The 56,371-nt window shown below is 62.3% G+C and carries 48 protein-coding genes and 1 tRNA gene (1 of these 49 only partly in view); 29 read left to right on the top strand and 20 right to left on the bottom strand.

Annotated elements, in window-relative coordinates:
* The 3 genes from ACYU7Q_RS01510 to ACYU7Q_RS01500 form a co-directional block, all read right to left on the bottom strand.
* A protein-coding gene (locus ACYU7Q_RS01510; RefSeq protein WP_460607666.1) for a ComEC/Rec2 family competence protein crosses the window boundary here: on the bottom strand, positions 1-337 show its 5' portion. Its footprint begins 1,943 nt before the window's first position; only the first 337 of its 2,280 coding nucleotides appear in the window; it begins with the start codon at positions 335-337; its stop codon lies beyond the left edge, outside the window.
* Positions 338-540: 203 nt separating this feature from the next.
* Positions 541-975, bottom strand: coding sequence for a GNAT family N-acetyltransferase (locus ACYU7Q_RS01505; RefSeq protein WP_460607665.1), 435 nt, complete (start codon positions 973-975; stop codon positions 541-543).
* Between the two features lie 150 nt (positions 976-1,125).
* A complete protein-coding gene (locus tag ACYU7Q_RS01500; RefSeq protein WP_460607664.1) occupies positions 1,126-2,223 on the bottom strand; it encodes a PhoH family protein in 1,098 nt (365 codons plus the stop codon).
* A 122-nt stretch (positions 2,224-2,345) separates the two neighbouring features.
* Between ACYU7Q_RS01500 and ACYU7Q_RS01495 the strand changes: the two genes are divergently transcribed.
* Positions 2,346-3,116, top strand: a complete 771-nt coding sequence (locus ACYU7Q_RS01495; protein ID WP_460607663.1) for an SAM hydrolase/SAM-dependent halogenase family protein — start codon at positions 2,346-2,348, stop codon at positions 3,114-3,116.
* 276 nt (positions 3,117-3,392) lie between these two features.
* Here ACYU7Q_RS01495 and ACYU7Q_RS01490 read toward each other — a convergent pair whose 3' ends face one another.
* Positions 3,393-4,577, bottom strand: coding sequence for an alpha/beta hydrolase (locus tag ACYU7Q_RS01490; protein WP_460607662.1), 1,185 nt, complete (start codon positions 4,575-4,577; stop codon positions 3,393-3,395).
* A 246-nt stretch (positions 4,578-4,823) separates the two neighbouring features.
* Here ACYU7Q_RS01490 and ACYU7Q_RS01485 point away from each other — a divergent pair, with 246 nt between their 5' ends.
* The 6 genes from ACYU7Q_RS01485 (at position 4,824) to ACYU7Q_RS01460 (ending at position 13,238) form a co-directional block, all read left to right on the top strand.
* Positions 4,824-8,501 carry an alpha-amylase family glycosyl hydrolase gene (locus ACYU7Q_RS01485; protein ID WP_460607661.1) on the top strand — a complete coding sequence of 1,226 codons (3,678 nt, stop codon included), beginning with the start codon at positions 4,824-4,826 and terminating at the stop codon, positions 8,499-8,501.
* 145 nt (positions 8,502-8,646) lie between these two features.
* Positions 8,647-8,934 (top strand): putative quinol monooxygenase, encoded by a 288-nt coding sequence (locus tag ACYU7Q_RS01480; RefSeq protein WP_460607660.1) that lies wholly within the window; start codon positions 8,647-8,649, stop codon positions 8,932-8,934.
* Positions 8,935-8,967: 33 nt separating this feature from the next.
* Entirely contained in the window at positions 8,968-9,507 is a 540-nt protein-coding gene (locus ACYU7Q_RS01475; protein WP_460607659.1) for an iron-sulfur cluster co-chaperone HscB C-terminal domain-containing protein, read from the top strand.
* Positions 9,508-9,544: 37 nt separating this feature from the next.
* A tRNA-Leu gene (locus ACYU7Q_RS01470) sits at positions 9,545-9,626 on the top strand.
* A 333-nt stretch (positions 9,627-9,959) separates the two neighbouring features.
* Positions 9,960-11,036, top strand: coding sequence for a PAS domain-containing sensor histidine kinase (locus ACYU7Q_RS01465; RefSeq protein WP_460607658.1), 1,077 nt, complete (start codon positions 9,960-9,962; stop codon positions 11,034-11,036).
* A gap of 159 nt (positions 11,037-11,195) precedes the next feature.
* Positions 11,196-13,238 (top strand): HelD family protein, encoded by a 2,043-nt coding sequence (locus ACYU7Q_RS01460; RefSeq protein WP_460607657.1) that lies wholly within the window; start codon positions 11,196-11,198, stop codon positions 13,236-13,238.
* Positions 13,239-13,245: 7 nt separating this feature from the next.
* On the opposite strand, the gene ACYU7Q_RS01455 is transcribed toward ACYU7Q_RS01460, so the two are convergent.
* Positions 13,246-13,449 carry a hypothetical protein gene (locus tag ACYU7Q_RS01455; protein ID WP_460607656.1) on the bottom strand — a complete coding sequence of 68 codons (204 nt, stop codon included), beginning with the start codon at positions 13,447-13,449 and terminating at the stop codon, positions 13,246-13,248.
* A gap of 73 nt (positions 13,450-13,522) precedes the next feature.
* Positions 13,523-13,837: a hypothetical protein gene (locus ACYU7Q_RS01450; RefSeq protein ID WP_460607655.1), complete on the bottom strand. Its 315-nt coding sequence runs from the start codon at positions 13,835-13,837 to the stop codon at positions 13,523-13,525.
* Between the two features lie 326 nt (positions 13,838-14,163).
* Here ACYU7Q_RS01450 and ACYU7Q_RS01445 point away from each other — a divergent pair, with 326 nt between their 5' ends.
* Positions 14,164-15,303: a lactonase family protein gene (locus ACYU7Q_RS01445; RefSeq protein ID WP_460607654.1), complete on the top strand. Its 1,140-nt coding sequence runs from the start codon at positions 14,164-14,166 to the stop codon at positions 15,301-15,303.
* 132 nt (positions 15,304-15,435) lie between these two features.
* Positions 15,436-16,587 (top strand): AI-2E family transporter, encoded by a 1,152-nt coding sequence (locus ACYU7Q_RS01440; protein WP_460607653.1) that lies wholly within the window; start codon positions 15,436-15,438, stop codon positions 16,585-16,587.
* Between the two features lie 46 nt (positions 16,588-16,633).
* Here the strand turns inward: ACYU7Q_RS01440 and ACYU7Q_RS01435 are convergent, their stop codons facing one another.
* Positions 16,634-17,065, bottom strand: a complete 432-nt coding sequence (locus ACYU7Q_RS01435; RefSeq protein WP_460607652.1) for a hypothetical protein — start codon at positions 17,063-17,065, stop codon at positions 16,634-16,636.
* Between the two features lie 197 nt (positions 17,066-17,262).
* Between ACYU7Q_RS01435 and ACYU7Q_RS01430 the strand changes: the two genes are divergently transcribed.
* The gene (locus ACYU7Q_RS01430; RefSeq protein WP_460607651.1) at positions 17,263-17,679 is read left to right on the top strand and encodes a hypothetical protein; all 417 of its coding nucleotides are present in this window, start codon (positions 17,263-17,265) and stop codon (positions 17,677-17,679) included.
* Here the strand turns inward: ACYU7Q_RS01430 and ACYU7Q_RS01425 are convergent.
* Positions 17,676-18,572: a DUF6929 family protein gene (locus ACYU7Q_RS01425; RefSeq protein WP_460607650.1), complete on the bottom strand. Its 897-nt coding sequence runs from the start codon at positions 18,570-18,572 to the stop codon at positions 17,676-17,678. The two genes, ACYU7Q_RS01430 and ACYU7Q_RS01425, sit on opposite strands and share 4 nt — an antisense overlap.
* A gap of 130 nt (positions 18,573-18,702) precedes the next feature.
* Between ACYU7Q_RS01425 and ACYU7Q_RS01420 the strand changes: the two genes are divergently transcribed.
* The 7 genes from ACYU7Q_RS01420 (at position 18,703) to ACYU7Q_RS01390 (ending at position 25,186) form a co-directional block, all read left to right on the top strand.
* Complete coding sequence (locus tag ACYU7Q_RS01420) at positions 18,703-19,071, top strand: S-adenosylmethionine decarboxylase family protein (RefSeq protein ID WP_460607649.1); 369 nt, start codon at positions 18,703-18,705, stop codon at positions 19,069-19,071.
* Positions 19,068-20,360 carry a DUF4178 domain-containing protein gene (locus tag ACYU7Q_RS01415; RefSeq protein WP_460607648.1) on the top strand — a complete coding sequence of 431 codons (1,293 nt, stop codon included), beginning with the start codon at positions 19,068-19,070 and terminating at the stop codon, positions 20,358-20,360. The genes ACYU7Q_RS01420 and ACYU7Q_RS01415 overlap by 4 nt, the downstream gene beginning before the upstream one ends.
* Positions 20,361-20,370: 10 nt before the next feature.
* Complete coding sequence (locus ACYU7Q_RS01410; protein ID WP_460607647.1) at positions 20,371-20,571, top strand: hypothetical protein; 201 nt, start codon at positions 20,371-20,373, stop codon at positions 20,569-20,571.
* Between the two features lie 13 nt (positions 20,572-20,584).
* A complete protein-coding gene (locus ACYU7Q_RS01405) occupies positions 20,585-20,800 on the top strand; it encodes a DUF350 domain-containing protein (protein ID WP_460607646.1) in 216 nt (71 codons plus the stop codon).
* Entirely contained in the window at positions 20,793-22,355 is a 1,563-nt protein-coding gene (locus tag ACYU7Q_RS01400; protein WP_460607645.1) for a spermidine synthase, read from the top strand. Before ACYU7Q_RS01405 ends, ACYU7Q_RS01400 begins: the two co-directional genes overlap by 8 nt.
* Positions 22,356-22,504: 149 nt before the next feature.
* A complete protein-coding gene (locus tag ACYU7Q_RS01395; protein WP_460607644.1) occupies positions 22,505-24,142 on the top strand; it encodes a flavin monoamine oxidase family protein in 1,638 nt (545 codons plus the stop codon).
* Between the two features lie 9 nt (positions 24,143-24,151).
* A complete protein-coding gene (locus ACYU7Q_RS01390; RefSeq protein ID WP_460607643.1) occupies positions 24,152-25,186 on the top strand; it encodes a hypothetical protein in 1,035 nt (344 codons plus the stop codon).
* 21 nt (positions 25,187-25,207) lie between these two features.
* Here ACYU7Q_RS01390 and ACYU7Q_RS01385 read toward each other — a convergent pair whose 3' ends face one another.
* Positions 25,208-27,253, bottom strand: coding sequence for an RICIN domain-containing protein (locus tag ACYU7Q_RS01385; RefSeq protein ID WP_460607642.1), 2,046 nt, complete (start codon positions 27,251-27,253; stop codon positions 25,208-25,210).
* A gap of 179 nt (positions 27,254-27,432) precedes the next feature.
* On the opposite strand from ACYU7Q_RS01385, the gene ACYU7Q_RS01380 reads away from it, so the two are divergent.
* Positions 27,433-27,648, top strand: coding sequence for a hypervirulence associated TUDOR domain-containing protein (locus ACYU7Q_RS01380; RefSeq protein WP_460607641.1), 216 nt, complete (start codon positions 27,433-27,435; stop codon positions 27,646-27,648).
* Positions 27,649-27,717: 69 nt separating this feature from the next.
* On the opposite strand, the gene ACYU7Q_RS01375 is transcribed toward ACYU7Q_RS01380, so the two are convergent.
* Positions 27,718-29,301, bottom strand: a complete 1,584-nt coding sequence (locus ACYU7Q_RS01375; protein ID WP_460607640.1) for an amino acid permease — start codon at positions 29,299-29,301, stop codon at positions 27,718-27,720.
* A gap of 280 nt (positions 29,302-29,581) precedes the next feature.
* Here ACYU7Q_RS01375 and ACYU7Q_RS01370 point away from each other — a divergent pair, with 280 nt between their 5' ends.
* From ACYU7Q_RS01370 to ACYU7Q_RS01355, 4 genes are all read left to right on the top strand, one after another.
* Entirely contained in the window at positions 29,582-30,007 is a 426-nt protein-coding gene (locus tag ACYU7Q_RS01370) for a hypothetical protein (RefSeq protein WP_460607639.1), read from the top strand.
* A 170-nt stretch (positions 30,008-30,177) separates the two neighbouring features.
* The gene (locus ACYU7Q_RS01365; RefSeq protein ID WP_460607638.1) at positions 30,178-30,639 is read left to right on the top strand and encodes a hypothetical protein; all 462 of its coding nucleotides are present in this window, start codon (positions 30,178-30,180) and stop codon (positions 30,637-30,639) included.
* A 304-nt stretch (positions 30,640-30,943) separates the two neighbouring features.
* The gene (locus ACYU7Q_RS01360) at positions 30,944-32,239 is read left to right on the top strand and encodes a hypothetical protein (RefSeq protein ID WP_460607637.1); all 1,296 of its coding nucleotides are present in this window, start codon (positions 30,944-30,946) and stop codon (positions 32,237-32,239) included.
* 97 nt (positions 32,240-32,336) lie between these two features.
* The gene (locus ACYU7Q_RS01355; protein WP_460607636.1) at positions 32,337-33,716 is read left to right on the top strand and encodes an MBL fold metallo-hydrolase; all 1,380 of its coding nucleotides are present in this window, start codon (positions 32,337-32,339) and stop codon (positions 33,714-33,716) included.
* An 87-nt stretch (positions 33,717-33,803) separates the two neighbouring features.
* Here the strand turns inward: ACYU7Q_RS01355 and ACYU7Q_RS01350 are convergent, their stop codons facing one another.
* A complete protein-coding gene (locus ACYU7Q_RS01350) occupies positions 33,804-34,736 on the bottom strand; it encodes a DMT family transporter (RefSeq protein ID WP_460607635.1) in 933 nt (310 codons plus the stop codon).
* Between the two features lie 135 nt (positions 34,737-34,871).
* Here ACYU7Q_RS01350 and ACYU7Q_RS01345 point away from each other — a divergent pair, with 135 nt between their 5' ends.
* The 3 genes from ACYU7Q_RS01345 to ACYU7Q_RS01335 all read left to right on the top strand — a co-directional run bounded on the left by ACYU7Q_RS01345 (position 34,872) and on the right by ACYU7Q_RS01335 (position 39,278).
* Positions 34,872-36,200, top strand: coding sequence for a replication-associated recombination protein A (locus tag ACYU7Q_RS01345; protein WP_460607634.1), 1,329 nt, complete (start codon positions 34,872-34,874; stop codon positions 36,198-36,200).
* 333 nt (positions 36,201-36,533) lie between these two features.
* Complete coding sequence (sppA, locus tag ACYU7Q_RS01340; protein ID WP_460607633.1) at positions 36,534-38,309, top strand: SppA family protein; 1,776 nt, start codon at positions 36,534-36,536, stop codon at positions 38,307-38,309.
* A gap of 147 nt (positions 38,310-38,456) precedes the next feature.
* Positions 38,457-39,278, top strand: coding sequence for a purine-nucleoside phosphorylase (locus tag ACYU7Q_RS01335; RefSeq protein ID WP_460607632.1), 822 nt, complete (start codon positions 38,457-38,459; stop codon positions 39,276-39,278).
* Positions 39,279-39,377: 99 nt separating this feature from the next.
* Here the strand turns inward: ACYU7Q_RS01335 and ACYU7Q_RS01330 are convergent, their stop codons facing one another.
* The 5 genes from ACYU7Q_RS01330 to ACYU7Q_RS01310 all read right to left on the bottom strand — a co-directional run bounded on the left by ACYU7Q_RS01330 (position 39,378) and on the right by ACYU7Q_RS01310 (position 44,143).
* Positions 39,378-39,809 (bottom strand): lipocalin family protein, encoded by a 432-nt coding sequence (locus tag ACYU7Q_RS01330; protein WP_460607631.1) that lies wholly within the window; start codon positions 39,807-39,809, stop codon positions 39,378-39,380.
* Positions 39,810-39,898: 89 nt separating this feature from the next.
* Complete coding sequence (locus ACYU7Q_RS01325; protein ID WP_460607630.1) at positions 39,899-40,753, bottom strand: DUF4249 domain-containing protein; 855 nt, start codon at positions 40,751-40,753, stop codon at positions 39,899-39,901.
* 78 nt (positions 40,754-40,831) lie between these two features.
* Positions 40,832-43,192 carry a TonB-dependent receptor gene (locus tag ACYU7Q_RS01320; RefSeq protein ID WP_460607629.1) on the bottom strand — a complete coding sequence of 787 codons (2,361 nt, stop codon included), beginning with the start codon at positions 43,190-43,192 and terminating at the stop codon, positions 40,832-40,834.
* An 86-nt stretch (positions 43,193-43,278) separates the two neighbouring features.
* Positions 43,279-43,590: a thioredoxin family protein gene (gene trxA, locus ACYU7Q_RS01315; RefSeq protein ID WP_460607628.1), complete on the bottom strand. Its 312-nt coding sequence runs from the start codon at positions 43,588-43,590 to the stop codon at positions 43,279-43,281.
* Between the two features lie 106 nt (positions 43,591-43,696).
* The gene (locus tag ACYU7Q_RS01310) at positions 43,697-44,143 is read right to left on the bottom strand and encodes a hypothetical protein (RefSeq protein ID WP_460607627.1); all 447 of its coding nucleotides are present in this window, start codon (positions 44,141-44,143) and stop codon (positions 43,697-43,699) included.
* Positions 44,144-44,312: 169 nt separating this feature from the next.
* Between ACYU7Q_RS01310 and ACYU7Q_RS01305 the strand changes: the two genes are divergently transcribed.
* Together ACYU7Q_RS01305 and ACYU7Q_RS01300 are read left to right on the top strand one after the other, a co-directional pair.
* Complete coding sequence (locus ACYU7Q_RS01305; RefSeq protein ID WP_460607626.1) at positions 44,313-44,660, top strand: HNH endonuclease family protein; 348 nt, start codon at positions 44,313-44,315, stop codon at positions 44,658-44,660.
* Positions 44,661-44,685: 25 nt separating this feature from the next.
* Positions 44,686-45,738 (top strand): DUF6687 family protein, encoded by a 1,053-nt coding sequence (locus ACYU7Q_RS01300; RefSeq protein ID WP_460607625.1) that lies wholly within the window; start codon positions 44,686-44,688, stop codon positions 45,736-45,738.
* A gap of 86 nt (positions 45,739-45,824) precedes the next feature.
* On the opposite strand, the gene ACYU7Q_RS01295 is transcribed toward ACYU7Q_RS01300, so the two are convergent.
* Together ACYU7Q_RS01295 and sbcD are read right to left on the bottom strand one after the other, a co-directional pair.
* Positions 45,825-49,538, bottom strand: a complete 3,714-nt coding sequence (locus tag ACYU7Q_RS01295; protein WP_460607624.1) for an AAA family ATPase — start codon at positions 49,536-49,538, stop codon at positions 45,825-45,827.
* A gap of 69 nt (positions 49,539-49,607) precedes the next feature.
* The gene (gene sbcD / locus ACYU7Q_RS01290; protein ID WP_460607623.1) at positions 49,608-50,861 is read right to left on the bottom strand and encodes an exonuclease subunit SbcD; all 1,254 of its coding nucleotides are present in this window, start codon (positions 50,859-50,861) and stop codon (positions 49,608-49,610) included.
* Between the two features lie 295 nt (positions 50,862-51,156).
* Between sbcD and ACYU7Q_RS01285 the strand changes: the two genes are divergently transcribed.
* Positions 51,157-53,004, top strand: coding sequence for a chloride channel protein (locus tag ACYU7Q_RS01285; protein ID WP_460607622.1), 1,848 nt, complete (start codon positions 51,157-51,159; stop codon positions 53,002-53,004).
* A 15-nt stretch (positions 53,005-53,019) separates the two neighbouring features.
* Here the strand turns inward: ACYU7Q_RS01285 and ACYU7Q_RS01280 are convergent, their stop codons facing one another.
* Both ACYU7Q_RS01280 and lpdA read right to left on the bottom strand, forming a co-directional pair.
* Complete coding sequence (locus ACYU7Q_RS01280; protein ID WP_460607621.1) at positions 53,020-53,733, bottom strand: hypothetical protein; 714 nt, start codon at positions 53,731-53,733, stop codon at positions 53,020-53,022.
* Positions 53,734-53,814: 81 nt separating this feature from the next.
* Entirely contained in the window at positions 53,815-55,209 is a 1,395-nt protein-coding gene (gene lpdA / locus ACYU7Q_RS01275) for a dihydrolipoyl dehydrogenase (protein WP_460607620.1), read from the bottom strand.
* 220 nt (positions 55,210-55,429) lie between these two features.
* On the opposite strand from lpdA, the gene ACYU7Q_RS01270 reads away from it, so the two are divergent.
* On the top strand, positions 55,430-56,353 hold the full coding sequence (locus ACYU7Q_RS01270) for a tetratricopeptide repeat protein (RefSeq protein WP_460607619.1): 924 nt from the start codon (positions 55,430-55,432) through the stop codon (positions 56,351-56,353).
* Positions 56,354-56,371: the final 18 nt, after the last annotated feature.

Raw genomic sequence — 56,371 nt, 5'->3', positions numbered from 1 at the left:
CCCGCACCACGGGGGCCTCGTCCACCACGGCCTGGTAGCATTCCACTGTATCGCCGAAGCGGTAGAGGTGGTCGGCGCGGCGGCTTTCGGTGGCGCGCTGGGTGAGGGTGGCCCCAAGCGCAACAATCGTGAGCAACGACAGCAGGCCGGCGGCATCGGATGAAAATGACGTGCGCTGTTGCACGGCCCAGAAAATCAACCCAATGCTTATTAATGACATGACTGCGGTAACGGGCCACAACTCCGGCCCGCCAGCGCCGAGGTAGAGGTAGCCCACGATGCCAAGAATGAGCGCGGGGGTATAGCGCACGAAGGGAAAGGTGGCCCAGGCAATCATCAGGTAGAGAAAGGAAGGATATTAAGCTGGCAATGTAGCAGTTTAGGCCGAAACAGCCAGCTGCGCCCTGACCACGCCTACTTCCTGGCCTCATTCTGTGCCGCCTAAAAACCGCCTCCCGGGCCGGGCTTTCCCTATCCTGTTGCTCAGCGGATAAGCCCAAAAGCCAAGCTTATTTGACGTTTCTAGAACATCAGCGCTTCTTATCCCAGCACCATTTTATAGTGCTGAATCCCGGCCTCCTCAAACATCTCCCCTTCCTTCCGAAAGCCGTGCCGTTCGTAAAAGCGCACGGCGTTAATCTGCGCGTTCAGATACACTTCGGCGTCGGGTAGCTCAGCGCGTACGTCGGCGAGCACGGCGTGGAGCAGCGCGGCCCCGATTTGCTGGTTGCGGAAGCCTTCGAGCACGGCGAAACGCTCCAGCTTCACGCCGTTGTCGGTTTCGCGCCAGCGGGCGGCGCCGGCGGGCGTGCCATCCTCGGTGCGAGCGAGATAGTGGCGGGCATCGGTACGGTCGTGGAGGTCGTTTTCGAGGGTGGCGGGCACGCCCTGACCTTCCACGAATACTTTTTCGCGGATGGTGAAGGCGGCGTCGAGGTCGCGCAGGTCGGTGATGCGGTAGGCAGTGGCGGGCATGGTGGTATGTAATTAGGTGTAGTCAGAAATAAATAGCCCGTCATGCAGAGCGGAGCGAAGCATCTTTACCGCAATAGTAAAATTGATTACTGCTGCGGTAAAGATGCTTCGCTCCGCTCTGCATGACGGGCAGGCAGCAAATGATAAAAACTACAGCGCCTGCTCGTGGTTTACGGGCAGTTCCGCCTCTTGGGAACCAAGCTGCTCGCCGTCTATCAGGCCTTGCTCGCGCAGGCGGCGCTCGTGGCGCTCGTCGCGGCGCGGGACGCCGTTGGCCTGGGCCTGACGGGTCATTTCTTCGGTGTCAAACTTGTCGTAAGCCTCCACAATCTCCTTCACCAGGCGGTGGCGCACCACGTCTTCGGAGTTCATTTCGACGTAGCCGATGCCTTGTACATTTTTCAGGATGTCCATGGCCTGCATCAGGCCCGATTTCTGGCGGGTGGGCAGGTCAATCTGGCTGCGGTCGCCGTTCACCATCACCTTGGCCGTGGGGCCCATGCGGGTCAGAAACATCTTAATCTGGCTCGGCGTGGTGTTCTGGGCCTCGTCGAGGAGCACGAAGGCGTTGTTCAGCGTGCGGCCGCGCATGTAAGCCAGCGGAGCGATTTCAATGATTTTATTTTCCTGGTAAAACTTCAGCTTTTCGGCCGGAATCATGTCTTCCAAGGCATCGTAAATCGGGCGCAGGTAGGGGTCTACTTTTTCCTTCATGTCGCCGGGCAGAAAACCCAGGCTTTCGCCGGCCTCCACCACGGGACGCGAGATGATGATTTTCTTCACCTCCTTATTCTTGAGTGCGCGCACGGCCAGCGCCACCGAAATATAGGTTTTGCCGGTACCGGCCGGCCCGAGGGTGAAGGTGAGGTCGTGGGCCATCACGGTGTCCACGAGCTTCTGCTGGTTGGGCGTTTTGGCTTTGATGACGCCGCCCTTGGCTCCGAAGAGAATGACGTCGGGCGAAGCGGCGAGTACCCGGCCTTCGGCTTCTTCCGACGTAGCGGAGAGGTATTGATTGACGGTTTTGTCGGTAATCTGACCGTACTGGTGGTAGTGCTCGATGAGCGAGGAAAGCAGGTCGTTGATGCGGGCAATGACTTCCGTCTGACCCTGGATTTTGATTTCGTTGCCGCGGCTGATGATTTTGGAGCCGGGGAAAGCGGCGGCCAGCTGGCGGATATTCTGGTTGTCGGGGCCGAGGAAATCGACCAAAGACATGTTTTCGAGGGTGATGATTTTTTCGACCAAGTTGGAAGAGAGGGGGAAAGAGAAAGGGAGAGGGAAAAAGGGGCCGTTTTTGGCCCAAACCGGCTACTTTTGCCCCGGTTCGGGCGCTGGAACAATACTACGAAAAACTACGGAACACAGGCATGGGGTTGATTACGCTGCTCACCGATTTTGGCTACCGCGACCATTACGTGGCGGCCCTGAAAGCACGGCTGCTGCGCCTGGCCCCGGCGGTTCCGGTAGTCGACATCAGCCACGGCGTCGAACCCTTTAACATCGCGCACGCCGTTCACGTTCTCCAAAGTGTGTTCCGGGATTTTCCGGTGGGCACGGTGCACGTCATCGGCGTGGCCGACCACGGCGCGGGGGCAGAGCCCGGCTGGCTGGCCGCCGAGTTTGAAGGACACTATTTCGTGAGCGGCGACAACGGCATTCTGGCCCTGCTGGCCAACGGCACGCCCGAAAACCTGGTGGCTCTGCCAGCTGCTATCACCGCCTCCCCCACCCGCGACGTGCTGTTGCCTGCCGCCGTGGCCCTGGCCCAGGGCATCCCGCTGAGTGACCTTGGCCCGGCCATTACGACTCAGCACCAGCTCAATAACCGCCAGCTGCGCCTACAGGACCACCGCATCACGGGCCACGTGGCGCACGTCGACCATTACGGCAACCTCATTACCAACATCTCACGCACGGCGGTGGAGGCCGTGGGCCACGGCCGGCCGCTGGCCATCCACTTTGGGCGCGACGTGGTGCGCGACCTGCACCCGCATTTCTCGGCCGTGCCGCCCGGCGAGGCCGTGGTGGTTTTTAATAGCCAGGATTTTTTGTGCCTGGGCATTTGCCAGGGCAATGCCTCAGAGCTGCTGGGGCTGAATTTCGACTCGCAGGTAGACGTGCGGTTTCAGGCAGAGTAATCGCCTGTCATTGCGAGGCGGCACGACGAAGCAATCCGTCCTCTCAACGCGACTAGCGTTGAGATGTGATGAGGTCCCGAACTGCCCGCCGGAACTTCACCCCTGGCCCCATCCAAAGTAGAGTGGAATTTGGCGTAATTTTTAAAGCAAAAGCCCCGGTACCGCAATGGTGCCGGGGCTTTTCACATTATGTAGGCTGGTCGCTGAGAACAGGACAGATTGCTTCGTCGTGCCTCCTCGCAATGACAGACGGACGTCTACAATCGCAGCAATAAATTACTTCAGCGCGCCTTTCAGGTCGCTTACGGCAACGCCCTGAGCATCTTTCGCCTCGGGAACCACGGCGGCCATGCCGAAGAATTCGTGCGTGGTGCCGTCATAGAGCTTGTAATTGGTTTTCACGCCGGCGGCGGTGAGCTTATCGGCCAGCGTTTTGCCTTCGCTTTTCAGCGGGTCGTAATCGGCGGCGATGATGGTGGTGGGCTCCAGGCCTTTCAGGTTAGCGGCCACGAGGTTGATGCGCGGGTCTTTCAAATCAGCCGGTGTGCGCTGGTAGTTTTTGAAAAACCACTCCATGCCGCCCTTGTTGAGGGGTGCGGTTTGGGTGTTGGCCTGGTACGAAGGCGTATTGGTATCGGAGCCGGCGATGGGGTACACCAGCACCTGGTACTTGGGAAGGGCCACTTTCTTGTCGCGGGCCATCATGCTGACGTTGCAGGCCAGGTTGCCGCCGGCGCTTTCGCCCACTACGGCTACTTTGCTGGGGTCGCCTTTCATGCTGGCGGCATTTTTCAGCACGTACTGGTACGCGGCGAAGGCATCATCGTGAGCGGTCGGGAACTTGTGCTCCGGGCCTTTGCGGTATTCCACTGATACTACCACGGCACCCACTTGCTCGCACAGCGCCTGGGCCGAGGCAGCATACGTGTCGTTGGTGGCAATAACCCAGCCGCCACCGTGGTAATACACGATAACCGGATACGAAGCCGCACCGCCCTTGGGCGTGTAGATGCGGGCCTTCACGCCGGGCGTGAGGGCCTTGGTTACAGTGTCGCAGTTCAGGGGCGGGGCGGGGATATTGCTGACGCGCATTTGCTTCTTGGCCGCGTCGGCGGCGGTGGGCTGCTTGCGGGCCTGGGTGGCGGTGAGCTCGGGCAGGGGCTTGTTCTTGAAGCTCATGAGTTGCTCAATCACGGCCTGCATTTCGGGGTGCAGGTTGGGGCCCCAGGCGGGCTTGGTACCGGTGGGCTTTACGGCCCCGGTGGTGCCGGTGCTGTCGGCCTTAGCCGTTACGGCAGAGCTGTCGGAGGCAGCATTGGTTTCGCCGGGCACTACGGTGGCAGTTTTATCGGCTTCGGTAGCGGTGGGCTGGCTGTTGCAGCCGCTCAATAATAAGCCGCCAACGAGGGCCGGAGCGGCAAGCCACCCAAAGGATGCCGAATGGAAAGGGGAAAGCTTCATGAAAAAGAATAGGTAAAGTATGAATGTATGAAGAACAGGTGTTTGCCGCGGGTTTACGACTGGCATCGAAGAGGGTTGGTGAAAGCACGTGATTTGAGGTTAGCTGGGGCATTCCGGCAGGCAGTTATGCTAGCTGCGCAAACCTTAGCACACTCATAAATAGGCCATTACATTGCTTTGCACCTCATTGCCTGGTAGATTTGTGGTTCTGTTCCCCACCCAACTTTTTTTGCTGCTGCTTACTCGATGAGAAAACGCTACGCCTTGCTGGCGCTGTGGCTGCTGGCCCAATTGGGCAGCTACCCGGCCCAGGCCCAAACCACCATCAAAAAGGTTGTACTCCAGGCCTTTTGGTGGGATTATTACAACGACACCTACCGCTTTAAGTGGGCTGATTACCTGACCGAAATGGCCCCGCGCCTCAAGGAGATGGGCATTGATGCGGTGTGGCTGCCGCCCACGCCCAAGAACAAAAACGCCACCAACGACGTGGGCTACTCGCCCTTCGACCCCTACGACCTCGGCGACAAGTACCAGAAGGGCGACGTGCGCACCCGCTTCGGCTCGAAGGACGAATTCCTGCGCCTGGTGGCCGTGCTGCACGCCAACGGCATCGAAGTCATTCAGGACGTGGTGCTGAACCACACCGACGGGGCCGGCACCAGCAGCGGCGACGGCGGCCAGGACCCCGAGCCCAACTTCTCGCTGGCCAGCAACAACGGCTACAAAACCTTCCGCTACAGCTCTTTCGCCACGCCCCTGCCCGAAGCCGGCGACAACGGCGCGGCCTACGCCGCCCGCCAGGGCCGCTGGCCAAAAAACTACGCCAACTTCCACCCGCAGCTGGGCCACAACACCACCAGCGGCGACCAGGCCGCGCCGTACTTCGGCCCCGATTTCTGCTACGGCAACGACGGCGGCAACGACGGCTACGGCCAACTCAGCGCCAACTACTTAGCCCTATACCCCGGCGCTTTCAATCCCGTTCAAAGCCAGGGCTACAGCCAGACCCAGGCCCGCAACTGGATGGTGTGGATGAAGAAGCAAACCGGCGTCGACGGCTTCCGTTGGGACGCGGTGAAGCACTTCAGCTACAACGCCCAGCAGGACCTGAGCTACAACCTGAAGTACAACGCCGGCTGGGCCAACGGCGGCGAAGGCATGTTCAACGTGGGCGAATACGTGGGCGGCAAGAGCGACCTGGACGGCTACGTGACCAGCGTGAAGGGCCAGAACGGCGGCAACGACTTTCTGATGGGCACCTTCGATTTCGGCCTGCGCGGGGCTATTTATGGCATGGTGAGCGGCGGCGGAAACTACGACCTCGGCCAGATTCCGAGCCAGCAGCAGGACCAGCGCGTGGCCTACTACGCCGCCTCAAATACCTACGTGCACCGCACGGCACCCTTCGTGAACAACCACGACACCTTCCGGCCTCAGCTCAGCGCCACCGGCAACTACACCGGCTGGAACACCGGCGACGAGTTGGCCGCCCACATCGACCCGTTTGACCCGCGCCTCTCGGCGGCCTACGCCATTGCCTTTGCCGTGGATGGCAACCCGCACATCTTCATCGAAGACCTGTTCAACCTCGGCAGCACGGGCAAGCGCTACACCCACCAGCCCACCTCCACCACCGACCTGCCCACCCGCTCCGACCTCGTGAACCTGCTCTGGTGCCACCAGCACCTGGATTTCAAGGACGGCGCGTACAAGGTGCGCTACCAGGCGCAGGACCACCTCATCATCGAGCGCAGCACCAAGGCCATTATCGGCATCAACGACAGCTACGACACCTGGCAGGAAAATTACGTCGATTCAGATTTCGCGCCGGGCACCGTGCTCAAGGATTATTCGGGGGCCAATGGCTCGTATACCTACACCGTGCCGGCCGACCAGCGCGTGCGCATCAATACGCCGCCCTGCAACGGCAGCGCCCTGCTGGGCCGCCGCGGCTACTCGGTGTGGGCCCCCGTGGGCCAGGACAACTCAAGCTATGCCCCGCCCCGCACCGCCCTCACCACGCAGGAATGGGAAATGGCCAACGACCTCGGCGACCTGAACTGCGGCGGCCTGGGCCAGGGCGGCGCGCTCCCCTCGAATTCGACCAACACCCGGCTGGTGGGCAAAATCTACACCCAGGCCGGGCAGCCGGTGATTTATACCCTTTCCCCGGAGGCCAGCAACAACTCCAGCAGCCTCACCATCGGGGTATATGACCTGCGCGGCCAGTTGCTGAGCAGCGCCAGCGGCACCACGGCCGCCACCGGCACCTACACGCCCAGCACCACCGGCTGGCTGGCCCTGAAAGCCCGCAACACTACCGCCACCACGGCCGGCCAGCGCTGCTTCGTGAAAGTGAGCTACACCGCACCCGCCACCGTAAACACCCTCACGGCCCCCGCCCCCACCAATCAGGTGGCCATCTGGACCAGCAACGACGCCTCGGCCGATGCCACCGACTGCCGCAACTGGGAAGCCGGCGTGACGCCCACCGCCAGCACCGACGTGCTGGTGCCGGCCGGCACCAGCTTTGCCCCCACCCTCGCGGCCGGCACCCTAGCCGCCCACAACCTCACAATCGAAAGCGGCGCCAGCCTGACGCTGGCCAGCGGCACCACCCTGCGCGTGAGCGGGAATGTAGCCGCCACCGGCTCCCTCGCCGGCCCCGGTACGCTGGAGCTGAACGGCAGCACCGAGCAAACGCTCAGTACCGGCAGCAGCACGACGTTAGCGCTTAATAACCTGACCATCAACAACGCGGCCAATGCCCGGCTGCTTAGCCCCGTGAGTGTGAGCGGCGCGCTGGCTTTCACGGCCGGTCATTTGGCTATCGATAACCAGAACCTGACCTTGGGCAGCGCGGCCACCGTGAGCGGGGCCGATGCCAGCCGCTACGTGATAACGCCCGATGTGGCCGCTACGGGTGGTTTCGTGGTGCGGCCCGTGCCGGGCGATGGCTCGGCCGTGGCCTTCCCGGTGGGCACGGCGGCTTCGTTTACGCCCCTCACGCTGGCCAATAGCGGCGTCGGCACCACGTTTCAAGTGCGTACATTCAGCGGCTTGCTGACCAACGGCACCAGCGGCGCACCTTACGCCCGTTCCGACGAATTCGTGAACCGCACCTGGGAAGTGACGCCCGCCCTGGCCACTGGCCCGGTCGTGACCATGAGCCTCCAGTACAACGCCGCCGACCAGAACGCCAGCTTCGTGCCCAGCCAGGCCAGTGCCTACCGCAACCACGGCGGCACAGGTGAAAACTGGACCGAGTTGGGTCGCGCCACCGTGACCGGCAGCGGGCCATTTGTGGCCACCTACGCGGGCATCAGCTCCTTCTCGAAATTTGCCCTCGGCAATGGCAGTGCCCCGCTCCCGGTCACGCTCACCCGCTTCGAGGGCCGCCGCGCCAGTGCCAGCTCCGTGCGCTTGGACTGGGCCACGGCCTTGGAGAAAAACAACACCGGCTTCGACATCGAGAAATCGGCCGACGGCCAGCAGTTCCGCCGCCTGGCTACCGTGCCGGCCCGGGGCGGCAATCAGCCCACCACCTACACTTACGACGACCTCGAAGCGCCCACCGCCGCCTACTACCGCCTGCGCCAGCGCGACCTCGACGGCAGCACGCGCTACAGCCCCGTGGCCTACGTGTCTGCCACCGTCAGTCCCTACGTGGTGTTGCCCAACCCCAGCCACGGCGACGCCGTGCAACTCCTCGGTGGTCCCGCCCTGGCCGATAATGCGCCAATACGTCTCACCCTGAGCTCGGTGCTGGGCCGCACGCTGCTGGCCCCTGCACCGGCCCCGCGCACAGCGCTGGCCGAGCAGCTCGGCAGCTTCCTGCGCCAGGCCGCGCCGGGCGTGTACGTGGTGACGCTGACTGGTGCCAATGGCCTGCCCCAGCGCCTGCGTGTGGTGCGGGAGTAGTTTTAACAAGTTATGTAAGGCGAGAAAAAGGCCATCATGCAGAGCGCAGCGAAGCATGACGGTGATAATAAACCTTCCAAAGCCCCGGCTCCATAAATGGAAGCCGGGGCTTTTTACTTTTGCCCCTCCAATCCCCACTTCCCGAATGCTGATTCGTATTGTTCGCATGAGTTTTGAGCCGGCGCAGGTACCGGCCTTTCTCGCCCTTTTTCACGCCACCGAGCAGCGCATCCGGCAGCAGCCTGGCTGCCGCCACCTAGAACTGTGGCAGGACGCCGACAATCCCGCCATCTACTGCACCCACAGCCATTGGGACGATGCGGCTGCCCTCAATGCCTACCGGAAATCCGCGCTTTTTGGCGAAGTGTGGCCGGCCACCAAGCGGTTATTTGCCGCGCCGCCCGTGGCTTTTTCGGTGAATCCGGTGTTGTAGCCGTATTCTTATCCTGATAAACCCCTTATTGTCATGTCCCCCGATTACTTTGCCTTCTACGGCCTGCCCCAGTCCTTCCGGCCCGATGAGGCTGCCCTCAAGCGCCTTTACTACGCCAAGAGCCGCGAAACCCACCCCGATTTCCACGCCACCACCTCGCCCGAAAACCAGGCCGAGATGCTGCGCCAGGCCACTCTCAACACCGATGCCTACCGCACCCTCTCCGACCCGGACCAGCGCATGGCTTACCTGTTGCGCCAGCACGGCCTGCTCGAAGAAGGCAAGCAGGAGCAGCTCCCGCCCGATTTCCTGATGGACATGATGGACCTTAACGAGGAATTGATGGAGCTGGAAATGGACGCCAACCCGGCCGGCATCGCCAAAGTAGCCGCCGAAGTCACGGCCCTGACCGATACTCTCGACGCCGGCATCGAGCCGGTTCTCGCTGGCTATGAGCAGCTCCCCGCCGACCACCGCCCGGCCGCGCTCCAACAAATCCGCACCTACTACCTAAAAAAGCGGTATCTGTTGCGCATCCAGCAGCAAGTCGCTACCTTTGCAGCCCGCTCCTGATACCGGCAGAGCGGAATTGTTCTGAATTAAGCATCCTGCCCGGATGGCGGAACCGGTAGACGCGTTGGTCTCAAACACCAATATCGCAAGATGTGCCGGTTCGACTCCGGCTCCGGGTACTAGGTAATCGAAAGCCGGCTTCTCTCCTACGTGAGAGAGGCCGGCTTTTCGCATTTATACCCGGAGCCGGAGTCGAACCGGCACACCCTAATCACTGAACAGTAATTGGAAATTGTGATGACTGCTGAGCGGCAGCACTCAAAAATCTCCGACCAGGATTTGAAGGAGCAGGCAACCATGGCTCACGAAACAAGGGCGCAGTTTTTACTAAATCGGGGCGTTGAACTTATAGAATCTTTCGTAAGTAATAGGAAACAAGGAATGGCCATTATTCAGTTTATGGATGGGGCTTTAGCGAATACTGCTTCTCGCCGTTCTTGTATTCTTAATCTATGGAGAAAGACGCGCCTATTGAACCATCGGCCGTAACGGCGCTGCTCAATTCTGAAGAGGAGTTTCGGTTGTTTCTGACGGCCAGCTTTGATATCATATACAAAATGAGCCCCGACTGGCGCTACATGTACCGCTTGGTGGGCAAAACGTTTCTGGCCGACACCCTAGCCCCCACCGAGACGTGGCTGGAAAGCTACATCCCGATTCCGCAGCAGTCTCAGGTGCTGGACTGGATTGCGCATGCCACTCAGACCCAAAGCGTGTTCGAGCACGAACATCAGGTTATCCAGGCCGATGGGTCGGTGGGCTGGGTGCATTCGCGGGCCGTACCGGTGCGCAACGCCCAGGGCGAGATTACCGAATGGCTGGGCACGGCCATCAACACCACGCCGCGCCGACGGGCCGAGCAGGCGTTGCGGCTGCAGCAACAAGCCGTATTTGTAGCGGTGCAGGAAGCTGAGGAGGCCGAGCGCAAGCGCATTGCCGAGAACTTGCACAACGGCCTGGGCCAAATGCTGTTCGCCGTCAAATTGCGCCTGGAGCAGTCGCGGGTGCTGCTGCCCGCCACCAGCGCGAAGGTCAGCATGCTGCGGCAGGAAACCGATGAGCTGCTGGCCGATGCCATCCGCCAGGTCCGGACCATCTCGCACGAGCTGGTGCCGATGGTGCTGGAAGAATTTGGCTTGGCAGCGGCCATCAAGGACTTGTGCCAAAAGATGAAAGGCCTGATGCTAAACGTGCACTGCCAGGTGCATCTCGACGCCGAACTACCGCCGTTGCCGGGCTCGCTCCAGCTGGCCCTCTACCGCATTGCCCAGGAGCTGATGCAGAACGTCGTGAAGCACGCAGTCGGGGCCACCCATGCCAGCCTGGAACTGGAAAACGTGCCGGGCTTCGTGCTGATGCGCGTGGAAGACAACGGGCCGGGGTTCGCCCCCGACGCGCCAACGGGCATCGGCCTGGGCCTGCGCAGCATCCGCGACCGCGTGACGCTGCTCGGCGGCGTCATCGACGTTGGTAAAATGCCGCGTACCGGTGCCTACGTGCGCCTCCGCCTTCCGGTGCCAGCAAAGTAAGTGCCCGTGTGGAATGCCCACGAAAAAGCCCCGGTGTCGGCTGGGAAATAACCGACCCGCCGGGTTACCAGCCGGCACTGCGATTGATTAAGCAAGGAAAACGCCACGACCGACCGAAATTTGCGGTCACCTTTGATGCCCATTTTCCCAGAACTGCCAGTGATAAACGCCACGGAACGAGAAGAGAGAGAATACCTGGAAGAAATCAAGGAGAAGCTGACGCTGGCCATTCGGCGGGTGGACGGCTCGGTGAAGCAGTTTTCGGATGAGCTTCGGGAGAAAAAGCAGTACATCCACGAGCACCAGTCCGGCATGGACGATGCCGACATGGTGGCCGCCGGCCAGTCCATCAACCGCATGGCGTTTACGGGCGAGGCGGCCGTGGTCCGGAAGCGTAAGCTCCTCAAACTGGGCCAGTCCCCGTATTTCGGCCGCATCGATTTCGTGCCGCAGGGCCAGTCAACCTTGCCGGTGTACATCGGAATCTATTCTTTCATCGACGAGCGGCTGCGCCAGAGCCTGATTTATGATTGGCGGGCGCCCATCTCGTCGATGTTTTACGATTTTGAGTTGGGGGAAGCCTCCTTCGCCACCCCGGGCGGCGTGGTGCAGGGCACCATCGAGTTGAAACGGCAGTACAAAATCCGGGACGGCCGCCTGGAGTTCATGATTGAAAACGACGTCAACATTCACGACGACGTGCTGAAGCGCGAGCTGGCCAAGTCTTCCGACGACAAGCTGAAGAACATCGTGGCCACTATTCAGCGCGACCAGAACGCGGTGATTCGCAACGAGACGGCGCCGGTGATGGTCATTCAGGGCGTGGCCGGCTCGGGCAAAACCTCGATTGCCCTGCATCGGATTGCGTTTCTGCTCTACCGCTACCGCGAGACCATCGCGGCCAAGGACGTGCTCATTATCTCGCCCAACAAGGTTTTTGCCGACTACATCTCGAACGTGTTGCCCGAGCTGGGCGAAGAGCACATTCCGGAGCTGGGCATGGAGGAGCTGGCGGCCGACCTGCTCGACCACCAGTACTCGTTCCAGACCTTTTTCGACCAGGTATCGGCGCTGCTCGATACGCACGACGCCGCGTTCATTGAGCGCATCCGGTTCAAGTCGTCGTTTGAATTTCTTAGCCAGCTCAACCAGTACCTGATTTACGTCGAAAACAACTACTTCACCGTGAAGGAGCTGCGCGTGGGCAGAACCATCGTGCCGCTGCCGTTTCTGCTGGCCAAGTTCAAGACCTTCCACCGGGTGCCGCTCCTAAAACGGTTTGCGCTGGTGGCCGACGAGGTGCGGAACTACGTGCGCGATGCCACCAAGCGGAAGCTCACCAACCACGAGAAATCCACCATTGGGGAGGCCATTCCGCGCATGTTCCGGTTCCACCAGGTGCTGGACCTGTACCGGGATTTCTACCGCTGGCTGGGCAAGCCCGAACTGCTAAAGCTCGACCACGGCTTGCGGCTGGAATATGCGGACGTATTCGCCCTGATTTACCTGCGCCTGCGCCTGGAAGGCATCAGCACCTACGACCACGTCAAGCACTTGCTGGTGGACGAGATGCAGGACTACACACCCGTGCAATATGCTGTGCTGTCGCGTATGTTTCTGTGCCGCAAGACCATTCTTGGCGATGTCAGTCAGACCGTTAACCCCTACAGCTCGTCCTCGGCCGAAACCATTGAGCGCGTCTTCCCGCAGGCTGAGGTGGTAAAGCTCTACCGCAGCTACCGCTCCACCGTCGAGATTACGGCCTTCGCGCAGCGCATCACCCCAAACCCGAATATCATTCCGCTGGAACGGCACGGGCCGGTGCCGGTGGTGGCCCGCTTCGGCAGCACGGAGGAGGAGCTACAGGGCATTAAACAGCTGATTACGGACTTCCAAAGCTCCGGCAATCATTCAATGGGCATCATCTGCAAAACCCTTCGGCAGGCCGAGCAGGCATATGCGGCGCTGGAAGCTCCCAGCGTTTACTTGCTCACCGATGAGTCGACGGCCTTTAAAGAAGGCATCATCATCACGACGGCCCATTTGGCGAAGGGACTGGAATTTGATGCGGTCATCGTACCCTTTGCCTCCGCCCGCACTTACCAAACGGAAGTCGACAAAAGCATGCTCTACGTGGCGTGTACCCGGGCCATGCACCAGCTCACGATCACCTATTCGGGCGAGGTTGCCCCGTTTTTGTAGGCCTAAGCTACCGCTTCTCCCACCGCACGGCGAACTCCTGCTTGCTGCAGTACATGTACTGGCGCGAAACCGGATTGATGATGACGATTTCGGCCGGACGCTCCTCGTCGGCGGGGCTCAGGCCTAGCTCCAGCTCGTATTCCTGGCCGTTGCGGAAACCGGCGTAGCCATCCATGCCACGAAACGCGTACTTCTTCTTCTGAAACTCCATGCGGCAAAGGTAGCGCCACGGCGCACGGCGTCGCCAGGGGTTGGTGGCCATTTCGGCAACCGTTTTGGCGCGACTACTCTTGTTCGCCGGGCGCGGCCACGGGCAGTGGGACAAATTCATTCTCGGCCGGCGAGTAGCTTATCTTGAACAGGCGGTCCTGGCAAATGTGCTGGTCGCCGCCGGGCTCCGTGATAATCCAGTCGCCCGCGAAAACGGTGAGGCGGCCCTTGCGGCTGGTGAGGTAGGCGTGCGGCGGCACGGGCAGCAGGCTCCCAGTGCCCGCAAAGCCCGGCGCTTCATCGACCACGCCGGCCACCTGCTGGCCCGGAAACCACTGGTGGGCTTCAATCAGGTGGGTATCGGTGGGGAGACGCGTGAAAAAAGGCATGGCGGGGCAAGGGCAACAGACTGATTGGCAACGGGCAAAAAGCGGCGATGAGCATTTATTCAGCGGGGCTTTTTCTACAAGATTAAGACGCGCCAGGTGAATGTTTTATGAGGCACGACGGCAGGGCGGCTCAGGCATCGGGCTGGTCCGCCAGCTTCTTTGCCCCCGCTGCTTCATCAGCTCTTTCTAGAATTCAGGCCTGGATTTTTGCGCCTGAATTGCTGGGCGCGGCGGGTTTTGTGCATTTTTGCACCTTCTCTTTTGATTTTCTTATGACTTGTTTTCCTATATATCGCGGCCGTCTCCGTTTCCTGAGTGGGTTGGGAATGCTTTCCATCACGCTATTGGCTGGCTGCACACGGCCAGCTGGCAGCAGCGCCGCCGCTAAAGACTACTGGCTTTACGTGGGCACCAACGTGGGCAACGAGCAGGATAACACCATTTTCCTGTACCGCGTAGACGCCGCTACCGGTGCGTTTACCCGCGTGAGCGCGCAGCACGGCGGAGCCAGCCCCACCTATCTCACGCTCTCGGCCAACCACCACTTCCTGTATGCCGTGAACGAAACCCAGACGTTTCGGGGCGCGCCGGGCGGTGGCGCCAGCGCCTTTGCCGTAGCCCCGCGCACCGGCGATTTGAAATTGCTCAACCAGCAGCCTTCCAACGGAGCTTCGCCCTGCTACATCAGCCTGGACCGTACCGGCAAAACCGCCTTGGTGGCCAACTATGTGGGTGGCAACGTGAGCGCGCTGCCCGTGGCCAATGATGGCCAACTGGGCGCGCCCACCACCGACCAGCACACCGGCAGCGGCCCGCACAAGAACCAGACCGCCCCGCACGCCCACTGCCTCCTCCCCGACCCGACCAACAAATTTGCCTTCGCCGTGAACCTGGGCACCGACCGCGTGTACGCCTACCGCCTCGACCCCGCCAAGGGCCAACTCACCCGCGAGGCCGAGCCGGCCTTCGTGGCCAAGCCCGGCGCGGGACCGCGCCACCTGGTTTTCCACCCCGATGGCAAGCACGCCTACCTCATCAACGAGCTGAACTCGACCGTGACGGCCTTGGCGTATGACGCGGCCGTCGGGCGCTTCCGCGAGCTCCAGACGCTGTCGGCGCTGCCGGCCAGCTACACGGGCGAAAATTCCTGCGCCGACATCCACGTTTCGCGCAACGGGCTGTTTCTCTACGCCTCCAACCGGGGCCACAACAGCATCGCCGTGTTTGCCATCGATACCAGCAACGGCACGCTGGTGCCCATTCAGGACGTGGACACGCAGGGCAAAACGCCCCGCAACTTCACCCTCGACCCCAGCGGCCGCCTGCTGCTGGTGGCCAACCAGAACTCCAACAACGTGGTGAGCTACCGCGTCGACCCTCAGTCGGGCCTGCTCACGCCCACCGGCCAGAGCACGGAGGTGCCCTCGCCCATGTTTTTGCAGGTGACGGAGGATTTCGGACGCTAGGCAAAGCCGCGCTACCCTTCACTGGCCGAGGATTTGCATTCGCCCGCCGAAACGCGGCAACGTGGCGAACAACGGCACGTAAGGGGGCAAACCGGCCGCCATTTCGCTAAAACCGGCCTTTTCGCCCCTTCAATGCCCGACCCGTACGACTCCCAACCCCGCGAGCTTCAGTTTCCGCTCTACGTGAAAGCCCCGCTCATACTGCTGGGCCTGGCGCTGCTGGTGTTCACGCTGCACATTGCCAGCGATATCATTTTCCCGCTGTTTTTCGCGGCCATTTTCGCCATTATGCTGCACCCCGTGGAGCAGTGGCTTATCCGCAAGCGGGTGCCACCGCTGCTGGCCATTCTGCTCACGGTGGTGCTGGGCGTAGCGGCAGTGGTGGGGCTGGTGTACTTCATCAGCATGGAAGCGGCCCAGCTGTCGGACCAGATGCCGATGTTCAAGAAGAAGTTTGCCGAAACTTCGGCCCAGGTGCACGAATGGCTGCAGTCGCGCTTTGGCCTGAGCGACCAGAAATTGCAAAGCTGGATGAGCGAGGCCGGCACTAAGGCCCAGGGCCTGCTGGGCGGCACCCTGTCGGCCGTGTCGGGCCTGCTCGTTACGTTCACCCTGATTCCGGTTTATATTTTCCTACTATTCCTGTACCAGAAGCGGCTGGTTGATTTTCTGGTGCAGGCCTTTTCAGGCCACCGCCGCGATACCGGCGTGAGCGAGGTGCTGCGCGAAAGCAAAGCCGCCATCCAGAGCTACATGGTGGGCCTGCTGATTGAGGGCAGCATCGTGGCCGCGCTCAATGTCACGGCACTGCTCATCATCGGAGTTCCTTACGCCCTGCTGCTGGGCGTGATGGGCGCGCTGCTCAACTTCATTCCCTACATCGGCGGGCTCATTGCCATTGCCCTGCCCATGCTCATGGCCTTCGTGGCCGCCCCGGGCTACACCCACGCCCTGGCGGTGCTGGGCGCCTACATGCTCATTCAGTTCATCGACAACCACTACCTGATTCCGCGCATCGTGGCCTCCAAAATTCAGGTGAATGCCTTGGTGGCCATTGTGGGCGTGCTGGTGGGCAATGCCATTGGCGGCGTGGCGGGCATGTTTCTGGCCCTGCCGGTTATTGCGATTTTGAAGATTGTGTTCGACCGCATCGAGTCGCTCAAGCCCTGGGGCATGGTGCTGGGCGACGAGGAAACCCCGCGTGGCCGCAAAATTAACCCCGCCAAAAGAAGCGTCGTGGCGGCCGAAAAGGGCGAGTCCGTGCCCGACGCCGACCCGGCGTAATTAAGACTTGTCATTCCGCCCTTCGGTCGGAATGACAATTTTGCTTTTATCGACTCAGCTCCGTTCCGTATAGCCACTTTTCGGCCTCCTCCACCGTGGAGAAGCGCTGGAAAACCAGACCGGACGGTGCCGCGCTCACTACCGACTGCGTGGAGAGCCGATGCATGGGGTCGGCCCCTTCCACAATGGCGCAATACTGCGCCCGGGCCTGGTTGATGGCCCGCGGAATCCATTGCCCGGTCAGCCACGCCTGGGCGGCGCCGGACAGGGGCGCGCGCTGGCCGTGGTCGGAGAGGATTTTGCGGGTGCCCGTGTTCAGCATCAGCGCCAACACTTGCTCGTAAAAAGCCTGGATGGTTTCGAGCGCCGCCCGCTCGGGTGCCCACATTAGGCGCACAAAACCCGCAGGCTGATAAAAAATCTTACCGGCGGCATTGTGAAAGAATAGCGTTTCCTGAGCGCGAGGCGGCGATGGCATAGTAGAGAGAGGCGAGCGAGGCCAGCGGCGGTAGTGCGCGGCCCCGGAAGCAAACAAAATTACGCCCGGGCCGGCCTCCCCGCGTCCTGCGGCCAACAAATTCTGCAAGGCCGCGTAAGCAGACCCGGCCAGCTAGTACCACAGGCTGAACAGTTTATAAAATTTCTATCTCTATTTCATTACGTTAGTTATTTAATATGCGCTTATATTTTGAGAACCCGGTTGGGCGCTTGCTTGAGCATCCCGACGGGTATGCCCTGGTGCAATACAACGAAGCGCCCCGGGATTTTGCTATTTTTCAGGCTTTCCTGACCCATACCCACCACTTGCTACGCCGCCACGGCTGGCACAAAATGCTGGCCGACCAGCGTCACATGGCCCCCTTCACCGACGAGGAGCGGCAGTGGATTGGCCAGGACTGGCTAGCCCGGAGCCACAGCGACGGCTACGCGTTGTTCGGAGCCATTATCATCCCCACCGATGTGTACGCCCGCTTGGCGCTGGATCTGGTAATGAGCACCGTGCAGCAGTCGGCCCTCACCTACCGCCTCTTCACCACTGAGGAAGAGGCCGTTGCGTGGCTACGCCAGCTACCCGAGCCGCACTCGAACTAGCCCAGCCGCAGGTGGGCCGTGGCGGCGGTGCTCCCGCCGGCGTCGTCATCGGTCACGAGCAGGAGCTCGAATTGGCCATCGGCCAGTTGCTGGCGCACGGCCAGCCCCTCCACTTTGCCGTAGTACGGTCGGCCGTCGGCCCAGGCCAGCCGGGCAAACGTGGCATTATGCGCCGCCACCTCCACCACGCCCACAAAGGAGCCCAGCACCGCGCCATCGAGCACGGCATCAGCCGTGTTTTCCACCGAAGCCGACACGAACAGCCGGCCATCCACGAACGTGGCCCCGGAAAAGCCGGCCGGGCAGCCCTCAATCTGCGGCAGCTCAAACACCAGCTGATGCACGGCGGGCGGAGCGGCACTGGCCGGCTTTGTCAGGAAATCCAGCGTTTCGGCCAGCGGCAGCACGAACAGTAGCGCCGCATCGGCCCGGCCCACGGTGCGCTGAAACAGCAGCAGCTCGGTAGCGGTAGTGGCGGCCGCTTCCAGGTTGAGGCCCACGCCGGCGGGGAGGTGGGCGACGAGGATGGCGTAGAGGGCCGTCAGGTCCACAGGTTCGGGCTGCTCACCTTCTGTGGGCACAAACCAGCCGCGCGCCCGGTTGGGCCGGCTGCCCGAGCCGAGCAGCAACAGGCCGGCGCGGCCATCGGGCCAGGTCAGGGCCACCATGCACTCCAGGTCGGGCTTTATCGGCTTGGCGATGCGCCCGGAGGCAAAATCGGTAGCCGCTTCGAACAGGGCAATGTGGCCGATGACGGCCAGCGTGGCCGCGTCGAGCTGGTAGAGATAGGGCGAGTCGTCGCCAATAATGTAGGCCACGGGCCCGATGATTTCGACCCCCGAAGCCGAAGGCAGGCCGGGAATTTGATTTTCGGAAATGATGGTGGCCGTCATGGCAAGGGGGGGTTGCGGGTTGGTTTGTAATGTGCTGGCCGGGCCGGGCGATACAACCGGCAAGCTTCGGCCAAATATCAACCCGTTCCGCTCCCTATCTTGCCGCCGCGCTCGCCCCGCGCTCCTTCCCATGCCTGATTATACGCCCGGCCTGCACATTCTGGCCACTTTTGCGGCTCCGGCCTCCGCCCTATGCGATGTAGCAGCCGGCCGTACCTTCTTCGATGCCCAGGTGCTGGCCTTCGGGCTCGAAAAAGTGGGCGAGGCCTACCACAGCTTTCCGGCCGACGACACTGGCCCCGGCGGCTTCACCGCCGTGCTGGCCCTGACGGAATCGCACCTGAGCATCCACACTTGGCCTGAACACGGACTGGCCACGTTCGACGTGTTTCTCTCGAATTTTCGGCGCGATAACGCGGCCACCGTGTGCGGCATATACGCGGCCACACTGGCTTTTTTCGGCGGCACCGAGCTCACCAAAACCGAAGTGCGCCGATGAGCGAAACCGCTACGCCCCGGCCCGAATCGGCCCAACTCGACTGCCCAGAGTGCCACACCAGCATCACGTATTACGACGTGGAAGGCAGTGAATATTATGCCTGCCCGAACTGCCACGCGTATTTCCGGTGGTCGGGCGAGGAAACGCCCAAGGTGTTTGGGAATTATAAGGACGCACCCAAAACCTCGCCTGTGCTGCCGCTGGGTACCCTGGGCATTCTGGGTGGCGCGCTCTACCGCGTGGTGGGTGTAACGAGCCGCTACGAGGCCAACCACTCGCAGTATAGCTGGCGCGAGTACCAGCTGCTGCAGCCCGAAACCGGCCGCTATGTGCAGCTGGCCGAGTACGACGGCCACTGGACGCTGATTTGGGCCGCCAGCCACCTCGACAAAAACCGGGAGGATTTTAAGCTGGTCGATTTCCGGATTTTCAACAAATACCAGTCGCGCATCAACTGGGCGCTGGGCGAGTTCGACTGGGATATCGAAAGCGACCAGAGCCTGTACGTGACCGAATACATCAACCCGCCCCTGCTGCTGGTGCAGGAGCAGCGCGGGCGCGAAAGCAATTGGTACCGGGGCCGCCACGTGGCCGTGGAGGAACTGGCGACGGCGTTTAACATCAGCCGGAGCGCGCTGCCGTACGCCGAAGGCACGGGCATGGTCGAGCCGGCTCCCGGCAGCCAAAATTGGCCGGCCCTCTGGACCCTGACAGGCATTTTAATTGCAGCGCTGCTGCTCACGCAGCTCGTGCTGGTGGTGCGCACGGGCTCACCGGTGCTGAGCCAGACCATTCAGGTGACGCCCGACACCACGGCCACCGCCGCACCCGGCACCGGCAGCGTGCTGGTGTCGCCTTCCTTCACCCTTAGCCACCAAACTGCCCTCGACATTGAACTGAACGCCACCCTGAGCAACCAGTGGCTGGAGTTGCCCGTGAGCCTGGTGAACGAGCAAACCGGGCGCGGTTTCGAGTTCACCAAAAACATTGAGTTTTACAGCGGCGTGGAAGGCGGCGAAAGCTGGAGCGAAGGCAGCCGCGAGGTGGAAGCCGTGCTTTCGCGGGTACCCGCCGGGCGCTACCACCTCAACTTCTACCCCTTCACCGAAAAGGGAGTTTCGCCCGAAATCAAGGTAACCGTGTGGGCCGACCCGGCGCTGCCTTCCAACTTTTTCGTGGTACTGGGCCTGATACTTCTGGTGCCCGGATTCCAGCTGATGCGCCGCCACAGGCACGAGCGCAGCCGCTGGGCCAACAGCGACTACAACCCCTACGCTACCGAAGAATAACCTGACCGGCATGCTCGAAAATCTGCTCAACTTTCTGCGCCCGGTGCGCTTCTACGCGCTGCTGTTGCTGCTGCCGCTGGCCTGGTTTGCCTGGGGCACCGCCACCGGCACCCGCCTGCTCGGCGACGACAACGAGAGCACCGAAACCCTGAACGCGCCCGGCACCGGCGGCCACGGCCACGCTGGCCGCGGCCTGTATTTCCACAAATAACCCTTCCTTGCTTATGGAATACCTCAACGCCAAAGCCCTCGCGGCTTCCATCCTCTATTCGCTGCTGGGCATTGCCATTCTCGTCATCAGCTTTTATCTGTTTAACAAGATGACGCCGGGCACCCTGCGCAAGGAAATTCTGGAAGAGCACAACACCGCGCTGGCCATCCTCGGGGCGGCCTTTATGCTGGCCGTGGCCCTCATCATCAGCGCCGCCATTCATGGCTGAGCTGCTGGAAGCGCCCGCCGCTGAGGCACCGACGGCGGGCCCCGAAGCACGGCTGCCGGGCCTGCTGCTGGCGGCAGTGGCCGTCATCGCCACCTGCGGGCTGATTTATGAGTTGATTGCCGGCACACTGGCCTCTTACCTGCTGGGCGACTCCGTCACGCAGTTTTCGACCATCATCGGGGCGTATCTGTTTGCGATGGGCATCGGCTCGTGGCTCTCCAAGTTTCTGGAGGGCTCGCTGCTGCGCTGGTTTATCCGGCTCGAAATTCTGGTGGGCATCGTGGGCGGGTGCATGGCCCCGCTGCTGTTCGTGTCGTTCGAGTACGTGGCCTCGTTCCGGCTGCTGCTTTATACGCTGGTGGGCCTCACAGGCATTCTGGTGGGCCTGGAGATTCCGCTGCTGATGCGCATTCTGGAGCACCGCTACCCGTTCAAGGACTTGGTGGCGCGGGTGTTCACCTTCGATTACGTGGGCGCGCTGCTGGCCTCGCTGATATTCCCGCTGGTGCTGGTGCCGCAGCTGGGCCTGATTCGGACTTCGCTGGTTTTCGGGGCGTTGAACCTGGCCGTGGCCGCCGTGGTGCTGGCCCGTTTTCCCGAAACACGGCCCTACCGGCGGCACTTTGGCGTGGGCATTGGGGCGGCGCTGCTAGGGCTGGCGGTGCTGTTCGGCTTCGCCAATAAGCTGCTGGCTTACACCGAAACCCTGGCGTTCCAGGACCAGGTGATTTACTCCAAATCAACCCCCTACCAGCGCATCGTTCTCACCCGCAACCCGCGCGAATTGCGCCTGTTTCTGAACGGCAACCTGCAGTTCAGCTCGGCCGACGAGTACCGCTACCACGAGGCCCTGGTACACCCGCTCATGCAAGCCCTGCCCCAGGCCCGCCGCGTGCTGGTGATGGGTGGCGGCGACGGCCTGGCCGTGCGCGAGCTGCTGAAATACCCGCACCTGACCAGCATCAAACTGGTCGACCTCGACGCGGGCATGACCGAATTATTCAAGCGCAATGAGCTGCTACTCAATCTGAATAAAGGCTCGCTCAACAACCCCAAAGTGCAGGTTATCAACGCCGACGCCTACCAATGGATTCGACAGGACAGTGCGCGCTACGATGCCATCATCGTCGACTTTCCGGACCCCGGCAATTACTCCATCGGCAAGCTGTACTCGGCCGCTTTTTACACGGCGTTGGCGAAGCGGCTGGCCCCCGGCGGGCGGCTGGTGGTGCAAAGCACCTCGCCGTTTCTGGCCCGGCAGTCGTTTTGGTGCGTGGCCCATACGCTGGCGGCAGTGGGGCTGCACACCATTCCGTACCACCTCTACGTGCCGTCCTTCGGCGAATGGGGCTACGTGCTGGCGGGGCCTGACGCCCACTGGCGCGGCGATATGAGCCCGCTGCCAGCCGGCCTGCGCTACATAACGCCGGCCACCATCCACGACATGCTGCACTTCCCGCCCGATATGAGCGAGGTGCCCACAGAGGTTAACCAACTCAATAATCAGGTGCTGGTGCGCTATTTCGAGGAGGACTGGGGACCATATGTGCATTAATGCAATTTTCCGGAACGTCATGCAGAGCGCAGCGAAGCATCTTTACCGCAGCAGTAATTTTTCCTTGCGATTGAATTGCGTTGCGCGGTAGAGATGCTTCGCTGCGCTCTGCATGACCATTGACTTCTCCTAGTTCCTGAAATAACCCCATGCCCACCCGTCGCTCCTTCCTGGCCCAAAGCGGCGCGGCGCTCACCGGCGCGCTGCTCCTGCCAGCCCTGCCCGGCTGCGCGCCCACCAACCCGTTGGCCCACATCAAAGGCCAGCTGCTGGGGCAGGATGCCGCCACCGGCCACCTGCTGCGCGACCCCGGCCGAATCCCCGCGCCTACCCAAACCATTGAAACCGACGTGCTCATCATCGGCGGCGGGGTGGCGGGGCTGTCGGCGCGGCGCTGGCTGCACCGGCACGGCCAGACCAATACGCTGCTGGTGGAGCTGGCCCCTGAAACCGGCGGGAACGCCAGCGCCGGACGCAACGCCGCTTCGGCCTACCCCTGGGGCGCGCACTACCTGCCCGTGCCCGACGTGCGCAACACGGAGCTGCTGGAGTTTCTACAGGCTGCTGGTACCCTCACCGGCTACGCGCCCGACGGCCGGCCCATCTACAACGACTACCACCTTTGCCACGACCCCGAGGAGCGCCTCAACATCGAAGGCCACTGGCAGGAAGGCCTGGTGCCCAATCTGGGTTTGAGCGCGGCCGACCAGGCCCAGGTGGCCCGATTCTTCAAGCTGACCGAAACGCTGAAAACCACCGTCGGGCGCGACGGGCGCGATGTTTTCCGTATTCCGCTCGACCAGTCCTCAACCGACGAAGAATACCGCCAACTCGATAAAATTTCCTTCGCCGCCTACCTCGACCGCGAAGGCTTCACCGCGCCCGCCCTGCGCTGGTATCTGGACTACGCCTGCCGCGACGACTACGGTGCCCACGCCGCGCAGGTATCGGCCTGGGCCGGGCTGCACTACTTCGCCAGCCGCAAAGGCAGCGCACACAACGCCACTGGGTCCGACGTGCTGACCTGGCCCGAGGGCAACCACTTCCTCCTTGAAAACCTACGCCGCCAGGCCAGCGCCCCCATCCACACCCAAACCCTGGCCTACGACCTGCGCGAAACCGCCACCGGCATCGAAGCCCTGATTTACAGCGTGGCCACCCGCCAAAGCGCCCGCGTGCGCGCCCGGCAGGTGCTGCTGGCCACGCCGCAGCACATTGCCCACCGCCTGCTAGCCGCCGTGCCCGGCCACCAACTGCCGCCCCCGGGCGCGCTGCACCACGCGCCCTGGCTCATTGCCAACCTCACCGTGGCGGGCCTTCCACAAGGCCCCGGCCGCCCCCTGAGCTGGGACAACGTGCGCTACGGCAGCGCCTCGCTAGGCTACATCAACGCCACCCAGCAGTCAATCAAACAGGACGATGGCAGTCCCAAAGTCATTACCCTATACTGGCCCCTCACCGACGAGGCTCCCGGCCCCGCCCGCCGCCGCGCCTACCAAACCAGCTACGCCGAGTGGCTGCCCCGCGTGGTGGCCGAGCTCGAAACCTACCACCCCGGCGTGACGCCCTACATCCAGCAGGCTGACCTTTGGGTGTGGGGCCACGGTATGGTGGCCCCCACGCCGGGGCTGCTCTGGGGCGCGGCGCGGCAGGCGGCCAGGCAGCCGGTGCGCGGCCGGGTGTTTTTCGCGCATACTGATTTTAGTGGAATTTCGATTTTTGAGGAGGGATTTTACCAGGGGATTCGGGCGGCACGGGAAATGCTGGATATTGCCCCACCCGCCTAAGTGACTTCCATGCCCCAACCCTGGATTCGCTCCCCGCGCTACGACGGCCTGCTCGTCCTCGCGCCGCCGTTTCTGGCGCTGCTGGTGGTGCTAGGGCTGCCCGCGCACTACCGCCACTCGGCGGCCATGCCGCTGCTTGCCTGGGTGGCGCTGGTGGTGCTTATCGACGTGGCCCACGTCTACGGCACGCTGTTTCAGACGTATTTCGACCCGGTGCGGCGGCAGCAACGGCGTACGCTGCTATGGGTGGTGCCACCGGCCTGCTACGTGGCAGGCGTGGCCCTGCACAGCATGGGCGGACTGGTGTTCTGGCGGGCGCTGGCCTATTTGGCGGTATTCCACTTTATCCGGCAGCAGTATGGGTTTCTGCGGATTTATAGCCGACACGATGCGCTCGTGCCCGGCCGCTGGCTGGCCACGGCGCTTATTTATTACGCTACTATTTACCCGCTGCTTTACTGGCATTTTTCGCCTGAACGCAACTTCAACTGGTTTGTGGAAGGCGACTTCGTGCAGCTCGACTGGCCGGCTGGCCGCGCCATCGCCACAGTGCTTTATGTAGGTTTGATTGCGGCTTACGCGGCCCGCGAAAGTTGGCTTTGGTGGCGTACCCGCACTTTTAATGTGCCGCGCAACCTGCTGCTGGCGGGCACGCTGGTGTCGTGGTACGTGGGCATTGTGCTCTTCAATGGAGACTTAGCATTCACGCTGCTGAACGTGGTGTCGCACGGCATTCCCTATTTGGCGCTGGTGTGGGCGGGCGGGCCAAAATCAGCTCAAGCGCCCGTCCCCGTCCGGCGCGGGGCCTGGGCCGGGCGCTACGGCCTTGCCGTTTTCATTGGGGCTGTCGTGCTTTTCGCTTTCCTCGAAGAAGGCCTTTGGGATGTGCTGGTGTGGCGCGAGCACGGCGCGGTATTCGGCTGGTTTCAGCAGTTGCCCACGGTGGCCAATCCCGCGCTGTTGATGTGGCTGGTGCCGCTGCTGGCGCTGCCCCAATCCACCCACTACGTGCTGGACGGGTTTATCTGGCGGCGGAAAAAGTAGCGTGGACTCTGCGAGTCCACGCTACTTCACAATCACCAGCTCCACGCGGCGGTTCAGGCGGCGGGTCTCTTCGCGGTCGTTGCCGTATTTCGGCTTCGAACCCCCAAAACCCACGGTGGTAATGCGCTTCTCATCGACGCCGCGGCCCACGAGGTAGCGCTTCACCTCGGCCACCCGGTCTTCGGAAAGCTGCTGGTTTTTGTCGGCCGGGCCCACGTTGTCGGTGTGCCCTTCGAGGCGGACTTCGGTAGCCGGGGCGGCTTGCAGGGCAATGGCGAGGCGGTTCAACTCAGTGTAGGCCGAACCCAGCAGCGTGGCTTTGCCCTGGGCGAAAATGATGCTGGGCAGGTCCACTTTGGCCCCCACGGCGGCCGGCAGCAGCAGGATGTCGCGCCGGGGCGAGCCGGCCGCCGCCAGCGTGTCGCCCATCGTGAGCAGGCCCGCGCCGTTGGCCGAGAGGTAATACCGGCCGGGCAGCAAGGACATCTGGTAGTAGCCCTGATTATCAGCCGTGCTGGTGGCCAGGAATTGTGGACTGGTTTTGCTGGTGCCCAGCAGGTTGGCTTTCACCAGTGCGCCCGGCACGGGCTGCTTGGTGCGGGCATCCAGCACACGGCCGCTCAGGAATGCACGGCCGGAATTCTCCGTAGCCTCGGCCACTATGGGCTTGGGCAGCGAATCGGCGGGCACGGCGCGGCCCGTGCGCAGGATGTCCTTGGTGCCGTTGGGCGTGGCCGAAGACGAGAAATAAGCCGTTTTGCCGTCGGGCGTGAGGCTCAGGTAGGCGTTGAAACCGGGGCCGTTCAGGGCCGGGCCAAGGTTACGGGGTTCGCTCCACTTCGTCCAGCTGTCATCGAGGCGTTGACTCACGAAAATATCGGCCGAGCCGTAGCCCATGTGCCCGTAGGAAGCGAAATACAGCGTTTTGCCATCGGGCGTGAGCCAGGGCGCAAAGTCGAAACCGGGCGAGTTCAGCACCGGCCCCAGGCTTTTGGGCTCGGTGTAGCCGCCGCTGCCATCGGGGCGGCTCAGGTAAATATCATTGCCGCCTTCGGAGTCGCCGCGCTCCAGCGAGAGCAGCAGTATTTGCCCATCGGCCGTCATAAAAAACCCCGTGCCTGTCACGGCTGAGTAGAAATTGGCAATGCGCAGGGCCTCGGGGCGGGTGGTTTTGGGCGTGGCGCCAGGCGCTATGGCGGCGGCCTGCGCCACCCGGCTCAGGCCCTCGTCGCGGAACGTGCCGTCGCGCTCGTAGGTGCCGCGCACCAGCAGGAGCTGGCCGCCAGTGCCGGTGGTGGCTTCCACGGCGTTGTTCTGCGGAGTGTTCAGGCCGTCGAGGCGGGTGGGCGCGCCCCAGGTTTTGCCCTGGTCGGGGCTCTGGCTCATCCAGGCATCGCCCGAATCGGTGTTGCCCTCGATGTTGCCGGCAAACTTGGTGCGGGCAAAGTAGAGCGTCTTGCCGTCGGGGCTCAGCACGGGGTGCACCTCGTTGCCGGGCGAGTTCACGGCCCCGGCCAGCGGCTGCGGCGGGCCGAAGGGCGACGGCCCTTCCAGCACGTTCAGGCGCAGCCGGAACAGGTGCCACTGCTGGCTGGCGCGGCCGTTGTTCTTCTGGGCCACCACGGGCGTGCCGTTGAATTTATCCGAGGCCGCCAGCGCGGCGCACCGGGCTTCGCTGCGATTTTCGAGCTGAAAACTGCCCGCCGGGCCGGCCGGCACGAGCCGCCACTGCTGCTGCTCGCTGCCCTGGAAGGGGCGCTGCACCAGGCCCATGTTTTCGCCGGGCTTGTCTACGGTCAGGCACTGGCCGCTGTGGCGGGCTTCGATGCGGTAATATTCGCTGCCGGCCCGAATGGGGACGAAGCGCCACTGCTGGCTGTTGGCATGCGTGAACTCCCACTGCACGGCCGCCGCGCCGCTGGCCGTGCTGGCGCTGGCAATGTCGAGGCAACGCCCGCTGCCCCGGTCAATCAGCCCGTAGTAGGCCCGCTCATCGGGCACGAACGGCGTTTGAGCGGAAGCAAAAAAGGGCAGCAGGAGCAGCAGCGACAGAAATCGAAACATCATGAGGGGCGCGCCGGAAAGCAGCGCGCATGGTTGAACTACGCAAAAGAACGGCGAAACGGCGGAGTATTGCGACTCGCCGCCCACGCCCGGCTAGCGCTGCAACGCTTTACGGCCGTTGGCAGTACACGTAATTTACCCGTAGTTAAACGACACAATACTCCCGCTTTCTCCCTGGTTTTATGCGCAAAGGCACCAAAGTTTCCTGGAAATATGGCACCGGCACGGCCACCGGCAAAATTGAATCGGTGCACAAAGAGCCCATTTCGCGCACCATCAAAGGCTCCGAAATCCACCGCAACGGCTCGGCCACGGACCCCGCCTTCGTCATTGTGCAGGAAAACGGCGACCGGGTGCTCAAGCTCAAAAGCGAAGTGAAAGCCGTCGTGGCCAGCTGAGGCTCCATTTCAACTAAAAAGCCCCGCCAGCAGCAGCTAACGGGGCTTTTTTGATTCAATAAACAGACGTTACCAGTTGTCCTTATCGGGCTTGATGAACGCCTCCTCTTCCATTTCGGTAGGCACCACCACCACGCCCTTCTGGAGCATGGAGTTTTTCTTACCGTAGAGGAAGTACACCACGAAGCCCAGCAGCATCCAGCCCAGGGCCAGTTTCAGGGTGTTCGAGTCGAGGGCCAGAATCATGAGCGTGCAGATGGCCGCGCCCAGGATGGGCACCAGCGGGAAGCTGGCCGACGAGAGCGGCGAGCGGAACGGCCGGGGCTGGTCCGGGTCCGACCTGCGCATCAGCCACACGCCGATGCTCACCAGCACGAAGGCCAGCAGCGTGCCGAACGAGGTCAAATCGCCGGCCACCGAGCCGGGCACGAAGGCTGCAAACGCGCCCACAAACACCAGCAGGGCCAGGTTCGACTTATAAGGCGTGTTGAAGCGGGGGTGCAGGTCGGAGAAGGCTTTGGGCATGAGGCCGTCCTTCGCCATCGAGAAGAACACGCGGCTCTGACCCATGAGCATCACCAGAATTACGGAGGAGAAACCGAGCAGAATGGCCACCGTCACGGCCGTGCCGAGCCACTCGTAGCCGGGCATGTGGGCCTTGATGGCGTAGGTCACCGACGCCTCGCCGCCCAGGGCCGGGTCGGCAAATTCGCGCCAGTTGGCCACCCCCGTCAGCACGTGGCCAAACAGGATGTAGAGCACCGTGCACACGGCCAGCGAACCGAGAATACCGATGGGCATGTCGCGCTTGGGGTTCTTGGCTTCCTGCGCGGCCGTGCTCACGGCATCGAACCCGATGAAGGCAAAGAACACAATGGCCGCGCCGCCGAGGACGCCGCCCCAGCCGTGCTTGTTCCAGGCCGTGTACTCGCGCACCACCACGCCAGCGGCGTTTTTCACAGGTGCGGCGTTGTCGGGAATCAGGTAGGGCGTGTGGTTGGCGGGGTTGATGAACTGCCAGCCCACGGCGATGAACACCAGCACGATGGCTACTTTCAGAATTACCACAATGGCGTTGAACATGGCCGATTCCTGCGTGCCCTTGATGAGCAGCAGCGACAGCGCCACAATGATGAACAGGGCCGGCAGGTTGATGAGGCCGTGCTCCAGCGTGCCGTTCACCACCGCACTTTCGAAGGGCGAGTGGCTGAGGTTATACGGTATACTCGTCCCAAACACCTGCAACAGCTTGTTCAGGTATTCGCTCCAGGCAATGCTGACGGTGGCCGCGCCCAGCGCGTATTCCATAATCAGTGCCCAGCCGATAACCCAGGCCACAAACTCGCCCATGGTGGTGTAGGCGTAGGTGTAGGCCGAGCCGGCAATGGGAATCATGGCGGCGAACTCGGCGTAGCACAAGCCCGCGAACACGCAGCCGATGGCGGCCACGATGAAAGCCAGCGTCACGCCCGGCCCGGAAGCCTGAGCAGCGGCGGCGGCGGTGCGCACAAACAGGCCCGCCCCGATGATGGCGCCCACGCCCAGGGCCACGAGGTTGCCCGCGCCCAGCGTCCGTTGCAGCGTGCCGTGCCCGGTCGAGTTGGCCTCGCCCAGCAGCACAGACAGGGGTTTTTTGGCGAAAATACTTGCCATGTGTTTGGTGTAAAGAGGGAAGAAGTTTGAAATAAATGAAGGAATTAAAAATCCCCGCCCGGCCCGTTGGGCAATGAAACTGCGCCAGGCACTAGCGGCGGAGCCGAAATATAGGCAGCATTTTCCCGCCATTTGGGCACCGGCCCCGCGCCGGAGCGGTTTCAGGCCCCGGCCCACCGCCCAAAGCCTTGGGTTAAACTTTGGTCTGACCGCGTGCATCCAAGTGCCGATACTACTTTCGTCCTTCGAATTAAGAACCTCAGCAACGCCCTTACCTACCATGAAAAAGCTCCTCCTCTTCCTGGCCACCAGCGCGGCCACGGCCGGCACCGCCTTTGCGCAAGCCCCCGCCCCTACCCAAACCCCGGCCGGCACCGCCGCCCCCGACCAGCTGGCCCAGCGCCGCGCCCAGTACTTAGGCAAAGAGCTCGGCCTCACCGCCGACCAGCAAACCCGTCTGGCCCCCATCCTCATGGCGCAGCGCCAGCAGCTGCAGGTGCTGCGCGAGCAGCGCACCACCGGCGGCCGCAAGCTGGGCACCGCCCAGGACCTGAAAGCCAACGAAGCCCGCACCGACGAGCAGATTAAGACCGTACTTACGCCGGAGCAATTCACCAAATTCAGCAAGATGCGCGACGAGCAGCGCGAGAAAATGCGCGAGCACCGCGCCGCCGGTGCCAACGCCCCGGCCGGCCAGCCCGAATAAGGCGACGCTTCGTCAATGAAAAGCGGCCGTGCGTCGATGAATTGTCGTTGGGACCTCAACGCTGAAATGCTGGCATACTGCTTGTAATTACCCCGGCAGGCCCCACAGTCACTCTCGCAAAGACTTGGTGCTCTCCTCCTCACCCACTCCCAATTTTGCTTTTCCCCACCATGAAAAAGAACCTGTTTCTGCTCGCCGCCCTCGCTTTTGCTACCGCCGGCACCAGCTTCGCCCAAACGGCCGTGAAAACCACCGGCACCGATGCCAACGAGACGGCCCGCCACTTCGGCAAAGGCCAGCACGGCCCGAAAGACCCCGCCAAGATGGCTGACCACAAAGCCGGCAAAATGGCCAAAGAGCTTGGTCTAAGTGCCGACCAGGAAGCTAAAGTTGAGCAGCTGATGCTGGCCCGCCAACAGGAAAGCGCCGCCCTCAAAACCAAGTACGCCGCCGACAAAAACGCCGGCCGCACCGAAATGAAAGCTGCCCACGACCGCTACGAGGCCCAGCTCAAAACCATCCTCACCCCCGAGCAATTCGCCAAGATGGACAAGATGAAAGCCGAGCACCACGGCGGTCATGACGGCCACGGCAAAGACGGCGGCAAAATGAAGATGAAGGCCAAAGCCTAGTAAGGCACCAGACAAATGAAAAAAGCTCCAGCCTTCAGGCTGGAGCTTTTTTCATTTGTCTGGTGCCGGTTAAGGTCACAATAAACACTCTTTCTTAAGGCCCATCTAAGGCAAATCCGGGCGAACAGACCCACCTTCGCATTCCTTCAAGCTCTTCAATCCCCATTCCTGTCTCATAGTAAACATGTTCTACCAAAACCTATCGCGCTTTTTGCACCTAATAATCGGCGGCTTGCTGCTGGTAGGTGCTACTCCGGGGCGGCCGCTATTTGCCCAATCATCGGTGGCCCCGAGCTTTCGCGTCATGAGTTACCAGGCAGTGAAAAAGCCGGGCATGGGCCTTATACTGGAACAAGGAGTGTTTGGAACCGATGGCACTACCATGCACCCCGCAACGGCTATACCGCACGGTTTTGCAGTGGCAGCGGTAGCTCAAAGCGGGACGCGCAACCTGTATTTGCTGCGCAAAACCGGAAAAGATTCGGTGATGCTGCTGCTCACTGATTCGGTGGGCCGGACGCTGCAACAGCCCCGACAGTACATGCCCCAACTGGGTGGCGACGCCAGAAGCCTGGCCCCACCCCGCTTGTTTGGCCTGCCGGGCGGCAAGGGTTTCGTGCTCACTTATCCCTCGGGCAGAGCTAGCCGGCCCAACCTACAGGTGCAGGCGCTGAGTCCGGCATTGGCACTGCTATGGGAACAACAGCTTACCCCTGCCTGCCTAACCGCTGTTGAGCATATAGCTGCCAGCGACACCCACGTATGGCTTGTGCTTCGGGAGTATTTGGCCTTGGCCATGCGCCCGCGCGTGCTGAGCTTCCGCCTGGCAACCGGCGATGCCGAATGCAACCAGCCGCTGGCCTCCAACGATGAGTTGGCTGTTGCCACGGTGGTACCCGCCGGGCTGCTCATACTGGGCACCTCAGACCGCCGGACTTCTTACGTAGCCCCCGCTGACGAAGGCAAAGCATCTGAGTATCGGCGCGATTTTGCCCTGCTGCTAAGTCCCGCGGGCCAACGCCACTTCGGCGTTGGCCTGGGGTGGCCCTCATCTGGCCGGCCGGCTCATTACCGGTGGCAATCGGCGGGCCTGCTGCCCGATGGCAGCTATCAGCTAATCGGCGAAACCTACCGCAAGGTTCCCAATGCAGGTACCATTGCCCGGGGCGTAGTTGGGGTGGGTATTATCGGAGCCGGCGGCACGGGTGTGATTCCACTGAGCGGCTACGCCAATGAGCAGCCCGTGGGGGTGGTGGTAGCTCAACTTAGCACCACGGGCCAGCTAGCCGCCGTGCACGAACTAGCAGTTCCGGAAGTACTGAATGCTACTGGTTTGGCTCCCGCCCTTGCGGGCCCGCTCCCAAGCTATCTGCCGGGCTTTCGTTTCCGGGGAATCAGTACTGACCATCAGTATGTGATATTGAACACCAATCGTCAAGTGCTGGCTTATGCCATTGCTACCCAGCAGCTGCGGCCTCTTACCCCGGCCTGCAATGCCATTCCCTCGGTATGCTATATCGGGGCCGACCATGTGACCATCAGCTGGTCGATTAAGCCGGTCAACGCCACCTCCGAATTCGAGCAAGTAGCCCTGCCCTAATCCGGCCAAGGCGACGAAGATTCTACCCCCAGCATTTATATTTGGATTCTTACCCATCCCTACTAGGTAAGCATTGTCCCCACCATCCCCCTCCCCCATGCCTCCCCTTCCCAGTAGCACGGCCTCGGCCGTGCAAATCCAGCAGTTTTACGACAAGGGCCTGGCCCACGCCAGCTACGCCGTGCGCTGCGGCCGCCAGGTCGCCATCATCGACCCAGGCCGCGACCCCCAGCCCTACTATGATTTCGCCGACGAGCACGAGGCCCGCATTGTGGCCGTGATTGAGACGCACCCGCACGCCGATTTCGTGTCGTCGCACCTGGAAATTGCCGAAGAAACCGAGGCCACCATCTACTGCAGCAAGCTGGTGGGGGCCAAGTACCCCCACAAGAATTTCGACGACGGCGACCGCATCAAGCTGGGCAGCTACGAGCTGCACGCCATCAACACCCCCGGCCACTCGCCCGACAGCATCAGCATCCTGCTCATGGACGAGCTGGCCCAGAGCCGCGCCGTGTTCACCGGCGACACGCTATTTGTGGGCGACGTGGGCCGGCCCGACCTCCGCGAAGAAGAGGCCGTGGGCGGCCACAAGCGCGAAGAGCTGGCCGCCCAGCTCTACCGCAGCACCCGCAACAAGCTCATGACCCTGCCCGGCAGCACCAAGGTGTACCCCGCCCACGGCCCCGGCTCGCTCTGCGGCAAAACCACCAGCCTCGACCTCGACTCCACCATTGCCAAGGAGCTGAAAACCAACTACGCCCTGCAACCCATGTCGCAGGACGAGTTCATCAAAGTGCTGCTCGAAGACCAGCCCTTCGTGCCCAAGTACTTCGGCCACGACGTGGCGCTGAACAAGGCGGGCGCGCCCAGCTTCGAGGACAGCATTCGGGCGGTGCCGCACTTGGGCAGCGACGCGGCGCTGACGCCCGGCGTGCTCCTCATCGACACGCGGCCGGCGGCCAAATTCCGCGCCGGCCACCTGCCGGGCGCCATCAACCTGCAGGACGGCGGCAAGTTCGAAACCTGGCTGGGCTCGGTAGTCGGCCCCAAAGAGCCGTTCTACCTGCTGGCCGATTCCAAAATTGCGCTGGACACGGTGATTCGCAAGACGGCCAAAATTGGCTACGAGGGCAATATCAAAGGCGCGCTACTGGCCCCCACGGCCCTGCCCGCCACTTCTCCGGCCGTGGACGTGGCGGCCGTGCGCGAGCACCCTGAAGCCTTCACCATCGTGGACATCCGCAACCGGACGGAGGCCAAAACGCCGGTGTTCGACAACGCGCTGGTCATCCCGCTGCCCGAGCTGCGCGAGCGTGCCCACGAGATTCCGACCGATAAGCCCATCCTCATTCACTGCGCGGGCGGCTACCGCTCGGCGGCCGGGGCCAGCATTGTGCAAGCTGCCCTGCCGGGCGCGGAAGTGCTGGATTTGGGCGAGGCGATTACCGATTTTCAGAAGCAGGCGGCGCATTAGCAACTCCTGGCTTCGTAAATAAAAAACGTCCTGCTTTGACTAGGCTCAGCAGGACGTTTTTCTTTGCAAGAGGCTCACTTAATGGCCTCAGTCCAGCACTGCTTCTTCCGGCAAGGCCGGCGCGGTGGCGGCTTTCGGCTTCTGGCTCACCAGCCACACGCCCAGGAAAATGAGTGCCGCCTGCCCGGCCTTGCCCAGCGTGAAATGGTCTTTGCCCAGGGCCACGGCGATGAGCACGGCCAGCACCGGCTGCAGGTAGATGTAGACGCCCAGCAGGGCCGGCGAGGCGTATTTCAGGGCCCAGTTATTGAGCAGGTAGGCCAGAATGGTGAGGAACACCACCATGTAGCCGATTTCGAGCCAGATTTTGAGCGGGAAGCTGGCGTAGTTGGCGTGCAGCGCATCGCGCCAGCCGAAGGGCACGGCCACGATGGCCCCCACCAGAAACACCCGCGCCAGCACCGTAAACGCGTGGTACTTGCGCATGAGCGGCTGCACCAGCACCAGGTAGAGGCCAAATACGGTGGCATTGGCCAGAATGAACAGGTTGCCCAGCGTGGCGTGCGGGTAGATGGCCGCCTGCGCGTTGCGGCTGAGGATGAGCGAGGCCGCGCCCGCTGCCCCCACGGCAATGCCCAGCACGCGCGGCAGCGTAATCTTATCGCTCAATAAAATGGCCGAGGCGATGACCACCACAATGGGCGCGATGGTTTGCAGCAGCGAGGCGCTGATGGGTGAAGTCAGGTTCAGCCCCGAAAAAAACAGCAACTGGTTGAGCCCAATGCCCAGCACGCCGCACAGGATGGACCGCCGGTTATCGGTCCAGCCAATGATTTTGTCCTGCGGAGCCACGAAGTATTTGATAAGCGCAAAAAAGCTCGACGCCCCCAATACCCGCAGCGTCACAATGCCGAACGGCGTCATATACCCCGGCATTACGTCTTTGGAGAGCGAATAATTGGCCGCGTAGATGACCGCGACGAAGAAGAGGGCCGCGTGCACGCGGAATTGATTGGGCATAATTTAGGGGGAATAGCGCGACCCGGAGGTCGGCGTCAGCCAACTTTGTGGTCCGCGTTTCAGCGCCATCAGAACTCGTTTCGGTGCCGAACGTTCTAAAACGTGAACCACAAAGTTCGCGCTACTTCGCTTCTCATGGCTTCCTTATTCCCCGACGACGAACCCACCGCCTTCACCCCGCCGCCCGTACCCAGCCCGGATGCCCCGCTGGCCGAGCGCCAGCGCCCCCGCCGCCTGGCCGACTACGCCGGCCAGCAGCACCTGGTGGGCGAAACCGGCGTGCTGCGCCGCTATTTAAATTCCGGTCGGCTGCCCAGTCTCATACTCTGGGGGCCGCCCGGCGTGGGCAAAACCACCCTGGCCCACCTGCTGGCTTCGGAACTGAAACAGCCGTTTTCGGCCCTCTCCGCCATTAATGCCGGCGTGAAAGACGTGCGCGACGTAATTGAGAAGGCCAAGCGGCAGCGCGGCACGGTGCTGTTTATTGATGAAATCCACCGTTTCAGCAAGGCGCAGCAGGATGCCCTGCTGGGCGCGGTGGAGCACGGCACCGTCACGCTCATTGGCGCAACCACGGAGAACCCGTCGTTTGAAGTGATACCCGCGTTGCTCTCGCGCTGCCAGGTGTATGTGCTGGAGGCGCTGAGCGCGGACACCCTGCGCGGGCTGGTGCAAAAAGCCCTGACAGAAGACGCGGCCCTGAAGCAGAAAAAGGTGAAGCTGAAAGAAGACCACGCCCTGCTGGCTCTGAGCGGCGGCGACGCCCGCAAGCTGCTCAACCTGCTCGAAATTGTGGTGCAGAGCACGCCGCCCGACAAAAAAGGCGTCATCGAAATTACCGATGCGGTGGTGCAGCAGGTGGCCCAGCGCCCCTTGGCCCGTTACGACAAGGGCGGCGAAATGCACTACGACGTGATTTCGGCCTTCATCAAATCCATGCGCGGCTCGGACCCCAACGCCGCCCTCTATTACCTGGCCGTGATGCTGGAAGGCGGCGAGGACGTAAAATTCATCGCCCGCCGGATGCTCATTTTGGCCAGTGAGGACATCGGCAACGCCAACCCCAACGCCCTGATGCTGGCCACGAGCTGCTTCCAGGCCTGCACCGTCATCGGCCTGCCCGAGTCGGACTTGATACTCGCCCAGACCGTCATTTACCTCGCCACCTCGCCCAAAAGCAACGCGGCTTATATGGCCATCCGAGCGGCGCAGGCTGAGGTGAAGGCCCACGGCGTGTACCCCGTGCCGGTGCCCCTGCGCAACGCCCCTACCCGCCTGATGAAGGAGCTCGGCTACGGCAAGGAATACGCCTACTCCCACAACGGCAAGGGCAACTTCGAGGAGCAGGAGTTTCTGCCCGACGCCCTGAGCGGCACCCGTTTCTACGAGCCGGGCCTGAACGCCAGCGAGGCCAAAATCCAGGAGCGCCTGCGCGGCTGGTGGGGCGATAAATACGGGTATTAGCTTGGACGCGGGCTGCCGGCTTTTTAGCCGGCTGTCCGCTGGCAAAGATGCGCACACCGTCCCTTTCCGGCCCTCCGATGCGGCTTTCCGGTTGCTCGGTGGTCCTTTCCGGCACTTCGGCACCGGCTTCCGAGCGCTCAATACCGATTTCCGGCCCTTCGATGACAGTTTCCGCCATTCCGATGACGGTTTCCGGCATTCCAATGGGCGTTTCCACCGGCGGAAATCGTTGTCGGAACGCCGGAAACCGACGTCGAAATGCCCGCTGTTACTTTTAGCCGGCCAAACGGCCCGCGCCGCCTACTTTTGCCAGCTCTCACCTAGTCTGCACCCATGCGCCAGTTTCTTAAATACGTCCTCGCCACCATCGTGGGGCTTGTGACCTTCGCCTTCCTCGGATTTTTCCTGCTGGCCATCTTCATCGGGGCCACCGTGAGCAGCGCCAACGGCCCGAAAGAAACCGCCGCCAACTCGGTGCTGGAACTCAAGCTGAACGAGCCGCTGAACGAGCGCGGGCGGGCGGGCCGCTTCGGCGGGTTTGGCGGGGGCGGCAGCACGGGGCTGGTTGAGCTAAAGGAAGCCATTCACCGGGCCAAGGGCGACGACGACATCAAGGGCATCCTGCTGAACCTGGGCATCGTGCAGGGCGGCATGGCCTCGCTGGAGGAAGTGCGCAACGCGTTGCTCGACTTCAAAAAGAGCGGCAAATTTGTGGTGGCCTACCATGAAATCGCCTCCGAAAAGAGTTTCTACCTCTCCTCGATGGCCAACGAAATCTACCTCAACCCCCAGGGCACGCTCGAATTCAACGGCCTGAGCTCGGAGGTGCTGTTCTACAAGCGCCTGTTCGATAAGGCCGGTATTCAGCCCTACATTTTCCGGGTGGGTTCTTTCAAAAGTGCCGTGGAGCCGTTCTTTCGCGAGAATTTCTCCGATTCGGCCCGCTACCAGACGGTGTCGTTCCTGAACTCCATCAACGGCTACATGATTGGCGAGGTGGCCAAAACCCGGGGCATCAACCCGGCCCGCCTCAAGGTGATTTCGGACTCGATGCTGGTGCACAACGCCCCCGACGCCCTGCGCCTGCACCTCGTCACCAAGCTCGGCTACTTCGATGAGGTGCAGGACTACATGCGCCGCAAGCTGGACCTGGCCAAAAACAAAAAGCCCAGCCTGGTGAGCCTGTCCGACTATACCGACCACGGCAACGACGCCGACGAGCGCGAAGGCAAAACCAGCGGCCGCCGCATTGCCGTCATTTACGCCGAGGGCGACATCGTGACCGGCAAGGGCTCCGACGACAACATCGGCAGCACCAAGTTTGCCGAAGCCATCCGCAAGGCCCGGCTCGACGACCGGGTGAAGGCCGTGGTGCTGCGCATCAACTCGCCGGGCGGCTCGTCGCTGGCCTCCGACATCATCTACCGCGAAGTGCTGCTGACCAAGAAAGTGAAGCCGATTATCGCCAGCATGAGCGACGTGGCGGCCTCCGGCGGCTACTACATCGCCATGGCCTGCGACACCATTGTGGCCCACCCGAACACCATCACGGGCTCCATTGGCGTGTTTGGCGTGCTGCCCAACATCCAGCCGCTGCTGGCCGACAAGCTTGGCATCACCGTGGACCGCGTGACGACGGGCAAGTTCTCCGACCTGCCCACCATCACCCGCCCACTTACCGATTTTGAGAAGCGCACCTTGCAGGAAGAAGTGAACCGCATCTACGCCGACTTCACCAGCAAGGCCGCCCTGGGCCGCCACATGCCCGTGGCGCGCCTGCGCCGCCTGGCCTCGGGCCGCGTCTGGAGCGGCCTCGAAGCCAAAAACAACGGCCTCGTCGATGTGCTCGGCGACTACCAGGTGGCCCTCAACATTGCCGCCGCCCGCGCCCACCTAAAGGCCGACGACTACCGCGTGCAGCGCCTGCCCCGTCAGAAATCGGCCCTGGAAGACTTCGTTTCCATGCTCAGCGACGACGACGATGCCGCCAAAACCCGTGCCCTCAAGACCGAGCTTGGCCCCCTCTACCCCGCCTACGCCCAGTACCAGCAACTGATGCAGATGCGCGGCGTACAGGCCCGCCTGCCGTATACGCTGGATATTCAGTAGTCATTTTCGCTTGTTTGTCATCCTGAATCCGCTGTCATCCTGAGCTCCGCGAAGGACCTTATCCCGAACGAACACCTCCTGTTCGGGCGTGGCAATGTCCTTCGCGGCGCTCAGGATGACCGTTTTTATTACTACTACGTCCCATCCATGCTCTCCCAACTCCACGAAGCCGCCGCCTACATCAAAGCCCATTCCCAAGCCTTCCAGCCCGAAACGGGCATCATCCTCGGTACCGGGCTGGGCGCGCTGGCCGACGAGGTCGATGTGGAGCACGAAATCAACTACGCCGATATTCCGCATTTTCCTCTCAGCACCGTGGAAAGCCACGCCGGCCGGCTGCTGCTGGGCCGCATGGGCGGCAAAAAAGTGGCTGTGCTGCAAGGCCGCTTCCACTACTACGAAGGCTACACCATGCAGCAGGTGGCCATGCCCGTGCGCGTGCTCAAGCTGCTCGGCATTGCCCGCCTGCTGGTAAGCAACGCCGCCGGTGGCCTGAACCCCGATTTCAACCTTGCCGATTTGATGTTGATTGACGACCACATCAACCTGCAACCCACCAACCCGCTCATCGGTCCCAGCCTGGACGAGATGGGCCCGCGCTTCCCCGACATGTTCGCGCCCTACGACGCCGACCTGCTCCGCCGGGCCGAAGCCGCCGCCCAGGCGCTGGGCCAGGCCGGCACCACCCGGCGCGGCGTGTACGCCAGCGTGCCCGGTCCCATGCTCGAAACTCCGGCCGAGTACCGCTACCTGCGCACCATCGGGGCCGATGCCGTGGGCATGAGCACGGTACCGGAAGTAATAGCCGCCCGCCACCTCAATCTGCCGGTGCTGGCCGTATCAGTCATCACCGATTTGTGCGCGCCCGGTCACCTCAAGCCCGTGGTGCTGGCCGATATTTTCGCCGCTGCCGGCGCGGCCGAGCCCCGGCTCACAGCCCTGATTAAGGCTGTGGTGGCGGGGCTGTAACATATGCTTTAGCTTGTGCCCTGCCAGGCAAAAAGCAACGAGGCCCGGACGATGTCCGGGCCTCGTTGCTTTGATTAGTGACTTAAAAGCTGCTGGCAATTACGGCTGGGCCGAGAATGTGCGCTCTTCAACCACACCGGTTTTGTTCGTGAACGTGTAGCGCAGCTCAGTGGCCGTGAGGGCGGCCACGGCATAGTCGTTGCTGGTGCCCTTGTTGTCGGTGAGGTGGAGCAAGTTGTTGTTGCTCATCAGCATCCAGGTGCCGGGATAGGTGGTGCCGTCGGCCACTAGCTTCTGGGTATAGGTGCCGTCGGCGCGGAAGGTGAGCGAATACTGGTCCTTGATGCCCGAGCCGGTGCCGGTAACCTGGCCGGCTTGCTTGATTTGGTCGAGGCGCCAGCTGCCGGTAGTCAGCTGCTGGGAGGAGGAAGTGGCGGTGGGCTGCGGCGTGGTGGCCGAGTCTTTTTTGCAACTGCCGAGGCTCAGGGCGAGCAGGGCCAGGGCAAGAACGGGGTAGCGGAGCTTGTGCATGGGAAGGAAGGAAATTTAGGTTGGGAATAAACAACAGATACTGCCCCGGGCCGGATGGTTGCCCAGCCGAGCTCCCGTTTTTAGTTTTTTTACTTCGACAGAATCTTCTGGGCCGTGGTGCCGCTCAGCACGCCGAAAATGCCGATGCCGCCCTGCACGTTGCCGTAGATGGCGGAGGGCTGGGCAAAGGGATTGCCGTTGGCCTGACGTGCGTCGCGCACCGATTGCCGGAAGCGAAACATGGCCCGCTCGGTGTGGTAGAGCGTGGCTGTCACGGTGTCGCCGGGATAAAAGCGGTAGCTGGTGCCCAGCACGAATTCCTGGCCGTTGAGCAGCCGGTCTTCTACCGACATGTCCACTTCCGGGCTTTTGAGGAGCGCGCCCTTGGCGGGGTTGCCCTTGTGGAGCTGCAAGCGGTAGCAGTCGTCGAGCGGGGCCGGGTCGCGGAAATTAGTCAGGAATAGCGCCTTGCGCTCGGAGCCGGTTTTGTCGTTGAACTGGTAGCTCACTGAGTCGATGGGCACGGGGGCCAGCATGGTGGTGGTGGCCGTGGCGTGGCGGCCTTTGGTGTCCACCACGTCGAGCTTGAACACGTCGCCAGCCTTGGCCACCAACGGGTCGCGGCCGATGTGGGAATGGAATTTCACGCCCGAGGTCGTATCAATCAGCGCCCGGTAGTTGGGGTTGAAAGCCAGCGGCACCAGCGTACCATTAGGCATGGTGAGCGTGACGGTGACATCGGTGGGCACCTGCGGCAGCACGGCGCTGATGTAGGGCACCGACGTGGTGACGGCCAGCTCCGGCACCTTGCCCGGCTGCAGGTAGCATTCCACCACCAAATCGGAGGAAAAAGCCGGCAGCGGCACGTTGATGTCGTTTTGCAGCTTGCCGCAGCCGGCCAGCGCCACACAACTAATCACCAGCCAATTCATCTTCCTTTTCATAACCAATTCGAATAAAAACACCTGTAATCAACGCCCACAAAATCCGTGAAATCCGCCCTAATCCGAGCGAATCCGTGGTCAGAAGCGGAAATTGTAGGTCAGCGACGGGATGACCGGGAACAGCGACACCTGCTTGGCCTGGAAACCGGTGGTGCGGCCGCTGGCCTTGTCCTTCACCGTGTCGAAAAACACGAAGTAGGCGTTGCGGCGGTTGTAGGCGTTGTAAATGCTTAGGGTGAGGTCCTGGTCGCGCCGGGCGCCAATTTTATATACCACGCCGAGGTCGAGGCGGTGGTACGGGATGAGGCGGTAGGAATTGCGGTCGGGGTAGACAGGCACCGGGCGCGGGTCGATGCCCACGCTGGAGCCCGGAATGTCCTGCACGCCAAAGCGGCCCAGCGGCAGCGTAGTCAGGTTGCCCGAGGTGTAGATAAAGCTGGCCGTGAGGTTAATGCGCGGGTTTAGCTGGTGCAGCACCACCACGGTCAGGTTGTGGCGGCGGTCGTAGTTGGGGTGGAAATCGCGGCCGCCGTTCACGCCGTTAGTGCCGTTCTGGGGCTGAAAATTGCGCCAGCTCCAGGCCAGCGTGTAGCCAATCCAGCCGGTGGTTTTGCCGGTTTTTTTCTCTAAGTAAAGCTCGTTGCCGTAGGCCCAGCTCTTGCCAAAAATGAATTCCTGGTCCAAATCAGGGTTCACAAACAGCTGCGCACCGTCGCGGAAATCGACCTGGTTGCGGCCCCATTTGTAATAAAGCTCGTTGGTGAGCAGATACTTGCCGCCGCCCAACAGGAAGCTGGCCCCGCCGCTCACCTGCTGCGACTGCTGCGGCTTCACCGACAGCCGCGACGGGTACCAGATATCCGTCGGCAGCGATGCGCCCGAGTTGGTGACCAAATGCACGTACTGGTACATCATGGCGTAGTTGAGCTTGAACGAAGTCTTGTCGTTCAGGGCGTAGCGGGCGGCGGCGCGGGGCTCGAGGCCGCCGTACTGGTCGGTGCCGCTGCGGAAACCAGTCAGGCGCAGGCCGCCTTCGAGCTGGAGTTTGTCGGAGGCCTTGTAGTTGTCGGAGGCGTATAGGCCGCCATCGAGGCCGAAGTAATGCACGTCGGAGCCGATGTCGAGGCGGCCGTCGCCGGTGCTGGCGCTGAGGCGGCCCACGCCGAAACGGTGCTGCGTGAGCACGGCCCCGACCTTGATTTGGTGCCGGTCGTTGGGCGTGTACTCGAAGTCGGTACGCCCGGTGTAGTCCGTGATTTGCGAGCCCAGGTTGAAGTTAAACACGTTGGCCAGCTGGTTGGTCAGCGTGTATTTGTAGTCCGACAACGACACGGTGGTGTTCACGAACAGCTTGGGCGAAAACGTGTGGTTCCAGCGCAGCGAGCCGATGGTATTGCCCCACTGAAAGCTGAATTTGAACCCGTTGGGGCTGCTGAAGCCGAAGATGTCGCGGCCCAGGTAGCCGGTGAGAAACAACTGGTCTTTCTCGCCGAGGGTGTAGTTGGCCTTGGCGTTGAAATCGTAGAAATAGTAGTCGGGAATGGGGCTGTAGTCCTCCTTGCCCTCGTTGGCCTTGTTGAGAGCGCGGGTGAAAATGTCGAAATACGTGCGCCGGCCGCTCACGATAAACGAGCCTTTGCCCTTGTTTATCGGCCCTTCGTAGGTGAGGCGCGACGAAATCAGGCCCACGCCGCCGGTGGCCACGTAGTGCTGCCGGTCGCCCTCGCGCAGCTTCACATCTACCACCGACGACAGCCGGCCGCCAAACTGCGCCGGGAAGCCCGACTTGTACAGGTCCACGCTCTGTACGGCATCGGAATTGAACACCGAAAACAGCCCGAACAAGTGGTTGGGGTTGTACACCACGGTGTTATCGAGCAGCACCAGGTTCTGGTCGGCCGAGCCGCCGCGCACAAACAGGCCGCTGGTGCCCTCGCCCCCGCTCTGCACGCCAGGCTTTAGCTGCAGGGTTTTCAGGATATCAACTTCGCCAAACAGCGCCGGCAGCAGCTTAGCCTCCTTGATGCTGAGGTGCTCGACGCCCATTTGCGTGGTTTTGAGCTTCTGCTCCAGGGTCACGGAACCTTCCACCACTACTTCGCCCAGCTCGTTGCCGCTTTCTTCGAGATTGAAGCTGAGGCGCTCGTTTTTTTTCAGGTTCACCTCGCGGGTGATTTGCTGATAGCCGATAAAGGCGATGACCAGCTGGTGGTGCCCGGCGGGCAGGCTCAGCGAATAGTGGCCGAGTGAATCGGCCGCCGTACCGGTATTGAGGGCGGGCACGGCCACACTGGCCCCGGGCAGGGTTTCGCCGCGCCCGCCGCGCACCGTGCCGCTGATATTGTACCGCGCCACTGTCTGGGACCAGCCGTAGCGCGGCCACCCCAGACCCAACATAAACAACAACAAGTAGTAACGCCGGGCAGCACTAAAAATCATACGGTAGCAATAGAGGAGTGCGCAAAGGTAGCGACCTCCCCAACGCCGACATCCGCCGGATAGTTTATTGCCCGCGCCGGGACGGGCTACTTGCCCACGTAGGGCTGCAAAACCTGCGCAATTTGGGCGGCCGGCACCACGCCCGCCTGACGCCACACCGGCTGCCCCTGGTGGAACAGAATAAGCGTGGGAATACTCTGCACGCGGTATTGCTGGGCTACGGCCTGGTTGCGGTCCACGTCGATTTTGATGACGCGCAACTTGCCGCCGTGCTGGGCCGCCACTTGTTCCAGAATGGGGGCCATGGTTTTGCAGGGGCCGCACCAGGTGGCGTAAAAGTCAACCAGCACGGGCATCCCGGGGCTGTTGATGAGTTCGGGGAAGGACTTGCGGGGCATGGCGATGGGTGATTAAGCGAGAAGCTGAGAGTCATTAACCGGATATAACGCAAAAAGCCCGGCGCGTGGCCAGGCTTTTTGGTTTTTGCGGCCGGAACCGGTTCAATTACTTGTTGATAATTGTCACGTCATTAGCCACTTCGGGAAACGTAAAACGGCCGCCCACGGCTTTCGCGCCTTTCACCCGGCACTCCCAGGTGTAGCGGCCGGGGATGGCGCTGGCTGCTTCGCCGGTTTCGGCCTTAAAATACTCAGGGTCCGAAGGGTCGGTGGGAAACAGCACGTCGACGCCGGTCTGGCCTTTGGCAAGCTCTTTCACCAGCAGATAATCTTTGCCGGTTTTTTCACTGTGTACGATGAAGGTAGCCGTGTAAGGGCCGAGCTGGCCATACTTATCCAGAATGCCCAGCTTGATTTGGGCGGTGGTGCTCACCATCCAGGTTTGCGCGTGGGCTTGGGGGGCCGAACCCAGCAGCAACATCAGCAGCGCCCCGGTCAGCCAGCCGGCCAGCGGCCACTGTTTGGGCGTTAAAAAGGAGGGTACAGTTATCATCATAGTGAGAAAAAGGGTGAAATGCAGTTGGACAGGAAGAGGGGTAAAATGCGAAACCTCCGCACATTACTGGCCAAGATAGTACGTTGATAACAAATCCGCAACTTGCAGCGGGCGAACCCTGTTAGCGAATCAGCCAAGCTGTTCACGTTCGACTACTATTTGCATAATGCCTAGGCAACGCTCGCAGTCCCTCCACTGGCCGCCCGAAAACCTGGCGCCGGCCACCGCCCCTCGCTGCGGCCTCTGCGAGCGGGAAGTGCAGGCCACCTCGCGCCACCACCTGGTGCCACGCGAAGAAGGCGGCAAACACGGCCCCACCGTGGACCTGTGCCAGCCCTGCCACAGCAGCGTGCACCGCTTTCTTAGCAACCGCGCCCTGGCCCGGCAATATGCTTCGGTCGAAGCGCTGCGGGAAGCCGAGGAACTGCAAACCTACCTGCGCTGGATTCGGAAGCAGCGCGTGGAGCGCATCAGCAACCGGCGCGGGCGACGCCAGGCAGGCTTGCGAGGATGAGGCATTTTTGACGGAGCTTTGTTGGATGAACCGCTACTTTGTGCCTTTCGCGCAGCTTCGGCAGCAGCCTACTATTGTGGTGGATAGCGTGGGGCTCGGGGCCGTGCTCACGCTGGCGCACTGGCGCGGGGCGGCCACGCCCCCGCCCCTGCGCGATGATACCAGCGCCGGCTCGGCGCTGCGGGCGCTGCACCAGCCTGCCACACCGGGCCTGGAGGCGGCCGCCGTCACGGCCAATCATTTTGATATTGACGGCTTTATCGGCGTGTGGAGTTTGCTGAATCCCGAGCTGGCCTTGGAGCACGAGGAACTGCTGCGCATGGTGGCCGTGCTGGGCGATTTCCGGGAAATTGACCTGTCCCAACCGCTGGCTGATGATGCGCTCAAGCTAGTATGCTGGCTGAATGCCGAGGAGAAAGCCCGCTTCTATGAGCCCTTCGGCGCGCCCATTCGACGACGGCGTGAGGATGAGGCTTCGGCGGAGAAATTTGACTGGTTTCTGCCGCGCTTCGCCGGCGCGCTGCAAAACCCTGAAGCCGGCCGCGCCGCCTGGCAGCCCGAATACGACCGGGTGCAACGCGCGGCGGCCAGCAGCCAAAGCCCCCAGACTACGCGACAGGATTACCCGGCAATCGGCCTGACGGTGGTGAACACGCCCGCGCCGCTGCCGTACTACGCCCTCTTCGGTCCCACGGCGGGCTATGATATGGTGCTGAGCCAGTACGAAGGCAACCGCTACGAGCTCGAATACAAATACACGACCTGGATTGACCTCGCCAGCCGCCCTACCCTGCCGCGCCTGGCACTGGCCCCGCTCGTAGCTCGCCTGAATGCCTTGGAAACCAGCGGCCGCGCCTGGGCCGCCGACGGCATCACCGATACCGGCCCGCTGCTGCGCCTCACCGGCAAAAAGCTCAGCAAAGCCGAACGCTACGCCGACCCCGACGGCCGGCCGATTTACGCATCATCCATCGCGCCGGAGGTGCTGGAGCGGGAAGTAGTGGCGTTTTTTCGGGCGGGGTATGCCGGGATTGAGCCCAAGAAATACTGGACCTGGCCCGAAGTGAAAGCCGTGTAACTGTCGCGTGGACTCTGCGAGTCCGCGCCTGAACGAACGTGCGATGCGCGGACTCGCAGAGTCCACGCGACAGTTACACGGCGCAGTTACACGGCGCAGTCGGTTTCTTCGCCGCGTACGTCCACCAAGTGCACCGAACTGTTGCCACCCGCCCCGGGCCGCACCCGAATCTGGGTACCAATGCGGTCTTTGAGGTCGGAGACGTGGGAGATGATGCCAATCATCTTGCCCGAGTGCTGCAGGCGCTCCAGTGCGTCGAGGGCCGTGTTCAAAGCCTCGGGGTCGAGCGTGCCGAACCCTTCGTCAATAAACAACGACTCGATACGGGCCTTGTGGCCGGCCAGCTCGCTCAATCCCAAGGCCAGCGCGAGGCTCACCAGGAAGCTTTCGCCGCCCGAAAGCGAGGCCATGGGGCGCACGGTATCGGCCTGGTCATGGTCAATGATTTGCAGCTCCAGGTTGCGATGCGGGGTTTTGAGGATGGTGTAGCGGCCGGTGAGCTGGCGCAGGCGCAGGTTGGCCAGGCGGGCCAGGTGCGTGAGCGTAAGGCCTTGGGCAAACTGGCTGAATTTGTCGCCGCGGGCCGAACCAATTTGCTCGCTCAAATCCTGCCAACGCTGCTCTTCCTGCTGTCGCAGCAGCAGTTCCTGCAAGCCGGCAGCCTGCTGGGCGCGGGCATCATCGTCCAGTTTCAGCTGGTTGCCCACGGCTCCCAGCTTCTGTTGCAGGGTATCATCGGCGGCCGAAAGGGCGTTGAGCTGGGCCGTGAGCTCCGCGGCCGAATGCGGCGTGAGGCCCGCCTCGGCGTGGTGGCTGAGCTCGGCGGTGAGGTCGGTGAGGCGGCGGGCAGCGGCAGTTTGGTTGGTGAGGTGCTCCTGGCGAAGCTGTTGGAGACGCTCGGCTTCGGCGGCGGGCAGCAGCAGGCGGCGGGCCTCGGCGGCACTGGCGAGGCCCGCGGCGGCCAGCGCCGCCGTTAGCTCGGTTTGGCGCAGCGCATGGGCGGCGCTGTGCGTAGCTAGCTGGGTTTGCAGGTCGTCGCGGCGGTTTTGCTGAATTCCAAGGGCTTTCTGCTGCTCGGCCAGCTGGTTTTGACTAAGCTGCTGCGCGTTGGCTAAACGCAGGGTAGCCTGGCGCAGCTGTTCTGCTTCGGCAGCGGGGTCGGGGCCGGTGTAGGCCGCTTGGCGCGCCTGCTGCTGCTGTCGCAGCGCTTCCTGGTCGGCTGCCAGGACAGTGGCGGCGGCGGCAAGCTGGGCTTCCTGTTGCATCAAGGCTTGCTGCCGGGCGTTCCGATGGCTGGTTTTTTCCAACAGCTGTTTCCCCAGCTCATTAAGCGTGCTTACCTGGGCTTCGTAGTGGTCGGCCCGTTCCCGCAACGTGGCCAGGAGGCCGTCGTAAGGCGGCTGGGCTGGCAGTTGCAACTTGTGCGGCTGGAGGAAATCCCGAATCGAGCTTTGGAAGATTTCGGCTTGCTCCTGCCAGTGCACCATTTCATCCGTGAGTCGGGCCAGGTCGGTTTCGATGGCTGTCTGCCGGTCTAGCAGGCGCGGAATTTCGCGTTGCGCAGCGGTGATGGCCTCGCCGGCCTGCAAGTATTTTTCGCGCAGCGCGGCCAGCTTTTCGTCAAGCTCGGCCAGACGGCGGCGGGCGGCAACGGCAGTAGCCTGCTCATCAGCAGCCGCTTCCAGCAGCGCGCGCACGGCGGCAGGGTTAGCCGGCTCAGCGGGCACGGGTGCCAGCGCCGCCGCGAGGTTCGTTGCCTGCTCACGTGCGACTTCGCCAGCGGCGGCGGCTTCCTGACGAAGCTGCTCCCGCTGGCGCTGCTCGGTCTGGTAGCGCGTGAGGGCCGTGGTGGCCCGACGCAATTCCTCATCCAGGGTGGCCAGGACCTGCTCCTGCTGGGTCACGCGCAGTTCCTGGTCATCGGCCTCGGCTGTAAAATCGGGACTGAAGGCGTGCTCCAGCGCGCCGCACAGCGGGCAAGGCTGGCCGGCCTCCAGGTGCTGGCGGTGGGCATTGAGGTCGGCCAGGGCCTGCTGGGCGCGCAGCTCGCGGCGGTAGCTATCGAGCAATTTCTGGCCATCGGCGCGGCGGGTTTCAAGGTGAACAGCCGCTGTTTCGGCCGTGGCCAAGGCCGGGGCTTGCCGGGCAATTTCGGCGGCCAAGGCATCGGCGCGGGTCTGGTACTCGTGAGCGGCTTCGGCTTTGGGCAGCAGCTGCTGCAGGGCCTGCCGGTGGGCGGTGAGGTCGTCGGCGCGCTGGACCAGGGCGGCGGCCGTCGTGCCGGCCAGCAGGGCGTCGCGCTCGGTGCGGCAGGGCTGGCCTTCGTCCTTGATGGCTTGCTGGTGGGTTTGGGCCTCGGTTTCGAGGCCGCGCTGGCGACGCAGGTCGGCGGCGGTTTGGTCCTGGGCTTTGCGCAGCTCAGCGCGGCTGGCCTCGCGGGTGGCCATTTCCTTTTGCGCGCCTTGCAGGTCGATGATTTCGCGGTCGAGCGCCAGCACTTGGTTTTTCAGGTCCACCTCGGCGCTGTGCTCGATGAGCCAGCGGTCTAGGGCCGCGTTGCGGGCTTGAAGGGCTTCAATTTCCTGATTCTCGCGGTTCAAATCCGCTTCGGCCTGAGCATAAGCATTTTGGCTTTGGCCGTGGGCTTCACGCTTTAGGTTGAGCTGATGCTGGGCGGCCGCAATTTCAGCGTCCTGCTGCTGCGCTTTGCTGAGCAGGGGGCGCAGGCGGTTTTCTTCGGCCAGCGCGGCGGCGTGAGCGGTGATGGCGGCGCTATGGGCGGTAGCGGCAGCATCGGCCGCCAGCGTGAGGTGGGGCAGGACTTCGGCCAGCTCGCGCAACTGGGCTTCGTCGCTGCTGACTTCCTTTTCGGCCGCCGCGGCCAGCTCCAGCGGCTTATCCACGGCGGCGGCGCGGGCGTGGCCGTCCAGCCGGGCAAACTCGGGTTGCAGCGCTTCGTCGTCGCGGCGCAGGCGTTCTACTTCGCGGGCCGTGTCGCTCAGCTGCCGGTCGAGCTGGTCGAGAATGGTGCGCCAGGTCAGGCACACCGTTAGTTCCTGCTGCTCGAGGTGGTGCCATTCGGCCTGTTGGTGCAGCACGTCGAGCTGGGCTTCCAACTCCGCCCGCTCCTCGTCCGACAGCAGCCGGGTGGCATCAAGCTTGGCGCGCAGCAGCTTGGTTTTTAGCTCCTCTTCCTTGGCTTTCTCAAACGCCGCTATGCTCAGCCGCGAGTAGATGCCCACGTTGGTCATCTTTTCCAGCAGGGCGCTCCGCTCCTTCTCGGGCGCGTGCAGGAAGCGCGCAAACTTGCCCTGGCTCAGCAACACCGACTGCTCAAACTGCCCGAAATCGAGCCCCGACAGCTCCCCCACCCGCTTCGGCACCGCCTCCTTGCCGCTGATAACGGCCACGTTCGACGGGCTCATTACCAGCGTCATGGCATCGGCATTGAGCGCGCCTTTGTCTTCGCCCCGCACCTTGCGCTTCACTTCCCAACGCGAGCGGTAGCGCACGCGGTCCACCACGCCGGTATCGGGGTGGGTTTCGTGCACCTCGAATTCGACCTCCGAAAAAGCATCTTTCGCGTGGCGGCTCACCATCTCGCCCACCTGGCGGTCGTGGCGCGGCACGCGGCCGTAGAGGCCCACGGCAATGGCGTCGAGCAGCGTGCTTTTGCCGGCGCCGGTGGGGCCGGTGATGGCAAAAAGCCCCGTGTCGGCCAGCGGCGTTTCATCGAAGCGAATCAGAAACGGCCCGGGCAGCGAGTTAAGGTTAGCGAAGCGGACGCTGATAATTTTCATGCGGATAGTTTTTCCATCAATACATCCCGAAGGTACGGCCGGGCAGCAGCGCGCACGGCGTATTGCGCGCTACTGCCCGCCCCAGGCCAGCGGGTCGGCTTCGGCCAGCAATTGGCGCAGCTCGCCGAAGGTGGCCGTGAGCTGGGCGGCTCGCTCGGGCGGCAGGCTGGCTACACGGCGGCTAAACACCTCATCAACGGTCAATTCGTGCAATAGCGCCAGCGGAATGGTGCTTTCGGCCAGGTCGGCAACCTCAGTAGCGCGCTGGTGGCGCACGCCGCGCGGAGCCAGCACCTGCGCTTTTTGCAGCTGCAGCACGGCCTGAATGCGGCGCTGCACTTCGGCGGGCGTTTCGTCGGAGCGCACCAGCACATCGGCCCACGCAACGAATTGAAAGGCCGAATTATCGAAAGCCAGAATGTCGGCTTCCACTTCGTCGAGGGTGCCGTGGAAGCGCTGCAAGCGCCGCGTCACCGGCACGGGCAGGCTGGTAATGGTGGGCGCGCCGGCCCCGCTGAACTCCAGCAGCAGCACCTGCTGCTTGTCGTCGGCCTCGGTGAAGGACAGCGGCACCGGCGAGCCCGAGTAGCGGATGTGCGCCCGCCCGCCCACCACCTGCGGGCGGTGCAGGTGGCCCAGCGCCACGTAGTCGAACGCGGCCGGAAAATGCTCGGCCCCAATCAGACCTAACCCGCCGATGTGCACGTCGCGCTCGGCCCCTTCGCGGGCTTCGCCACCGGCGGCGTAGAGGTGGCCAGTGGCCAGCACGGGCACGTCCTGCTCGCGCTGGCGCAGCACGGAGTCGTGGCCGGCCAGGGCGGCGTAGTGGTCGGCAATGCTCTGGCGGATACGAATTTGGCGGTCGTCGAGGGTTTCGCCGGCCACGGCCAGACGGATGTCGCGGTCGCGCAGGAAGGGCACGGCGCACACCACCAGCCCCGGCCGGCCGGTGGCCGCGTTCAGGTGCAGGATTTGCTCGGTGGCATCGGCGGGCACGCCGCCCACCACGTGGATGCGCAGCTGCCGCAGCAGCCGCCGCGAGGCGTTGAGCATGGTGGGCGAGTCGTGGTTGCCGCCCACCACCACGATGTCGCGGCAGCCGGTGGCCTGCATTTTCACCAGGAAAGTGTAGTACAGCTCCTGCGCCGTGTAGGAAGGCGTTTGGGTATCAAAAATATCGCCGGCCACCACCAGCACCTCAATGCCCTGGGCCTGCACCGTCAGCAGCAGCCAGTCGAGGAAGGCCTGCTGCTCGGTGGTGCGCTCCTGGCCCGTAAGGAAGTGCTGGCCGAGGTGCCAGTCGGCGGTATGAAGAACGCGCATTTAATGAAAGGGAGTAGCGGGTAGCTAAGAAAGCCGGTGAATGCTGAAACGTTAATAGCAGCAGAAAATTCACTCGCAAAGTTCGACCAAACCCCGCAGACAGGTTTACTTTTTCGGTGAGCCGATGCAATGAAGCCCGGTAAAGGCATGATACCCTGAGTTTACAACCGCACCGCGGTGCAACCCGTTATGCTCACTGCTATTCGGTTGGCAGGGCACTCATCCGGCTTTCACGAAGTTGATACTAATCTGCGTCGCCAATTCGCTGGCCCCGCTACACTCTTACCCCTCCCCTATGAAACACCCGACGCTGGTGCATGCCGGCATTCCCATTGCCCCATCGCTGGAACCCACCCTGGCCGATGACGGCGTGCGGCCCCGCGTGGCCCCCGACAAGCGGCGCCTGGTGCGTATTTCGGCCCTGGCGGTGCTCGTGGCCGTGGTCATCAGCTTTGTGGCCCGCCTGCTGGTGTATTTGATTAACCTGGTAACCAACCTGGTATTCCACGGCGATGCCTCAGTGGCGTACCACAGCCCCGCCAATAACCACCTCGGCCTGTGGGTTATCCTCATGCCGGCGCTGGGCGGCCTGCTGGTCAGCCTGATGGCCATTTATGGTTCGAAAGCCATTCGCGGCCACGGCATCCCCGAGGCCATGGAGCAGATTCTGACCAACCAGAGCCGCATCAAGCCGTCTATTATGTATCTGAAGCCGCTGTCGGCGGCTATTTCCATTGGCACGGGCGGGGCGCTGGGCTCCACGCTGGGCCAGCTCATCAAAATCACCCACCACGAGCGCAAGGTGCTGCTGGCGGCGGGTGCCACGGCGGGCATGTCGGCCATCTTCGGCACGCCCATCGCGGCGGTTTTCCTGGCCATCGAGTTGCTGCTGTTTGAGTTTTCGCCGCGCTCGCTGCTGCCGGTGGCACTGGCCTGCATCACGGGAGCGGCGGGGCACCACCTGCTGTTTGAGCAGGGCCCGGTATTTCCGATGGCGACGCTGCTGGCCCCCAGCAATGGCGCGCTGGCGACTTACAGCGCTATTGGGCTGCTGGTCGGGCTGGCCTCGGTGGCCATCACCAAAATCGTGTATTTCATTGAGGACCTGTTCGAAAAGCTGCCCATTCACTGGGCTTGGTGGCCGGCGCTGGGCGGGCTGGCGGTGGGCGGCATCGGCTACTTTGCGCCGCGCACGCTAGGCGTAGGCTACGAAAACATCACCGACGTGCTGTCGGGCAATGCGCCATTGAGCCTGCTGCTGACGCTGTGCTTGCTGAAGTTTGCCTCGTGGGCCATTTCGCTGGGCAGCGGCACTTCGGGCGGCACACTGGCGCCGCTGCTCACCATTGGCGGGGCCACGGGCGCGCTGCTGGGCGTGGCCATCCGCCACTACTTTCCGGCCTCCGATATTGTGCTGCCGCTGGCGGCGCTGGTGGGCATGGCCGCCATGTTTGCGGGCGCGTCGCGGGCGCTGCTCACGTCCATCGTGTTTGCGGTGGAAGCCACGGGCCAGGCCCAGGCGCTGCTGCCGCTGCTGGGGGCCTGCACGGGCGCTTACCTGGTGTCGTTTCTGCTGATGGGCAATACCATCATGACCGAGAAAATAGCCCGGCGCGGCGTGAAAACGCCGGTCGACTACGAGCCCGACCTGCTCGACAAAGTGAACGTCGGACGCGTGCTGCAAAACGGCATGCTCGCCATCAGCACCGACAACACCATCCGGGAAGTGCGCGCGTGGACCGAGCGCGAAGCCGAGCCCATCGGCCCGCACCTGGTTATCGTGAATCCCGACGGAGCATTCGCCGGCATCGTGAGCACGGTGGCGCTGGCCGGCTGGCACGCCGATGAAAACGCGCCCATCAGCGCCCTGCTCCAGCCCCGCTCCTCCACCCTGCTGGCCACCGATACCCTCCGTACCGCCGTGGAGCGCATGGCCCGCGAAAACGTGGACGTGCTGCCCGTGCTCGGCAGCGATGCGCAAGTGAGCGGCGTGATTTCCTACCGCGACATTCTAACGGCCTACAAAAATCGCCTCGAAGACGATGGCAACATGGCTCCCCATATTTCGCTCAAGCGCAAAAGCCTGCGCGTGCTGCTGCGCGGTCAGGCCATGTTCCAGAAGCAGAAATCGGAGATTGAGTGAAAACGCGGCCGGAAGCTACGGCAGCAAGTTCAGCCCGTAGAGAAATGGCTGGTCAGGGTGCAACTGAGGGTTGATAACGAACTCCATTCTGCGGTTTCTGCCCGGGTGAACAAGCGTTACATAGAAGCGCACCAATTCCGTTTCTTTTTGATTTACCGAGGTTTTAAATACCGAGTTTCCATGAATATGATAGTCGGAAATCGGAAAAATCTCCTTCTCAATTTTTGAAAACATGCCCGGAACTTTACTTTGTTCGGCGGCGGGAATGGTTTCAATGTTGAACGAGCTCAGTATTTTTTCGTGGTCCTCGGTCTGCAAGTTGATGAGCAGTGCATTTAGGTCGCTGCCTGCGGCGCTAGCCACTTCGAGTTCGGGGCGCTGAAACGTGTAGTTATGAGACTCAGTAGAGTCTTTAAGATTCACTTTCAGGTAATCGTAACTCTGTTTCTCCTGCGGGGTCAGTTTATTATACACAATGTAGGCGCAGTTAGAAGCCGGCAGTCGCAAATCACTAAAGTTGCGGCTCAGATTATGATTGTCGAGGTCAATTTCTAAGTACTTGCCCTGCGGCGCGTCTTTCTCAGTCGTCATATTAGTTCCTTTCCGGAACCCAACGGTACCGCCATAAAAGCCAGCTATTTCTTCTAGACCTTGTTGCTCTGTAGTAGATGTACACGCGCCTGCCAGTCCCAAGACCAACAGTATTCCCAGTTTGTAATTATGCTTCATAAGGCAAAGTAGAAAACGAAAAAGTCCCGGCAGAATGGCTGCCGGGACTTTTTCGTTTGGCGAGTTAAATATACCCAAAGGTTACAAGTGAATCACCTCGCCATACGCGGCAGCAGCGGCTTCCATAATGGCTTCCGACATGGTGGGGTGCGGGTGCACAGCCTTGATGATTTCCATGCCCGTGGTTTCCAGCTTGCGGGCCACCACTACTTCGGCAATCATCTCGGTCACGTTCATGCCAATCATGTGGGCGCCGAGCCACTCGCCGTATTTCTTGTCGAAAATGACTTTCACGAAGCCGTCTTTGGCACCGGCGGCGCTGGCTTTGCCCGAGGCCGAGAAGGGGAATTTGCCCACCAGCACGTCGTAGCCTTTGGCTTTGGCTTCGGCTTCGGTGTAGCCCACGCTGGCGATTTCGGGCGAGGCGTAGGTGCAGCCGGGGATGTTCTGGTAGTTGAGGGGCTCGGGGTGGTGGCCGGCGATTTTCTCCACGCAGATGATGCCTTCGGCCGAGGCCACGTGGGCCAGCGCGGGGCCGGGCACGATGTCGCCGATGGCGTAAATGCCGGGCACGTTGGTCTGGTAGAAGTCGTCCACAATCACGCGGCCGCGCTCTACTTTGATACCCAGCTCTTCGATGCCGATGTTTTCAAGGTTGGTGGTGACGCCCACGGCGCTCAGCACCACGTCGCAGTCAATCTGCTGCTCGCCTTTGGCGGTTTTGATGGTCACTTTGCAGCCTTCGCCGCTGGTGTCCACGTTGGTTACTTCGGCGCTGGTGAGCACGTTCACGCCGATTTTGCGGAACGACTTCTCCATCTGGCGCGACACTTCCTCGTCCTCCACGGGCACAATGCGGGGCAGGAACTCCACCACCGTCACTTCCGAACCCATGGTGCGGTAGAAGTAGGCAAACTCGACGCCGATGGCGCCGGAGCCCACCACCACGAGGCGCTTGGGCAGCTGCTCCATGCTCATGGCCTTGCGGTAGCCGATGATTTTCTTGTTGTCGACGGGCATGGTGGGCAGCTCGCGCGAGCGGGCGCCGGTGGCCAGGATGATGGATTTGGCCTCCACGGTTTCCTTGCCGCCGTCGGCTTTGGTCACCTCTACTTTGCCGGGGGCCACCACTTTGCCGGTGCCCATCACGGCCTCGATTTTATTTTTTTTGAACAGGAAGTTGATGCCCTTGCTCATGCCGTCGGCCACGCCCCGGCTGCGCGAAATCACGGCCCCAAAGTCGTAGCCAATGCCGTCGGCCTTCAGGCCATAGTCGGCGGCGTGGTTGAGGTACTCGAACACCTGCGCGCTTTTGAGCAGGGCTTTGGTGGGGATGCAGCCCCAGTTGAGGCAAATGCCACCCAGCGACTCGCGCTCGATAACGCCCACTTTCAAACCCAGTTGCGACGCCCGAATGGCGGCTACGTACCCGCCGGGGCCGCTGCCGACCACGACCAAATCAAATTGCAATGCCATAGAATGCTGCGAAAGAAAAAAGTAAACCGGGCCCGGCTGGGGGACCCACCCATTACGAGCCGTAAAGATAGACGCCGCGCCGCGTCGGGATTGTAGTTGCCGCTGGGTTATCTTGCCAACAAGATTTTGGCGCGCTCTGTGCTGGCAGCCAATTTTTCAGTTTTCCCGTATAAGGCCCGGCTCCGGCGCAGCTTGCCGTGGCCACACATTTCTGCATTCCATGAAACCACATTTTCGCGCTCCTATGGCGGCCCTCGGGTTGCTGGCTTTTCTCACCAACTGCGCCACCACCGTTACTGAAAAGGAGAAGCCCGGTAACACCAGCCAGCTCATGACCATGCCGCCGGCCACCGACGCCCGCCGGCCCGACTCGACCGGCGCGGCTACTTCGGCCACCGATGCCCGCACCACCGGTGCCGATAATGGCATTGCCGCCACGCCCGCCACCGCCGTGGCTTCGGATGATGCTTCGGCTGCCGCGCTGGCCGCCGACCGGCCCGACCCGAATGCGCTGTCGGCCACGGCGGCCTCGGCTGAGCGCGAGAAGGAGAAGAAAATGACGCCTCTCGACTACCGCAACATGCTGGCCAACGCCGATGCCATTTTGAAAGTAGACCCCAAGAATTCGGCCGCTTATCTGCAGCGGGCCAAGGCCAAAAGCTACCTCAAGAACTACGCGGAGGCCCTGCCCGATTATGCTACGGCCATCAAATACCAGCGCAACAACCCCGACGCCTACTACAACCGGGGCGTGAACCGGCTGATGATGAAACAGTACAAAGCCGCTTCGACCGACTTCTCGGGCGCCATCAAGTACCGGCCCGATGACAAGGAATCGTACTTCGGCCGGGGCGTGGCCAAGATGCAGATGTACCAGTACAAGCCCGCCGTGGCCGATTTCACCAAAGCCATCCAGCTCGATTCGACCTACGCCGACGCTTGGGAATACCGCGGCATCAGCTATTCGTCGTTCGATAAGCTCTCCGAAGCCCGCCGCGACCTCGAAAAAGCCGCCAAGCTGAACCCCGAAGCCGCCAAGAGCCTGCGCCGCTACGTGGGCAACGACGAAGGCAAAGCGCCCATCAAGCCCACTCCGGTGGCGCGCCCCGGCACGGGCTACCACCCCAGGCCCGGCGGACACTAGGCAGTAGCTTGGACTCTG

This window comes from Hymenobacter terrigena (genome assembly GCF_054776515.1).
The sequence above is the reverse complement of the archived record's forward strand: the minus strand, read 5'-3'. Positions and strand labels throughout refer to the sequence as shown.

What these genes read in the sequence shown, in the direction of transcription:
- ACYU7Q_RS01505 (WP_460607665.1), bottom strand. Translation starts at nt 975, where the DNA reads ATGCCCGCCACTGCCTACCGCATCACCGACCTGCGCGACCTCGACGCC.
- ACYU7Q_RS01495 (WP_460607663.1), top strand. Translation starts at nt 2,346, where the DNA reads ATGGGGTTGATTACGCTGCTCACCGATTTTGGCTACCGCGACCATTAC.
- ACYU7Q_RS01490 (WP_460607662.1), bottom strand. Translation starts at nt 4,577, where the DNA reads ATGAAGCTTTCCCCTTTCCATTCGGCATCCTTTGGGTGGCTTGCCGCT.
- ACYU7Q_RS01485 (WP_460607661.1), top strand. Translation starts at nt 4,824, where the DNA reads ATGAGAAAACGCTACGCCTTGCTGGCGCTGTGGCTGCTGGCCCAATTG.
- ACYU7Q_RS01480 (WP_460607660.1), top strand. Translation starts at nt 8,647, where the DNA reads ATGCTGATTCGTATTGTTCGCATGAGTTTTGAGCCGGCGCAGGTACCG.
- ACYU7Q_RS01475 (WP_460607659.1), top strand. Translation starts at nt 8,968, where the DNA reads ATGTCCCCCGATTACTTTGCCTTCTACGGCCTGCCCCAGTCCTTCCGG.
- ACYU7Q_RS01465 (WP_460607658.1), top strand. Translation starts at nt 9,960, where the DNA reads ATGGAGAAAGACGCGCCTATTGAACCATCGGCCGTAACGGCGCTGCTC.
- ACYU7Q_RS01455 (WP_460607656.1), bottom strand. Translation starts at nt 13,449, where the DNA reads ATGGAGTTTCAGAAGAAGAAGTACGCGTTTCGTGGCATGGATGGCTAC.
- ACYU7Q_RS01450 (WP_460607655.1), bottom strand. Translation starts at nt 13,837, where the DNA reads ATGCCTTTTTTCACGCGTCTCCCCACCGATACCCACCTGATTGAAGCC.
- ACYU7Q_RS01445 (WP_460607654.1), top strand. Translation starts at nt 14,164, where the DNA reads ATGCTTTCCATCACGCTATTGGCTGGCTGCACACGGCCAGCTGGCAGC.
- ACYU7Q_RS01440 (WP_460607653.1), top strand. Translation starts at nt 15,436, where the DNA reads ATGCCCGACCCGTACGACTCCCAACCCCGCGAGCTTCAGTTTCCGCTC.
- ACYU7Q_RS01435 (WP_460607652.1), bottom strand. Translation starts at nt 17,065, where the DNA reads ATGCCATCGCCGCCTCGCGCTCAGGAAACGCTATTCTTTCACAATGCC.
- ACYU7Q_RS01430 (WP_460607651.1), top strand. Translation starts at nt 17,263, where the DNA reads ATGCGCTTATATTTTGAGAACCCGGTTGGGCGCTTGCTTGAGCATCCC.
- ACYU7Q_RS01425 (WP_460607650.1), bottom strand. Translation starts at nt 18,572, where the DNA reads ATGACGGCCACCATCATTTCCGAAAATCAAATTCCCGGCCTGCCTTCG.
- ACYU7Q_RS01420 (WP_460607649.1), top strand. Translation starts at nt 18,703, where the DNA reads ATGCCTGATTATACGCCCGGCCTGCACATTCTGGCCACTTTTGCGGCT.
- ACYU7Q_RS01415 (WP_460607648.1), top strand. Translation starts at nt 19,068, where the DNA reads ATGAGCGAAACCGCTACGCCCCGGCCCGAATCGGCCCAACTCGACTGC.
- ACYU7Q_RS01410 (WP_460607647.1), top strand. Translation starts at nt 20,371, where the DNA reads ATGCTCGAAAATCTGCTCAACTTTCTGCGCCCGGTGCGCTTCTACGCG.
- ACYU7Q_RS01405 (WP_460607646.1), top strand. Translation starts at nt 20,585, where the DNA reads ATGGAATACCTCAACGCCAAAGCCCTCGCGGCTTCCATCCTCTATTCG.
- ACYU7Q_RS01400 (WP_460607645.1), top strand. Translation starts at nt 20,793, where the DNA reads ATGGCTGAGCTGCTGGAAGCGCCCGCCGCTGAGGCACCGACGGCGGGC.
- ACYU7Q_RS01395 (WP_460607644.1), top strand. Translation starts at nt 22,505, where the DNA reads ATGCCCACCCGTCGCTCCTTCCTGGCCCAAAGCGGCGCGGCGCTCACC.
- ACYU7Q_RS01390 (WP_460607643.1), top strand. Translation starts at nt 24,152, where the DNA reads ATGCCCCAACCCTGGATTCGCTCCCCGCGCTACGACGGCCTGCTCGTC.
- ACYU7Q_RS01385 (WP_460607642.1), bottom strand. Translation starts at nt 27,253, where the DNA reads ATGATGTTTCGATTTCTGTCGCTGCTGCTCCTGCTGCCCTTTTTTGCT.
- ACYU7Q_RS01380 (WP_460607641.1), top strand. Translation starts at nt 27,433, where the DNA reads ATGCGCAAAGGCACCAAAGTTTCCTGGAAATATGGCACCGGCACGGCC.
- ACYU7Q_RS01375 (WP_460607640.1), bottom strand. Translation starts at nt 29,301, where the DNA reads ATGGCAAGTATTTTCGCCAAAAAACCCCTGTCTGTGCTGCTGGGCGAG.
- ACYU7Q_RS01370 (WP_460607639.1), top strand. Translation starts at nt 29,582, where the DNA reads ATGAAAAAGCTCCTCCTCTTCCTGGCCACCAGCGCGGCCACGGCCGGC.
- ACYU7Q_RS01365 (WP_460607638.1), top strand. Translation starts at nt 30,178, where the DNA reads ATGAAAAAGAACCTGTTTCTGCTCGCCGCCCTCGCTTTTGCTACCGCC.
- ACYU7Q_RS01360 (WP_460607637.1), top strand. Translation starts at nt 30,944, where the DNA reads ATGAGTTACCAGGCAGTGAAAAAGCCGGGCATGGGCCTTATACTGGAA.
- ACYU7Q_RS01355 (WP_460607636.1), top strand. Translation starts at nt 32,337, where the DNA reads ATGCCTCCCCTTCCCAGTAGCACGGCCTCGGCCGTGCAAATCCAGCAG.
- ACYU7Q_RS01350 (WP_460607635.1), bottom strand. Translation starts at nt 34,736, where the DNA reads ATGCCCAATCAATTCCGCGTGCACGCGGCCCTCTTCTTCGTCGCGGTC.
- ACYU7Q_RS01345 (WP_460607634.1), top strand. Translation starts at nt 34,872, where the DNA reads ATGGCTTCCTTATTCCCCGACGACGAACCCACCGCCTTCACCCCGCCG.
- sppA (WP_460607633.1), top strand. Translation starts at nt 36,534, where the DNA reads ATGCGCCAGTTTCTTAAATACGTCCTCGCCACCATCGTGGGGCTTGTG.
- ACYU7Q_RS01335 (WP_460607632.1), top strand. Translation starts at nt 38,457, where the DNA reads ATGCTCTCCCAACTCCACGAAGCCGCCGCCTACATCAAAGCCCATTCC.
- ACYU7Q_RS01330 (WP_460607631.1), bottom strand. Translation starts at nt 39,809, where the DNA reads ATGCACAAGCTCCGCTACCCCGTTCTTGCCCTGGCCCTGCTCGCCCTG.
- ACYU7Q_RS01325 (WP_460607630.1), bottom strand. Translation starts at nt 40,753, where the DNA reads ATGAAAAGGAAGATGAATTGGCTGGTGATTAGTTGTGTGGCGCTGGCC.
- ACYU7Q_RS01320 (WP_460607629.1), bottom strand. Translation starts at nt 43,192, where the DNA reads ATGATTTTTAGTGCTGCCCGGCGTTACTACTTGTTGTTGTTTATGTTG.
- trxA (WP_460607628.1), bottom strand. Translation starts at nt 43,590, where the DNA reads ATGCCCCGCAAGTCCTTCCCCGAACTCATCAACAGCCCCGGGATGCCC.
- ACYU7Q_RS01310 (WP_460607627.1), bottom strand. Translation starts at nt 44,143, where the DNA reads ATGATAACTGTACCCTCCTTTTTAACGCCCAAACAGTGGCCGCTGGCC.
- ACYU7Q_RS01305 (WP_460607626.1), top strand. Translation starts at nt 44,313, where the DNA reads ATGCCTAGGCAACGCTCGCAGTCCCTCCACTGGCCGCCCGAAAACCTG.
- ACYU7Q_RS01300 (WP_460607625.1), top strand. Translation starts at nt 44,686, where the DNA reads ATGAACCGCTACTTTGTGCCTTTCGCGCAGCTTCGGCAGCAGCCTACT.
- ACYU7Q_RS01295 (WP_460607624.1), bottom strand. Translation starts at nt 49,538, where the DNA reads ATGAAAATTATCAGCGTCCGCTTCGCTAACCTTAACTCGCTGCCCGGG.
- sbcD (WP_460607623.1), bottom strand. Translation starts at nt 50,861, where the DNA reads ATGCGCGTTCTTCATACCGCCGACTGGCACCTCGGCCAGCACTTCCTT.
- ACYU7Q_RS01285 (WP_460607622.1), top strand. Translation starts at nt 51,157, where the DNA reads ATGAAACACCCGACGCTGGTGCATGCCGGCATTCCCATTGCCCCATCG.
- ACYU7Q_RS01280 (WP_460607621.1), bottom strand. Translation starts at nt 53,733, where the DNA reads ATGAAGCATAATTACAAACTGGGAATACTGTTGGTCTTGGGACTGGCA.
- lpdA (WP_460607620.1), bottom strand. Translation starts at nt 55,209, where the DNA reads ATGGCATTGCAATTTGATTTGGTCGTGGTCGGCAGCGGCCCCGGCGGG.
- ACYU7Q_RS01270 (WP_460607619.1), top strand. Translation starts at nt 55,430, where the DNA reads ATGAAACCACATTTTCGCGCTCCTATGGCGGCCCTCGGGTTGCTGGCT.